The organism is Paenibacillus sp. LjRoot153 (genome assembly GCF_964253085.1).
Lineage (GTDB): Bacteria > Bacillota > Bacilli > Paenibacillales > NBRC-103111 > Paenibacillus_E.
In genome coordinates this window covers 288,358-346,028 of record NZ_CAXUQH020000002.1, presented here as the reverse complement: position 1 = coordinate 346,028, position 57,671 = coordinate 288,358, and the positions used below count along the sequence as shown (strand labels likewise).

Sequence of the window (57,671 nt, the reverse complement as noted above, 5' to 3'; positions counted from 1 at the left end):
TTGGACGAACATTTTGAAACTGGTGGAATACTTGCAATTAACACCGCAATGGGAAAACTCAGAAATGCTGGTGATGCTTTCGGACAATTTGCTATGATGCACTTAATGAGCGCAACATATCGGCGTGGCGGAATTGAAGATACACGGATCCCGCACTATTTGTTTGTTGATGAGGCAAGTCGATATATGAGTGCAGAAATGGAACGCTTTTTATCGATCGCAGCTGAGTATAAGACGGCTGGGATTTTTGCTATTCAATCATTAGCGCAGCTGGAGGTAGAAAGCGGTAAGATATCTGGAAAAGCGATGAAGCAGGCTTTCATGACATCATGCCGGAATAAAATAGCCTTCACAGGATTAGCTGCTTTAGATGCGAAAGAGTTTCAAGAAGAATTTGGGAAACGTCCAGTAATAGTGCGTCAATCAACCTTTTCTCCAAATTTATTTGCACCTTCCATCATGCCAAATAGTTATAGGGATACTGATAATGATGAGTACCGTTATACCTATACGCAGCTGATGGATGGGTTACCTAGATTTCATTATGTAGCTAAGTTATTACAGGATGGGCATCCTCAAAAACCACAAATAGGAAAGGGAATATTTATCCCGAAAAATTGGAAGGAAATCCTTCTTGATGAAAATTCAAGAGCAATAAAAGACATTAAACAAGATAAATTCAATCTAATTCACTGGGCATCTAAAAACTATGGGAAGCTTGTTAAACTCGATCCCACATATGATAAGCCCGAAGATGATGAAGATGAAGAAAACGATGAGTTGCCCTTTCAAAATAAAGTGCGGTTTATTGCTCCAGCTGTTGAACAGAAAGAGTTAGATATGAGCCGAAATTCAAAAGTACCAGATGAGAACGCTCCAGAAACAGAGATCGCTACAACCAGTTTTGAAAAAGAGCACACCGAAGAAGAAACAAACACGCGTTTGAAGACTGAGATCGAAGCAGCATTAAATAATGGCAGAAGTATACGTGAAAGAAGCGATAAATCAAAAAATGATGATTTCTTTAAGGATCTCATTTAGATAGTCTGAATTGTAGCGTGGAGAGGATACAATCCTATTCATGTCTTTTTGCCGTTTTTTTATTTAATCATTTAATCAATTAGTGACTTCATAACCAAAAAATAATGAACCCGCACAAGGGAAGGGAGAAATTAATCATGACAGAATTACTAAACACCTTAGTAGAAGGATTTGATCCAACGAAAGTTCAGCAACCTCAAATTAATGAAGATTGGCAGAAAATTTATGCAGCTGTTCAAAACAGTATGATTTTACAGGCTGAATTATCAGGAATTGATCTGTATTCGGTAGGCAAAGGAAAACAAGAGTTGTGTGGCCATATTCAACTGGGTGAAGTGAGAGGGCTATTACCTCTATCCATGTCTGGTGCAAAGAGCGAACAAGAATTCCGGAAATTAAACGGCCATGTAATTGCTTTTAAAGTCGAAAACTATGATCGCAACAATAATCTATTTACTGCTAACCGAACTGCAGCATTAGAACACATGTCTGGACTTTTATGGAGCCGGGCAGAGCAGGGGGCGAGGCTTACAGCAGTCATCCGAGAAGTGAAACCAATGAGTATTACAGTCGATATCGGTGGACAAACAACGCGCATTGAGCGTCAAGAAATATCCTATGCATGGATAGATAATTTAACTGAGAAATACAATGTCGGTGATCATATTCAAGTTGAAATTATACGACTCGATAAAGAAAAGAGACTTATTCAAGTATCCCATAAGGCAACATTGAAAAATCCTTACCCAGACTGCTTACTTCGATTCAAACAAGCAGGAGAGTACCCAGGGAAGGTAACGGGCGTTGTAGAATATGGTTTCTTCGTTAACGTGGCTCCAGGCGTTGATGTTCTTTGTAAAAATATTCGATCAATTGGTACTTATCAGAAAGGTGACAAAATCATCGTTAAAATCAAGAAAATTGATATGACCAAGAAAGAAATGTTTGGTGAAATTAAACGTCGAGTTTGAAAACTCACACGAATGAATTCGCATGATTCTTGGGTTATCTCTACTACTGTAGGGAAGTTAGCCAAGCGTAATCCGCATTTCCTGCGGGTTAGCGACGATTAACCTGCCGCTAAAATGTTCAATCCTTCATGCTTGATGTGATGTTTTGGCTGGCATTTTCGTCGCGGTCATGAACGGTACAACAATTTGAACACGTCCATTGTCGCAAGCCGAGTTTTTTAACTTCTGGATTATGGGTTCCGCACACATGACAAAGCTGGCTCGATGGATAGTTTTTTGCAACTACCGAGATCGTGCGACCATACCAGTTCGCTATGTAGGTCAGGAACGAGCGAAACATTACCCAAGACACTTCGGCAATCGATTTCGCCAGTTTGTGATTCTTAATCATGTGGCTTACTTAAAGAACGATCAAAGCTATCCGCCACATTGCGAACGGCTGACTGTAAAGCAATACTATCTACTGCTTCAAGCCATGAAAAGTCAGCTTTTAAAAGTAATTGGGTTGCACAGGCATAATAAGATAAGCCTTTTCCCGTTTGGTAGTAGGCATCCTTCCATTTAGAAAGAAAATGGTTAAAGACGAAGCGGCAGCGAAGGACGTTCTCTTGCTCCTTGGTTGGGTAAATACGAAACCGATACGCTTTATGTTGTAGCAAAGTTCAAACCTCCTTTCTTAGATCTTATACGATTATTTTAGCACATATGTTCGTTATTAAAAGAAAAACAGTCGAGAACACTCATCAGTAAAGTAACCAGTATTCTCGGATGTTAATAAAGGCAGGTGTAGTAAAAATGTACGACTTCAGTCCGCTATCTGTGACATATGAGTGGAGGTACGATCCATGCATACTTCGTACCACTGATGAAAGCTCGTTTAAATTTGCTAAAGAGTCCGTATCCCTTCAGCCCTATGATAAGATGGCACTGACAACACTGCGAAATATCGGGATTATGGGAACAACACAATTCGTAAATCTGTTTTATCCTGGCAGGATAGCAAAGGTTAAGAAGCTCGAGAAAAAGGGATTTCTTCAAAAACATAGATTACTTAGAGATGGAGCTGAGATGCACGTTTATACGCTGGGGATCAGCTCCTTTCACTTGTTTGATTTATGGGGAATGTTAAATTATTGGGTAGCTTACCGTACAATAGACGTTCTACGTAAGATGATATTTTTTAAGGTGTGTGAGAAATTCATCGCGGAAGGTAACAAGCCGAATGTCTATACCGGCAAATTACCTTGTACTGGAACCATAGAGATGAAATCACCATTGGATGTACTGATAGTAAAAGAGAATACCGCGGATATTCAAAGTGAATGGCGGTACAGCCCTCCTGATCCTAATAGGCATTTGGTTGTTGTTACAGAGAATTTGAACTTCCTAAAACCCTTACAAGACATTTTAATAAAATGCATAGTAGTCAGGGTAATTTTAGAACAGGAACTATATGATCGTAACTTAACTCTTGCTTCTTTGTTTTATAGATGGACAGGTGAAGGTTGGTCAAAATGAGGAGCGCTGATATTGCAGCGCCATAAAATACTATCAAACTCCATAAGGAGGGGAGATAGAAACACTAATCCCTTGGAGAAATCTTAGAGCTTAATATGAGTAGCGCCTGTTTAAGATATTATTTCAAAGTCCTAGTCCGGCGCTGTTTCCATTTCAATAAGTTTTTTTGTCATTACGCTGCAGCGGCTATCAGGTTACTTTTGATAATACCGCATTCACGCTACGTAGTAATTGTCCAGATGGATCAAGATGTAGTTCACGATGTAAAGTTTTTTATTGGTGATAGTAAATGAAATAGTCGAGGTACCAGATATAACAATCTTGTTTCGTACAGCCAAGAGTGCTGTTCCTCATCGAATATCAAGGTTTAAAATTAGACAAGCAATTAAGCATGTGTTATTTCGTCGAACCGCTGTACGAATCGATCTAGAAAGATATTCGAGCTTCAGCAGCGCTATATTAGGCCTACTGGTGATAATTTTTAAGTATATTACTCGTTTAAATAAAACGGTTGGAGGCTCTCAGAATTAGTCTCAAATCAGTAAGATTTTTTTGTGCTGGTGCGGACAAGGCAGTAAGGGATGTACGCTTGGCTGCAAGCAATGGGCAACGATTCAAAAAAGTACTTCATATATCTATATGTGGTCAGAACATGTATAATAAACTCTATTGCTGTCATTTTATGATAGATTGACAAGGAGAGGAAGACGTGGATCTAATCACTATGCTTGGAACGATTACAAATCTTCATGCCGTAGATCCGGCTGTAATCGCTCAGCTTCAACAGGTATATCGGGACTTAACTAGTGCCAACAGCCAAAACGTTGCGGGTATCCTTCGAGATATGGATGGGTTATTCAAAAAAATTTCAGGGATGTCGGCTGGCGACCGGCAAGAGCTTCTTCGGCGCTTAGAAATTATGGCAGTGGCCCAAAATAATACATTTACGAATGGGAACCGCTTCATGAATTTCGGAACCCCACCACCTGTTGCGGCTCGTGCAGGGAGCATCACCACAACTTGGACTCCTCCACCGCAATTTCTTACTGAAGTGAAACCCTTTGATGTGATTCATTGTCATTTAGCCGGGGTCGGTTTCGAGTATACAGGTGACCATTACGCCGTAGTTTTGAATGCTAATCCTATGTTCGAAGTCATAACCATTATTCCAACCACAAGCAAGACGAAGTACGAGTACCCCAGCGTATTCAATATTGGCTCTATATCAGGACTTCCTCTAAATTTAACTACCCTAAACATAGACAAGTTGCTGCAAATTTCTCGGCTGCGGATTACAAATAAGTACGGCAACTTAAAAGGTGCCACGGATCCGTTAGGCCGAGACGTAGAAGAACGGATTAAACATGGCATCGCGGTATATTACGGTGGGGAGGAATCTCTTGAAAATATTGTGCGGACTCAATGTAGCGTGGCTATGCCTAAGGATCTGGCTGCATTTAATGTCATTCGGCACGTCCCTGCAAAATGGGTTGATTACCGGTATGTGGGACGTGATGCTGTCCTGGACTATCGGTTATGGAACGAGACCGATGTCCGGCAACTAGAGATGATATTACCTAATACCCGCTATCAACTTGCTAAAAAGCGGGACTTAATGAAGAACTTATTCTATAAATCCGGATTTGATCAATCCAATGCCGTAGCGGAGTATACCAGTATTTTTACATAAAGACTACGAAAGCCGCAGACGCCGCTTGCCATTAGACATGCTACATGCTATAATGACCTCATGAAACCCAATGGGACGCTTTACCATCTTTTATGAAAACTAGCGGAAAAGCAATCGGATAAACCCGGTTGCTTTTTTTGCGTCTCGGCTACATTTTAGTTTGGATCTGATTGCAATAAGCGGCTTTACCATTAAAACGAAATGAGAAGGGATGATGAAAATATGCTACTAAAAAAATGTCAAGGTAAGGTATCACAAAGAGGAGTCTATATTCAAGATAGAATTTTCTAATCCAACCAGGCTCTCATATTAATTACGTTATTGATCATCATCGAACAGTTGAGGGTAGCGAATATGCTCAAAAATCATAAGTTGGCTGGACGTACCTTGAAACACGTTGATACGTTCGCTCCAACGAGCCAAACGTGTCATGTCTGCGGTTTCGTCCATAAAGAAGTAAAAACCTATTTGGTGCGGCAGTGATTATGGCCATCCTGCAAAACAATGCATGAACGTGACGAAAATGCAGCACAGAATATAAAACAAATGGCTTTGTAATCATTTGTAGAACTGCGGGAACCGCAGGGATCTCTTGCTAAGAAAGAGACGATTACTTCTCTGTTCGCAAGAATTCCCCACTTCAAGCTGTGCTAAGTGTGGGAATGTTCAATTACGGCTTGTCAACAATCAAATTATTGATTAAAATAAGGTTGTATTATTTGTGTAGGCTGTTTTGCTAATTTGATTTTAAAATCATAGCACAACAGACTGAATCCCACGCAAAGATTTCCCCGTGAAAACGAGCAGGAAAATGGATTGCGTATAAACAGAAACAACACGTTTCTGAATCCTAGTAACCCTCTATGTGAATATGAAGTATATAGATGTAGGGAACGGATTACGAGTTATCTCGTCAAGGTAAGACCAACTTTGGTTCAGCCATTACACTTCGTTTAAGATAAAGCCGTTTTGATATTACCTTCTTTAGGTATATCAAAAACGGCTTTTTTTATTTCCTGGACTTAGTCTAGGATACATTCAAGTTAACCGAACGCGCGTTATACCGTAACCATCCGGGAAACGTGCGTTTTGTTATATAAAAACACACTTGTAAGTCGTGATCCGTGCAGAAATGAGCGGCATGCTTAGTAAGGGAGGATAACAATATGGAGAAATTACTTAAATTCAACCAGGAACAACTGAATATGATTAAACACATCGTAGCGCTAGAAAAAGGGACAGAGATGGAACTCAAGCTGTTTGTTGAATATTGCGAAAACGTTGGATTAAACCCCATAATGAGACAAATTATGTTTCAAAAAAGGGAAGCAAAACTTGGACCTAGATGGACACCTCTTACTACAAGAGATGGTTACCTATGGAAGTCCCGTACTTCACCAGATTATGTTGGTGCTCCTCTTGCAGGCGTTGTCCGTGAAGGAGATGAATTCGCGTTTGATAATGTCACTGGATTAGTAACACATAAATTCGGTGCCAAGCGAGGAAATCTTCTGGGTGCGTGGGCAGTAATGAGGCATAAAAGATACGATACCATCAGTACTTTCGTTGAGTTCAAAGAATACTCTGAAGCTTGTATCAATAATCCAGTATGGCGCTCCAATCCAACTGCAATGATCCAGAAAATTGCGGAAGTCTTTGTAATGAGAAGACAATTCCCTGTTGATGGATTGTATACGATTGAGGAATTTGGAGTGAATGCAGATCTTGATGGATTCGGGGAAGATGCAGATATTACTACAATGCTGAAACCACCAGTTACAGCTGAATCTGTTGAACCTACCGTTCAGCCCATTAAGGAAATAATTGAGGTTAGTACTACTACTTCAGAAAATGAAAATCAAAATCTCACTATGCAAACTGAAGAGAAATCTGAAGAATCAGCAACTACATCCTCCACTGTTCAGAAACCGGAAAATCCAGTCCAAGAGCAGAAAGAGGAGGAAAAGGTCGTGTCAGAACAACCTATTGAATCCTCAGCCATACAAGTGGAACCAGAAGCGCCGGTCGCGTCCCAAAGTGAAGCTGCTGAACATAGTGCAGTAGTTGTTCCTCCAAATGCAGAATTATATACAATCAAATCTCGCAGAGAAGGTAGGACGACAAGTAAAGCAAAATTTTTATATTTTAGTCTTGTACGATCTGATGGTACAAATTACACAGCTCTTGCAAGAGACGAACATGTACTGAATGCCCTGGAATTAATTCCAGATAACTCCTCAGTTATGATCGCAACTAAAAGTGAAAATGGATTTAATTTTATTGAATTTGCATTTAAAGTAACACAAGCTGCATAAAGCACTTGATGTTCGAAAAATGGGAATGGCCAAATATGGCTGCTCCCTTTTTGCGTTTAAAAATAAACTCCTGTGAGGGTATCGTAAAGCCAAGAATGATCAATAACGATAGCTCACGGAGAGGAGGATGAGGGCATGGCACAAAAGGGTACAAGATTTCCGGATATCGTCAGTTACGCAAATGAACGTGGGATTCAATTTAAACCACGTCAGAATGACGGTAAAGACGAGGTTTATGCAATTTGTCCATTTTGTCATCACCATAACTTTAAGCTTTCCCTCAACCCCGTAAAAAACTGTTATCGTTGCTGGCATTGTAGTGAGGTGGGTGGAATAGCAAGTTTCATTTCGAAAATTGAAGGCGTTAGTGAGGTAGAGGTAATTGACCGCTATCGGTCCCAAAAAACTCGGAATGTACATCCTGCACTGAAACTAACTCATGAGCAGCGTCGGCTAATTGGTTGTGCAAAGTTACCCGATTGGGAATTGATGAGGAAGCGAGATCCTAAGTATTTCAAACTTACGTTAGATATGCTCTGGGAAACATGGAAAGCCAAAGAACAGGAATTGCGTGAAGATGCCTACACTCATTTGTATATCAGTATTATTACTGGTGAAATCAAGGATTCTGAAAAAAAGGAACGGATAGTGACCTCGATCACAGAGATTGGTCGCAGAATCAACGTTCCAATTCTAGAAGAGTTAAGAGTAGCCTATCGAGCAAAGCCTGACTGGGTTAAAACCATAGAACGCAACACGGATTCACTTTTCCAATCAATAAAAACAAAAAATACAACGACTGTTGAGAACCAGCATGCTGGATAAAAAGGAGAATACAAAATATGAGTAACCAGAAAAAGAGATATCGGAGTGATAGATGCTTTTTTATCCTTAAATGGTTTTTATTGATCTAACGGAAGACCAGTATGCCGTCGCAAGATCAGATAAATGAAGCAATTTTTGTAAAATATTATATTTTTTCAACCCAGAGTGGGGACAATTGCAATTAAACGACAACCCCCACTCGAAAGGACGATATGTAGATTAAAAGTAATATGGTTGTTTCAATTTGGGCTAGAGTCGGTTGTTCTATTAATTTGAATAGAAAGATCTTAGAAAATAAAAGTCTCGAAGCTGCACTTAATGATGCTTTTGAGAATGGACAAGTCATCATTAGCGGTGAAACGATTCTCCGGAGTGAGACGATAATGAAGAATACCAAGACGACAATAAGGATTTAGGCGACGTAGCCGAACTAGGTAACTTTAAAGTAATTAAAATGAAACCAGTTAAATAATACACCCTTGCTAAAATAATCAAATTCCCCATATACCATAAGGAAAGATAAAAGGTGGTTAAAGGTATGAATTATGGCATCAAGCGACTTCAAACATCAAAATGGTTAATCCAACGTAGTGAGTCACACATGCAGTTTGTTGAGATCGTTTCGATGCCAACTGAAGTGCATACTTTAATTGAAGAATACCAAATAAAGATTACCGAAATGGAATTTGGACCTGAATCATCGGAAATCCTCGAAGAGGTCAAGGCTCTCATTACTGAGGCTTATGCTGCCAGTGAATGGACAGGTTACTTTGAGTCCGCTATGGACAATGACACTCTTGCTTCTTTACTTTGCAAATATGGCATTGCTTATAAGCAAACGAAGTTTGATTTCTCATGATCTTTTCATTCTCTCGCCTGGTTCTATTTGAGTGCTGTATGTATCGGGGTTATAACAAATACATCTTAGGTAAAGAAGAACAGATGACAACTCCTCTTGCTATCGGCAAGGCTGTACATACAGGAGTTGAAGCGAAACTAAATGGTAAGGTAGAAACAAATGAAGAAGCTGCATATTTTGGCGCTGTAGAAGTCGATTTTTTTGATGGAGTAACTTTCGAAGAAATTGTCAAATTAATTAGTAGAGTTCCATCATACTATTTGCAGTTATCAGCACAACGAACGGAAGTTCATTTCCAACTTCCTTTATCCCAAGAAAATAACTCACCCATTGTACAAGGCTACATCGATGTACTACAACCAGGATTAGGTTGTAATGAATTGCAACCAGGGGGGAGTGCGGAAATCGTTGACTGGAAAACAAATTGGAAGATGGATCCCAATCGTCATATGAAGCAGCTTGCGTTATACGCTTGGGCAACTGAGAAGATTACAGGAGTCGAATCTGTGCTAGCTACTGTGTACTACCTTCGATTTAAAAAGCCGATAAGTATTAACATTCCGGCAGAAAAAAGATATGAAGCAGCTCAATGGGCATTAAAACTCGCCGAAGAAATTTTAACACGGGTTGAAATGATTAAGTTGCAACCCGAGAACGTGAAGGCAATATTTCCTGCTAAACCTTCTAAGGATTGCCGTCATTGTCCGTTAGCTGCAGAGTGTGTGGTTAAGTTTGCACTTCACGCTAAGTGATGGACTGGATTATATATAACAAGGAGGATGAGATATGACAAATTCCTTTACATTAGATCCAGCTAGAAAAGAATTAGAGAGAGCGCTAGCAGCTGGAAGGGCCGCGGCGTTAACTAAAGAAATAGAACGATTAAAAACGGCTCTTAAGTTATCTCAAGATGAGCTTAAGAAAATCGTGGAGGAACAGTTCGAAGGTTCCTTAAGACTCGGGGATGAAATCTGGGGTAAATTCCCTAGCGTTTCTTGGAAAGGGTCATCAGAGGTAGTAAGGATGCTTTGTGCAGCCCTAGCTATTGATAACGTAGATCCCTATGAGTACATTTCAATTACTGAGGCGAATCTAAAAAAAATCAGGAAAGAAAAAGGCTTAGATATTAACGAGGAATTTATGGAGAATATTGGCTTTAAAAAGTCAATTATTATGCGCTTTGATAATAAGAAGGCTGATTCTGAAGAATAAAATCGAATAAAAAAGGAGGGAGCCCTCTGTATGATTGTATACAGAGGGGTATCTCCTCCTGTGTATACATAGGGCGAATAATGTGAAATTGCAAATGGAAAATATAGATATCGTAAAAATTAAAATGGTAAAAGAATCTAGCTTTTTGTACAGTCACCCTTCATTATCTAATACGATCAATGCTCCGAAGGCTATCGTTGATATTGTCGAGGATATCTTAGAGATCTCAAGTGAAGCAGTTGAGATCTGTGGAATGCTGCTTTTAGACACGAAAAACAAAATTAATGGGTTACACATAATATCAAGAGGAACTCTTAACTATGGAATTGTTAATCCCAGAGATGTTTTTAAAGCAGCATTATTAGCAAATGCAGCAAGTATTGTGCTATTTCATAATCACCCATCGGGCGATCCAACTCCTTCACCAGAAGATATATCATTAACCAATCGTCTTTGTGAAGTCGGCGAATTATTGAGTATCAATGTATTGGATCATATTATTATAGGTGATAATAAAAAGTTTAGAAGTTTAAGAGAGCAGGGATATATCTAAAACAAAGGAAGTAGCCCTCAGGCGCATTTTAAGGTAGGAGGGCTACCTACAGTCACTCAAGTATAAAAATTAAAATAAAACTCGAATCACTCTAGGCGCATAGTACGGGTGGCACGAATGCAAATAGTGCCATCAGGTACTTTGAGTTCGTGTGGGGAGGAAAATATGGAAAACACAAAGCAAGAAGATGATGAGTGTAGGGATGAAATTAAGATCTACTCTAATAGGCTGAATTATTAGTAATCCCTTCTGTCGAAATGGAGATTCAAATGTTTTGTAGTATTACTAGCTATTCTCAAGTAATAAAAAATGAAGTTCCTGAAACCGCATCTGACTGCACTTGGGAAGGCATGAAGAAGATTAGTTATGAAGAAGCTATGAGGCGATTTAATAAGGGTAGAGAAGTCTACCTTCTTTACCCTTATAACACAGAGGCCCTTGCACACGAGTTGGAAGAGATTATTTTTCCACAACTTGGATGATAATGGCGAATACGGTCACGAATGAGAATATATTCTTCTTATAAAGTTTAACCGATAGTTTCAAAAATTGCCCTTCACTCCGGGAGCAAAAACGAGTGGCACGAACGCAACAATCGTGCCACTCGGCACATTGCGTTTGTGGTGGAGAGGATAAAAATGATAAATCCAATAAATAGTGCTATTGAATCGTACTTAAATGCACATCCAATATTCCGTATAGTCGCAGTTATCATTTGCTTCATTGGGATGCTGGCGACAATTGTATATCAAAAAAAAACCAGTAAACCTACGCATATTAAGAATGCATTGATACGGATAAAACAGGAACGTAAAGCAGTTGGCAAAACTGCTCACTTGGAAGGGGTGTTTATCTATGGCAGCGAGTCATACCATAATCGCTGATGTGGACCATACACCACTTGTCGAATCTCTTGCAGTTAAGTCTGTATGCGACATCATGACCTCCCATTACACTGCCGATGAAACGATCGCAGTAGAGCCAGGAACCACAATTGAACTGCATGGTACACAATGTATCGTTAAAGACTGGACACATCCGAAGCGTTTCCTTGTAGAAAACTGGATGGGATCACAAATCGAAATTAGTAAATCTCTACTGAAGCCAGATGGCAAAGGAATTATTGTCTTCTTATATAACGGAGGACCAGATAGCTTAAGTATGACGGTTCAATGGAATGGTATCTCAGGTGAAGAACTCCTTCTTGAAGAAGAAACAGATCCTATGTTTTATCATGAAAGCACTCTTCCGGATGAATTAGGCTATGAAGATGGGCTGCTGTTTCGAATCCAAGAACTGAGCAAATTTGATAGCGGCAACTATATAAGCAAGGATTATAGGTTCTCTAAAGAAGAGGCCATTGATGCAGCTGAAGTGTTGTTGCAACAAAAATACAGATCACAATAAAAACAAACAAAGAGCAAAATAGCATGTGTTTGTAAAAAAAACGAAAGTGGTGTATACAATGGATAAAAAAGAACCTTCATACCAAAAAACTGCTGTCTCTATAGATGGTGGATATCTAGATAATGTCATGGAACAATCTGGGAATCTACTTGTCGACAAAGGGTTTGATTAGTCACGCAGTAATAGTAACAGGTGACTCTGATTTTTATCCAGTTATCAATGCTGCTATGAATGAGGGTGTTCATATGACCATCGTTCATGAAGCATTTGCTCACGATAAGTTACTAGATGTGGCTGATGTAGGGGTAGTGCTTCCTAGTTATTTTCGTAATTGGACTGAAGAAATGTCGAGTGACAAGAATTTGTTCCGATTGCCAATAGAGGCAAAGAATTTATACTGAATCCCGTGGCGTAATAAGAACCATTTTAATGCCAATAAGGGATACGATTTAAGTGAGATCATAATAATTTAAGAAAGCCATCTTCATGTGGGAGGTTTGTTGGCGTATAATGTGTTTTCTAATAACACGGGGTTCAGTATGTCGATTAATAATTTTAGTGAATTCATAGAATATTATGTCATATATACATACTCCGCCGTTTCCCGCTGGGTTATAAAGTACAAATTATCATGCGATAGTACGTTCTTATATTTTACTCGAGGTTTTGCAAATTTCGGACTCAAACTTCAAGAATGCCAAGGAAAAGTATATAGAAGCTGTTGTCACTTTGAAGTAAATCACTGACATTGTGTCTTGAATTTGATACAATATAAAGGAAGAAGTTTTATAAATGAGGTGGCCTTATTGGAAGTTTTTCTTCCTGATACCGTATACCATGGTACATTGCTTACTTTATTAGACTCGTTTAAAGCTAAACCATTAAATAAAGAAAATTGGGTTGTCAGAGATGCGGTTGATCCCAACATTATTTATCGACGTGATTTCGGTTTTGGATTATATACAACACCTGATTTTGATCGAGCGTCGAAATTTAGTAGAAATAAAATTCAACGTGATTTTGAACTTAAGGGTGAAGTTCCATGTGTGCTCGAATTCGAAGTATTAAAGCATCAACCTTTGTCAATATTAGTTAATCATAGTGATACCTTCCTCTCAATTTGTCATGAATGGTCGAAACGTATTTATCGTGAACGGATAGAAAATAACGGCGATACGAACTTTACAGGAGACCCCATATTAATTTCAGGCCCAATCGCAGATAATTCTTATTCTAATTTGTTGCAAGGACTTCAAAGGTTCCACGATTCGAAAAGAGCCCAAGGCTTATCCGAGGAACAAGTAAAGAATGATTCTATTCAATGGTTTCAAGATCAAATAATTCGTAGCAGCACCGGTCATAAAATAAGCTACAAAGATCTAAACTTTCAAATCGTTTTCCGTTCTGATGAATATCAAATTTTAAGATTAAGAAAATACCACACTTTTTCAAAGGAGAAAGGATGGTCTGAGCATAATGAATACTAAAATTACTTATCACGAACTCAGCGATTTCAACAAAAACATCGTTGATGAGATTGAAAAGATCAAGGGATCTAAGGAAGACGCTATGGATACGTTTAATAAATACTATGAAGTAATTCAGGCTATAGGGGAAGATGACGCGGAAGTTCCAAGATTCTACGCACAAAAATTCTGTAAAGCAGAATCGGAGGGATTCACCGCCAGTGATTGGCTAGATCATATTAAACAATATGATTATGTACCTGACGAAGAAGACGAAACCGTTTCCCTTCATGAATTGTCTAGTCCACTCGTTACATCACCAAAATATTCAATCCCTGGTTTAAAACCTCGTGTATTAACAGGGAAGATAAAAAACCTTCAAAAATACGGAATTTTTGTGCTAGTCGACCCTGAAAAGGGAATTGAAAAGACTAAATCTAAATCTACAATTTTGAGTGGTGAGATTCTTGCTGAATAACTCATTTTAGTTTGAAAAATCATTTAAAAAAGTGTGTTATACCTGCGTTTAACATATTATCCTGTTGCCTTAAAACCTAGTTCGCAAATCGAGACGGGGATAATCCCGTCTTTTTTATTTCCATACATATATTATATAATATAATTTAATTGACCAAAATTATATTAAAATATACACTGAACACTAGGGGTGTAGATCATATTTGGTTATAGAATATGCCAAACTGCAAGGCTTTCCCGATTGGTTCGAGATTACTGTGGGTATTGTTTTAAGCGTTGACTTTGATGGAGAAGATGGTTGTTAAAACGTAACAAGCAATTGTTGGGCACTTTAACGGCCTTAGGTCGTGAGAACTGGATCCCAAAGGTTGCAGCAAGATTATTCCATGGTAAAGAGCGTACTGCAATTTTTATACCAAACGAATGAAATTAAAAAATCTGAAGGCATACAAGCATTTGAAAAGCAATTTAGTGAATTTCTTGGTGAATTCTAATCCATTTTATAAACAAGGAGAGATATCGTGAAGAAATACATTAATAACAAAGAAATTGACCTTCTACTTAAAATCTCTGGTAAAACGGAAGAAAGGAATACCCATATGAAAGATAAAGAAGAGCACAAAAATTCAAATGCGCAAGACGATTTTCGTCATAAGTATGATATTCTGAAATATATTATGGGAACCCATGAGGCAGCTGCAGAGTGGGATTTAACTTACACTCGAGTTGGTGTCCTATGTAACGAAGGAGAAATCAACGCTAAACTATTTGGGAAAGCTTGGATCATTCCTAAATTGCAACCGAAACGTCGCGGCTTTAAAAAAAATGATGAAAATGTAATTAAAGACGTTGAGGACCTTATTGAATTCATGGAGATCATGCAGAAATATCCTAAAGTATCAGGCATGTTTAATCATATACTACAGGATTATAAAGACATAAATGAAGAGAACGCACGTTTAAAATCATTAATCGAAATGAAAGAAGGGCATGTATTTAATGAGACTGTAAGATAGATGTGTACAAGGAAATATCCATGCAAAAGTTGCTTACATCTAGCTTCTCCGGTAATTAAAATTAACCCCAATTTAAGTCAATCGCTTATCGATACTTTTATATGTCATTTGAGGACCTTCCGTTAGAAGATCTTTTTTTATTTAAAGAAGAAGCTTTTTATATTATTTTAGAGGATTTGAACTTATCTAAAAGAATCTATAACGCCTTAGCACGTCTCTGTTGTTCGAAAAATAAGGAAGCTCCAAGATTTATGGATATCGTGGAGCGTAGTTATAATGAGTTGTGTTTAATAAGAAATTTCGGACTGGGTTCTCAAATAGAATTATGGAATAAACTTCTGGAATACATGGTGGAGAGAAATTGGAACTAAACGTGCATAGGTATGAATTAGCAATTGACTGCCTTAAAAAGACCGACCTGCTTGCAGGATTAGCATAGAAATGGAGGGGAAATACGTGCATATAACTGTCGCTGAGCTTATAGAGAGATTAAAAAAATTTAGCCCGGATCAAGAAGTAGTTGTATCTAATACGAAAACTGAATTTGGATTTAAAACAATGAAAATTGAAGATGTGAGTGAAGGTGTGAAAGGTGGTATGTTTGTTTTTATAAATGCTTCACGCGAAGATGAGGACGAGTAAACAAGATTGATATTCAAAAAGACAGAAATCGCTTGCATATCGGGACGGTGCGAAGCACCATTGACTATCAAATATCTTCATGATTAATTAAATATTAGTTGTTGTTCCTGGGCATATGGGGTAAAATAGAACTTGTATTTTACTGTGTAGGCTCTTTTGTTTTTCAACAAAGAAGACCGAAACCAGTGTGAGGACTTCCCCGTATTTTTACGAGCTGGAAGATGGGTCACACATAAACGGGTTTAGCCGCGACTACCCGACTCTAGAAATCTCGTACAACGTTAAATTTCGCGTAGTTGTACTGCTGGATATCTAGAACGCTTTCTTTAGCGTCAAGAGATGATACTTTTTTTAAGTGCATCCAAACATATATTTGTTTAAATTAGCCGTTTATGAATTATTCGTGTATGCGAATGTTCATTGACGGCTTTTTTTATATCAATTTTAAAATACAAACGCGCGTTAATTAATTTAAGATGATAGGTTTATACTATCATTAACTTTAATTAAACGCGCGTTCGTTTTTTATATATACAAAAACCCGATAAGGGCGAGGAGGATAACAAGATGAGTACAATCACTTTGAGTACAATGGCAGCAGTAAACGGTACTGAGAATTCTATGTTGGGATATCTAACGTGGAACAGTGTAGGTGAGCAATTAGTGTCCCATGATAAACTCGTGGATTTATTCACGCAGTATGGACTGGATATCGGAATGCTTCCATCCGGAGTAAGACCTCAAGATGCGTTTCGTAGAGCAACAAGCAAGAAGCGCAGTATTACAACTCAAGAAGGGATACGGATCAACTATTTCGCCAAAGAAGTCATAGCGGATAAAGAAAAGGTGATTCGTCATATTGTGGCCGAAACTGTTGATTCCAAAGGCGTTAAGTTGGAATACGAACCGCAAGCTGCAATTCTCTCCTTCAACAAAGAAACTCATACAATCAATTCATTTTCCTTTGATAAAGTAGCAGAGGAAATGACAGCTGATATGCAAAGAGACTACGAGAAGTTTCGGACACATTACGAAGGAAATGTTCTTAGATCCATCGTACGCAGGGTGTTATATTCATGCAGCCCTACGCCTGTTCGTCCGAGCGGTGGAGTTTATTTCGTTCCAGCATTGCATGAGAACAAGCTGAAAGCACTTAATAAGGTTGTAGGTGAGTTAGAGAATGGTGAGGGCTTTGCTGTCCCCATGATCAATACCAACGAAAACCAAGATATGGTCAGAAGTAAACTATTGGAGAACCTGACAAAAGTTCTAATTGATACTCGTGAAGCTGCTGAGATAGCCGCAACGGGAGCAAAGAAAAAAGGGGAGCTTACGGTATCCCTTGAACAAGCAAAGGATGTCATCAATGCATATCAAGACTATGCGGGCATCCTAAGTGGTGATCTGAACAAAATGGAGGATACGGTAAAAGGCATTAATACTGCTGTATCGGACTTATTTCAGGCTATTGCTGCTATGAGCAAAAAAAATTAAACGTCCAATAGAGGCCAAATAAAGGAGGACATTAACCATGTCTATGTTAAAACTTGCAGAAATCCGTACTTATTTGAACAATAAATATTTTGAGCGTTCCCAGGTAATTGAAGCGCTACTTTGCGCTTTAGTAGCACGACAACATCTTTTGCTGATCTCGCCTCCAGGTGCAGCTAAATCTGCACTTTCAGAGGAAATGGCCTATATCATTCAAGGTGCCAATTACTATGAGCATTTAATGACTAAGTTTTCGACACCTGAAGAAGTGTTTGGACCACTTTCATTAAGCGAATTAGCACAGGATGTCTACAAGCGAAATATTACTGGATCCTTGCCGGAGGCACATATTGCTTTTGAAGATGAAATCTTCAAGGCAAATAGTGCAGTGTTAAACACACTCTTAAAGATCATCAATGAACGCCAGTTTAAAAATGGTACAGAAAAAATAAATTGCCCATTGATGACAATGGTCGCTGCGTCCAATGAATATCCAGGAGATGCGGAAGGGTTGGAAGCGTTATTTGACCGTTTTCTTATCCGCTTTGAAGTCCCGTATCTACAGGACGATATGAACTTTTTGTCCATGCTTCGAGGAGATGGCTTTTATAATCAAACGCCTTCAATGACGCTTGATGAATTAAAGCAACTTCAGGAGATGTCAGATATGGTTCTTATCCCTGATACTGTACTTTATGCATTAGCAGCAATTCGCCGTAAACTACGGGATGAGGGCATTCAACCTTCAGACCGTAGATATAAGCAAGCTTTAACGTTATTACGCGCGAAAGCAATGCTTGAACAACGGATGGAAGTCGTTCTTAGTGATATAATGCTATTGCAAAGTGCTCTCTGGGTTACTCCAGATCAACGGCCAAAGGTTGAATCCATCGTTGAGGAACATGCACTAGACCGCATCGATAAGCTCCTTCGTGAATATGAGGCAGAGCTTGACGAGTTGGTAGGACATTTCACTGTTCAAACATCATCTAACGATGCAATGGAAATTAACGTTAAAATCGCTGATATCGGAAGACGTATTGGTGATTTAACACAAGACCAATCCGCCTCTCAAGATCAAAAGGTAAAAATTAATGAAGTTGCAGATAAAGTGACAGCTGCTGTTGCTAGAATGGGTACTCATTTTCTAGGTTTAGGGGGTAGAGTTTAATGCTACCTGCCTCCCAGGAAGTAAGAACTGTACTTAATACCGATAGATTTGATCGCAGAAGATACGAAGAAATCTTGAACCAATCGCAGCGATTGCAGGAAATATCGGAGCAGGGTGATACTCTTTTGCCAAACTTCACTCCTTTAATGGGAGACTTATGGGCTGGTCTTTTTAAGACTAGCCCTCGTCTTTTAGAAGAGGTAGCACTGGACCTACTTCCTAACCACGCACTCTTGGAGCGTATTATGGCTGAAGAAAACTATCAGAAATTCCGTCAACAAACGGTTTTGAATGATTTTGCTTCAGCACTTGGCACTATAAACTTATCAGAACAGGTTTATAACTGGGTTGAGGAAAAGGCAAACCAAGATGAGGTAATGAAGCAGGCTTTGGAGCAAATGAAGCAAGCGCAGCAAGAGGCCAGTGAGCAACAACAAAATGGTAGTGAGGGTCAATCCGATTCCAATGCACAAAACCTCCAGCAGGCAGCGCAGGATCTTGCTAATGCAATGTCTCAAGCAGCTCAGGATGGATCACTCAACATAATGTTAGCGAAAGCCAAACAGGATATGAATGGTCAACAAGACGCTTTACGAGCGCTTGCAGGTGGTAATATGCCAGGGGATGAAGATCGAGAGCTCAATAAAACACCGCTTAGAGATAAACTCAAATTAGCTGAAAAGCTAAAAAGCAATAAAAAGCTAAAGAAGATCGCTGAATGGGCCGGGAGATTTAGAGAAACATCCCTAAAAAAACAGCGTTCTAAAGCTAAAGAATCAACCGTCAAAGTTGGTGTTGAAGTCGGAAACGACCTCAGCAGGATTCTACCTACAGAGCTACTAAACTTTAAGCAATTAGCAACTCGGCCAGATTTTATGCGAAGATTCGCTGAAGGGCAATTATCTCAGTATGAAGTCAAAGGGAAGCAGGAACTTGGAAAAGGGCCTATTATATGTTGCTTAGATCGAAGTAGCAGTATGGATTCACTCGATGAACAATCTATAGGTTTTATGCTTGCATTAGCAGGCATTGCCAGAAAGCAGACGCGAGATTTCGCTTTAATTCCATTTAATACGCAAGTGAAACAACAGCGTATTTGGAAAAAAGGAAAGATACCCCTGCATGAAATCGCTGAGTTAACCGAGTTGTTCTTAAGTGGAGGAACACGTTTTGATACACCACTAACTGAAGCTCTTAATGTGATGAGTAATGCGCGTTTTAAAAATGCTGATATTATTTTCATTACGGATGGATCTGCTTCAGATGCTCAGTGGTTTGACGTATTCCTGGACGCTAAAAGACGCGATGGCTTCTCTATGCTAGGGATTAAAATCGGTAACGAAGGGGGAATCACACTCCTCCAGAAGTTATGTGACAATGTTGTATGCGCGGAGGATTTTACATCTGAAGCCACAGCAGCTGCGTTTGAAATATAAAAGATGCAAACGAGCATCCATATTAAATGACATAAAGGCAGTGGAGATGCATCCTCTGTCTTTTTCTATGTAAAAAAACAATAACTTTATTGGAGGATAACAAAATGGAAAAAATGAGCTTAGTAAAATGCAAAAATATTGAACACGCTGCTAAAGCAGCTGAAATCGTTGGTGGCTTTGTTGTTATCGGAGTAACAGGATCTGCAAGTTGGCTCGATGCAGATACCGTACCAGTGGAAATTACTCCTGATGATGATGTTGCAGCCGTTTGTACCGCTTCGGAAGCACGGATTGGTTACCAAATGTCTGACAACACAGAGACGGAATCAACGGATCTGGAATTTAAGATCATGATTATGCTTGAGCAACTCGCAAATCGGGCTCATTCGTTACCTGTTAATGTTTCAGGTCGATTTTTAAAGCATGCATATTCAGAATTACTGTTCAAATACAGATGGATAGCAGCAAAAAGTGAAATGTTCCAGGAACTCTACTTAACTGCTATTCAGTGGAGACAGGAAAATGTTAAACAGATCACCGAGAAGAATCAAAAAATTATCCAACGCGCGTTAAGTGAAGTAGAGAATGAAACAGTAACAGCTTTAACCGAAGCTGCTACTATTGCCGGTATCATAAGCGACTTCGCAGGTGATGTGATCTTTGTTATTGATTAGAGGGATCTGATTTGAATGCGACAATTGTATCAAAAGGACATTTCGATCTAGCTAAAACTAAATGTGTATGGCAATTAAATTCTCTGAGTTTAATCAATGTGGCGTAGTAGTCTCTTTAACTCTATGGCATATTTATACTCAGGCGGTGACAAGATGATAGTAACCCCTCAAAATATTGGTTTGACATTAGATAGGGATAAAATTAATTTTGAGGATGGGAACAGCAAGTTTGCTCCTTTCTCAAGGGAGGGAATATATTGAGCACAAGCAATCAACCAAATCCTTCTGCCGTAATTAATGTTTCTGGGCTGCGGAGAATTAAAGAAGACATGGACAAGCCTTTATTCATAATGAGAAAAAATTATGAATTATTGGCAGTCACAAAAAAAGGCTGGTTTTGGCCCCTTGTTGTCGGGACTTTGTTACTTAATTGCTAACACTTTGCCATATCGTAGTTTGCAAATTATGTTTTCGTTGCTGGAGTTTTGTGGTCTAACGAAAAATGGTAACACATAAGTTGAAAATTAATAACACTGTATTGCTCCTCAATTATTACTGACTTTTTTATATTATTTATAACGATATTACAGCCTATAACGACATGGGCGGCATGATGTAATACGTGCCGAAAGCCCTTGATTTATAAGGGGTTTAAGGTGTCGGGGTATCCTGAGGGTAACTAATGGGTAACATCGGCAGAAAACTAGAGGCTTCTCATGAGTTCACCAAACTTATGGGAAGCCTCTTTTTTCTTTGGTTTGGTTACGTGTAGATAAACACTCTTGGTGGTGTCATCATCCTTGTGACCGAGCCTGGCCATAATTGTTTCTAAACTAACGTCACCATGAGCTGCCAACAAAGACGTATGTGTATGACGGAGTGAATGAGGTGTCAGTTTCGGATTCAGCCCAGATATTTTAAGTAATCTTGCCATTCGGTTTTCGATCTGTTTGATGTATTCAGGATAACCAGCATTTTCTTCATCGGTTTTTACAAATACAAAATCATGATCATGATAACTTTTACGGTAACGCATCTTAACCGTTTTTTGCTCTGCTCGGAGTTTTTCTAACTCACTTATGACTATCTCATCAACGTCGATTGTTCTCTTTGATGTCTTCGTTTTTGGCGGGAGCAGTTGGTACTCTTTAATGTTGTTCTTCGGATTATAATAAGTTTTTGTGATGCTTATTGTATGCTTTGTAAAGTCGATATCCCGCCATTTGAGAGCACATAGTTCTCCAGCTCGTAAGCCTGTGTAGGCTAAGGTTAGAAATATGGCATAATCGCCATCCAATCCACTTTCCTCAGCGGTCCGCAGAAAGCGCTTGAGCTCTCCCCCCTCCATATACTTCGGAACTTCTACTTCCTGTTCAAGCTTAACTACAGTCTTCTGAATTTTTGGAACAATGGAGTATTCAGTTGGATCGTTCTTTATTACCTCAAGTTCGACAGCTCGCTTAAAAATCATCCTTCCAGTCCGATGGACACCGTCTATGGTATTATCGGCATAGCCACTTGCCTTCAAATCATGTAGAGCATCTTGGTATCGCTTCTTAGTTATGTCTCGCATTTTTAATTTACTGAAATAGGGCATTAATCTGCTAATCTCATGTTGACGGAGACGGACAGTGCTGATTTTGACTTTTCCCGTTCCTTGATATCCAATAAGCCACTCCACAGCAAACTTTTCAAACGAAATGTTCTTTTCCTCGATATACGTCCCTTGAGAGAGTTCCGCCACCATAATGGAAGCCGCAGTTTCCGCATCTGATTTCGAATTAAAGCCACCTTTCTTCTTTTGTTTACGTCGTCCGGTCTGAGGGTCTATACCGACATTGACCATATACGACCAGGACGCTCCACAAGAACATTTCTTTGTCTGCATTCCAGGGCATTTACAGTGTGGTTTGTAAACGTAAGCCATCAAGATATTCCTCCATTCTCACCATCGTCATCAACACCATCACTGTTGAGACCTGATGCCTCAGTTAAATCAGAATACTCCATTTTTGAATAGTAAAGTGGTGTTCTATCTGGGAACATCAGTGCAAGCATATCTAACACACGCTTACATTCCTCCGGATTGAGTCTCTCTCCTCCATAACTTAAAGCGCCCCCTTTTCTACCCGCATAGTTCAATATTGCTTCTAGTCTGCCACTCTTGAGCACGGCATTACTTTCAATGTAGTTTTCTCTTATGGCGGTCCAATTGTCGCCATTTTGCCTCCAGGCCTAGGGAGGGGTTCATTTTGGCAAACACTGAAAAGAACATCCGCATCCACAAGCCACAGCACGTTAGGCGGTTGCTGAATGAAGTGATTAACGAAATCAGGCATGAGGATTCAATGGACAAGGAGAAGCGGGCACGCGTGCTGGGATACTTGGCGAATATAACACTAACAAGCCTTAAGGATGGCGATCTAGAGGAACGAATAGCGAAATTGTAAGTAGAGAAAACAAAGGAAAGCCGGAGATGACACTACTAAGAAGAATATCTGAACTTGAGAAAACCACCAAGAAGTCAAATTCAGAAGAGATGTTGATGACGGTTCCTATTTCTGCCGACGATCTTAGACTTATTTTTGAGTTGGAACAACAAGGGACGAATGAATCGAAGCTGGAGATTGAAAATATTTTAGTCAAATATGAGGGACTTCCGCTAATCACATTGGATGAGTGGGAGTCTAAATTGATTATTGAAAAAATGTCCAATCAAACGAAAAAATAGTGCAATGGAAACCCTAACACCACTGGTTTAACCTCCTTTGTAGTTTTCTTTTTATTTAAAAAGGTTATAATATACAAATAGGAAAATAGTAGAAAAAGATTGTAATAGGGAGCAGGTAGGTAAAATGAAAACAGTTATTTTCTTTAACAATAAAGGCGGCGTTGGTAAAACCACACTTGCTGTTAATATCGCTTCCTTCTTGCAACTTGTCAAAAATAAAAGGGTATTACTGGTTGATGCTGATCCACAATCTAATTCAACTCAAATGATTCTTTCCGAAGAGCATTGGGAAAGGATTTATAGTCCTGATTCGCGAGAAACAACTCTGTTGAGTTTTATGGAACCAATTTCTTTAGGTGAGCCGACTCTAGATCTTACTCATGTACCCTTTCCCAAAGAAGGGAATCGGTTTGGAATAGACTTAATTCCGGGTCATCCGAGATTATCCTTACTCGAAGATAAGCTAAGTAATAGTTGGAACGATTGTAGTGCTGGTGATCCCGGTGGATTTAGAGTAACAAATTGGATGAATTTACTTAAATCACATTTTGCTAATGACTATGATCTAATAATATTCGATGTAGGACCATCTTTAGGTGCGTTAAACCGGAGTATTTTATTAAACTCTGATGCTTTTATCACTCCAATGGGCTGTGATATTTTCAGTCTAATGGGGGTACAAAATATGTCAGAATGGATAAATTCATGGGAGACGATATATAGAAGTGCTTTGACAGTGTTAGTTGAAAAACACCCCCGACTGGATTACGGAAGATATCAAATTAATACCAATACAAGTAGAAACTATTGCTTTATTGGTTATTCTGTACAGCAGTATATCACCAAAGTTATTGATGGGGAGAGAAGAGGGATCGCTTCTTACGATAGAATCAAATACCTTATTCCTGAAGCAATGGCAACGTATCTTGATGACTTCCTAGATGAAGGTATGACAATGGAAAATTGTGATCTTGGTGATATTCCGCATCTTTTTAGTCTAGTTCCATTAGCTCAGAGCAATAATGCGCCTATACATCAATTAAGAAAATCAGACGGACTTGTAGGGAATCAATATAAAATCATGAGAGATTATACTAAAGTAATGGATTCAGTATGTGACAAAATTCTTAGTAATTTAGGAGAGACTGTTCAATGAATCCTCCATGGCCGCAGCATTTAATTGCAGAGTTAGCTGCAAGAAGATGTGTTATTTTCCTAGGGTCGGGAGTATCTGCTCAAGCAGTAAATGCCGAAGGTAGAAGACCGAGTACTTGGGGACAGTTTTTAACAGGGGCAACTAACCTTGTACAGGATCAAAATGAAAGGCAGTATATTCAACAACTTATTGGACAAGGAAAGTATTTGCTTGCCTTACAGTGCATTTTTGATCATTCAGATCGTGGGGATTATAATCGTTTTCTTAGAGGTGAGTATCTAGAACCACGATATGAACCAACACAAATTCACGAAGATATAGTGATGATTGATCCTAAAATCACCATCACAACTAATTTTGATATAATATATGATAAAGCTTGCCGTGATGAGGGTCATACAGTGATCAAATATTATGATTCCAATATCATTGAGCATTTAAGATCAGATCAAAGATTAATAATCAAGGCTCACGGAACTATCGAAAGTACTCAGGAAATGATTTTTACTAAAAGTAAATATTTTGAGACAAAAAAGAAATACGCTGAATTTTATAATATATTGCAAGCGATTTTTATTACAAATACTATCTTGTTTATTGGGTGCGGCATGGAGGATCCTGATATTAACCTTTTATTAGAAACCGTTTATCTCACTACTGGTGAAAGTTTGGAACACTATGTAGTCACTAGAGAAGGTGTTAATCATAATCAGGTGAAGGATTGGAAAAATAGCTATAATATAAAGACTTTAACATATGGTCCTACGCATGATGATCTAGTTACAGAAATACGAAATTTAAGGACTGCGGTCGAAGCTTACAGAACAAGCAATAATCTATTTTAGTAAAAACAGAAGAAAAAGGAGGCCAAGGGATTATTTTCTCGAGGTCTCTTTATATTGTTTAATTCAGGGACCAATGTCATAAGTAAATTCCATCTCAATTTAGATAATAAGGATGCTCAAAATTCTTAGTTATATATTATCATAATGATCACTCGGGAACCTGTTTCATGAATTATAACTCTTAAGCTTAGCATATATCGTTGAGCGTGGAACCCCAGTCATGCTTGAAATATCATTTACGCTAATGCCGTTGTCATCTCTTGCCGCGAACAATGCCAATGCCTTTTTGACCTGCTTTTCATCCTGTCCCTTACGCCCCATATGTGTTCCCTTCCCTTTTGCCTTAGCACGGCCCTCAGCTGTTCGTTCATTTATTAAGTCCTTCTCGAATTCTGCAATGGCTCCTAACATCGTAAACATCAACAATGACAGCGTGGGTTTGCAGTTTAGCCCGAACAACTTCGGCTTGTATTCTGGCAATTTCCTTACGAATGCAGGGATGCTTTAATATTTGGAGAAAGTGTCTGCGCATGACAAATACAAAAAAAAGCCCGCGATCTACACCGCGGGACTTTTTCTTAGGGTAACGGAATTGTAATCTGTTCCGGTTCATTCGGACATTCTTCTTCTGTTATAAAATCCTCTGCCAACCAAAAGCCATTCTTCCTACGCAGTTCTTTTACTTTGTCGGGGAAAAGCTTGTTCTTTTCTTCGTAAACTTTCTTAAGCAATTCTATGTCCATTGCCTTGTTTTCAAGCCTGTCTTTAATGATCTCGCAGTTACCCATTTCAGTACCAATCCATTTTCGGTTTAACAATTCGCTGACTGCAAATGTAGTTCCGCTTCCCCCGAACGGGTCAAGAACAACGTCATTTTCGTTGGTAGCCATTGAAATAACTCTATCCAATAGTTTAACAGGCAACTGATTAAATTTCCTGTTTTTAGTGCTGCTATGTCTTACTGGATAAATGTCTGTCCAAACATCAGAAACGTTTACACCGAGGGGATTCATCTTATTTTTATACCCACCGTAATCCTTAACTTCTCCACCGCAATGACGACAAGTTTGTAACGGCATACGTTGTGGATTAAACGTCTTCGGTTTATTCCCTTTCACGTAATAAAGAAGGCTGTAATGTGCAGGGTAAAGCCTGTTTTGAATCGGTAGGCTAAACTTCATGTCAACGGCTATCCAATCCCAAAAATTAAGTTTTCCATCCAAATAACTTGAAAGATAAGTGTGCCACTTTGGGATGTTGTAGATGAATAATGAACCATTCGGTTTCAAAACTCTAACGCACTCGTCAAGCCATTCCATACACCAATTTATGTAGGAACTAAAGGATTTGTCGTCGCTTACTCCATCATCATATTCTTTCCCAATGTTGAAAGGAGGGTCTGCAAACACACAATCCACGCTTTCATCCGGAATCAACTTGAGTAGTTGCACACAATCCCCGTTGTATAGTTTCCCGTGATCTGATGAAAAATATGGTTCAGATGGAATTTGAACAGTTTTACGTTCGGATGAATGATTACTTTCCAATAACTTTGCAATTTCCTTTACATTCTTCAAATAAGTCTGTTCATAGCCGGAAGGTATTCTACCCAAAGCTAATTCAAGTTCTAAGGTAGTGGACATTTCAAGATAAGAAAGGATTGTATCCAATAGAAGGCCATTTTGGGGAATCATTCCGCTATCTTTTGTGAAAAGGATATCGGCCTTTTTAACTCCGAATTTTCGGAAATAAGCATACATATCCGTAACAGAATCCCCATTAAGTCTAGCCTTATGCAAAAGCATGTCGAAAATACTAAAAAAACGCATCTCACCACTCCATGTAACTTATAGTCTGTAGACTCATAGGCTACTTAATTCTATCATTCGATTGATGTTTGCGTCAATGGAAAGGCGTTGGTGCGAGTTTTGAATACGACTAATATCAGAATTCTATTTGGAAAAAGGGTACGTGCAATAAGAAGTTCAATGGGGGTTTCACAAGAGGAATTTGCGTTTCTTTGCGGTCTACATAGAACTTACATTTCTGACATTGAACGTGGGACACGGAATGTATCTTTAGAAAATGTTGAACGGATTGCACACGCACTAAAGGTTACCCCAAAGGATTTATTTGATTTTCAATCCCTTGAGCTAGACAGTCATGATAACGATTCCGTATAAAGTGAGGTGTGTTTGTCTGAAGATTGAGAAAGTCTATTTAACAGGAATTACACAACAATTGTTAGACAACGACCAACTATTTAAACAAGCTTTTGATGAAGTGATTTCGTCCATTTGCTCATCCGTTTGGCCAAGAGGTTCAAATAACTTTACCGCCAATAATTCCGAAAAAAATATCAATGGTGTTGTACCATTGAAAGAAAACTGTTACATAATGCTTGAAGAAGTTTACAACTGGTTTAGAGAAAAACCGCTTGATGTTTTGAAGATCGAAAAAGAAAAAGGTGGCCCGATAGACGTATATAAGGAATTTCGTGAAGGTAACGCTTTAAGGCGAGTTGGACTTGAATTTGAAACAGGAAATATTGGATCAGGCCACCGTGCAATGCAAAAGCTGATATTAGGAATAAATCGTCAAGAACTGGATTTGGCTATTATTCTTATGCCCGTAAAAGAATTTGCCTACTACTTGACCGACCGTATTACAAATTATGAGGAATTAGAGCCTTACTTTGAAAATGCAGAAGGTAAACCATTTATTTTCATCGGATTTAACGCAGACGCTTATGATAGTTCAGTTGAAAGCATCCCAAAAGGGAAAGATGGAATGTCAAAGCGTTCAGTTAAAAAATGGGGAAATTAGAAATAAGGGACAAAGCTTTTTAGCTTAGTCCCTTATTTCTAATTATCGACTTTTCCACTATCATTCGATTAAGCTCGATGGAATGGGTGTTCACCTTGAAACAAGGGAGCGAAGTATTGGTAAAATAGATGTGAGAATATAACATGAATCATCATTACAACGTAAAATAACAGGATAAGAATTAAAAATCAATAAATTACCTTAGAGTACTCTTTATTGTTAATTTGACCATCAGCTTAGGGTAACAAAAGGGTAACGCTAGCAAGTGAAAAACGGTTTCCTTTCGTTAAAGATGTTACAACGACAAAACACAAAAACCTTGATTTTACGCGCTCTCGTGAATTGTCGGTGATAATGTTACAGCAGCTAACCCTATGGGCGGCATGATGTAATAATATGTCCCGTAAGGTTATCGACAAACGTATCCTCTAATCTGCTTGGGGACTATTTGGGGACTATCATTACGTAAGGTTACTGGAAATCACGCTATGACAGTATAAGTCCAAACGCAAGAGTGCTGAATTATCAAGAGATACAATACATTGGTAAAAGCGACCAAAAGCCAAGCGGGGATTTCGACTCCCCTCACCTCCATATGCCAAATCCACAAAAACGAAAAGGAGCTTGCCATGAAATACGTGGCAGGCTCTTTTTGTGTTACATAGCATCACTTGCGAGGCGAAATAGTTCCTTTTTGTCCACAGCGGCGGCGAATTGTTCGATATGCGCACCGTCAAAAGCAACGCTTGCGGCATCCAGCTTGAAAAGCACTTCGACGGTTATGGCTCTCAGGAGTGCCTGGTTGAGCGCCGACTCTATCGGACTCTATTCACGGAACGGCGGGTGTATATACCCCACTCGTCTTCATGCGTAAGCTGAACGTCGGTAGGCATCATGCCTATGAAAATGACCGTGCGGTCGTAGTAGGGGTTAACGACGGAATCTTCTTGGAAGGTGAGGGCTAAGAAGTCGATTGAGCCGTCGAGATTATATGCCTATTTGATTAATTCGAATAGTAGCTCTTGTGTGGGATCCATTGTCATGCTCCTGTTCTGTGTAAGATGATAATGCGGCAAAAAGAAAGCAACCTCCATCCCGAAGGGATAGAGGTTACTTGTTTTGAGGTTATGGGATAGAAGTACGAAGCATTATCGTGCTAGAAGTAATAATGTTTTTTGTGGGAAAATGTACCTATTTGTTGTAAAATGAAGCATAAAGAAGGAATTATTCTACAAATATTAAAAGGTGGGGATAGAATGAAAGTTCAAGATAGAATTAGTGAGCATGTCCAAGAAAGGCTTGCTGAACACCTTAAGAAATTTGACTCCTCACCATTTTTATTTATTGGTTCTGGATTTTCAAGAAGATACCTAGGGCTTGAGGATTGGGAAGGATTGTTAAAGAAGTTTGCTGATTTCAGTCCAGCGGGTTATGAATACTATTCCTCTTTTGTTGGAGGAAAACTAGAGAAGATTGCAGGGTTGCTGGCCAATGATTTCCATCAGATTTGGTTTACTGGAGAAGAATATAAAGCTAGCAGAGAAGAATTCAAAGGCAGAATATCAGGAAAAACGACCCCATTAAAGATAGAAATTACAAAGTATTTACGAGATAAGACTTACGAGTATGGTAATTCAGCAGATTTAGATAAGGAAATTGATAGTCTTAAAAAGGTCAATATTGATGGGATAATTACTACAAATTGGGACGGACTGATCGAGCAAATTTTTGAAAAGGAAGAGTTTGTGAAGTACATTGGGCAAAAAGAACTTTTGTTTTCAGACCCGAAAGAGATTAATGAAATATACAAAATACATGGTTGCTGTACGGTCCCAGATTCATTAGTCCTGACGGACGAAGATTATAAAGATTTTAATGATAGGAATCCTTACCTTGCAGCCAAGTTATTAACCATTTTTGTTGAACATCCAGTTGTATTTATTGGCTACTCGTTATCTGATGAAAACATAGGGAGCATTCTTGAATCTATTACGAATTGCTTGAGTCTCGAAAATTTGCATAAACTAAAAGATAGGCTAATATTTGTTCAAAGGACAAAGGGGAATGAGTCGGATTCTTTTGAGGAAGGGACAATACTTATAAATAAAATTCCTTTACCGATTACAATTGTTAAATGTAACGACTATTCCAATGTTTATGAAGCAATGTCAAGAAACAAGAGGAAATTCAGTGCAAAGTTAATGCGAAAGATGAAAACTCAAATTTATGAATTGGTAAAACATAATGATCCCAACAATCAACTTCATGCTGCTCTTGAACTTGAGAAAGAATTTGATACCTCTAAAGTGGAGTTTGTTTTTGGAGTAGGAATATCAAAACATATTTCATTGAAAGGTTACGGTAGCATAACTGATAACGAACTTTTTGAGGGGATTGTAAAGGAGAATGCTTGGGTTCCAGAGCAAATCGTCTTGGAGACGTTACCTTTACTATTAAGGGGAAACACCTACCTTCCAGTATTTAAATATATTTCGGAAAGTGAACTACCGCAGGAAAGCTTAACACCAAATCTTCATAAAAAGCTGAATATGAAGTACGATGACTTTTTGAACAGGTACCAGAAAGCTAATCTCAAAGAACTTAGAAAGGCTTATAATGATTTAGAGGATTTATTGACAAAGGTACCTTTACAAAAAGCCGTCGGATTAATTCCTGTTTTAGGTAAAAATAAGATTGATACAGAGTCGCTTAAGCAGTTCTTAGGTTCGCACTTACATCTTCTTAACGATGAAAATCAAATACTTAAAACCAATTTTAGAAAGTTGATTCGTTACTATGATTGGCTCACATATCGTCCCAAAATAGCTTTCTAGCTACATCACAATATTATACGGGAATTAATGAGTCACAGTTCGTTTGAGCCCATTAAAGTATATGCGTTTATATATAGGGGGAGAGGGCTTTGGAGACAAAATTTTTTGTTGATAAAACAAGAGAATATTCCTTGGCTTCAAGTTTGGCTGAGAAGATACAAAAGTTAGATCCGATTGAATACGCTATTTGTATTCGCAAAGCTGGACTTACACAAGAGATGAGGAGGAGGTGGGAAGTAGGACAAATCTGGTTAGCTGACAGCCCATACCCAGACTATAATCTAAGGGATGAGAGGTTGTTTGTGATAGCAAATGTTCAACTTGCTAATTTAACATGCTTTGAGGTAGTCCGTACGCCGCCTTTTGAAAATGTAAGAACTATTGAAATTAAATCAGGGACTAATCTAAAAAAAGATGGGCCATTTCATATTATTGTAGAACGTGAAGTGATGATTAAAGAAAGTGGGATGCATGTTTATGTAACGTCGTTAAATAATGATGATGCTTCTAATGTCGCTTATTACTTACGAAAGCTTCACGAGGAATACAAGAAGCAGGCGGCAAAATAAGTAGTTCAATCTAAGCCACTTCCTCAAACAACTTTAGCATCACGCGGCGGCGAATTGTGGATTTGGCAAGCCACGATTCGGAAAAACGAACACCTTGTCCATATAAAACCACAATGGTCAATGCTGGACAGGGATTTTAGATGATTACATCCAGAATTAAACGACTCAATACTTATGGTAAGAGGTCTGACTCCAAACATAGCTTTTTTGAACCCCACTTCTATAATAGTAGCAATTTTGAAGCACAGTGGTCTGTCAGTTGCTCTTAGGATCAAATAATTCCAACAGGGGATGATATTTTGAGAACATTTTTAGAATTGAGAGAGTATTCAAAACAAAATTTACAGAAAGGGGATTTATTTTTCAGTCACGGCAACGCAAGATTTCAAGTATATGATAAGAGTGAAATCCAACTAAATATTTCGATTAAAAATAGTCTGCCAGTTATTAAATTTGAAGAACGATGTCGAGACTTTTTTACTGTGGCGGTAGCCACTAATGAGGAAGGTATAATTAATTATGCAAAAATCAAAAAGTTTTCAATGAATGATGACATTGTTGAATTAATCAAAGATTTTCCTGATGGGTTTTTAATTGATGACGTTGTGTCTGCTTTATTAAGTATCAAAATTGAACAAGGTAATATTGCATAGTAAATCATTTGAAGTTTTATTGTGATTAGATATTGTGGTATACCATCGCCATTATCTAATCACAATAAAAATGAGGACAGGCGAAGCTTCACTGGAAGGCTTTAAGTTGAGATTGGGGAAATGAATTACGGCATGGAGATTTACGGTATACTTGGATTTGACTTCATTCATGCTGCTGGTTTGGTGATTGATTCCAAAGAATTGTCTGGAGGGGTACTATCCTAGAGCTAAGCAACCACACCGAATATTCTCAGCATCGCGCGGCAGCGAATTGTGGATTTACCAAGCCACGGCTCACCTCCATACAAGTTTATAAAGATGGAAAGCCTTGGTGTTACTGCATTTGGTGATACTGAGGCTTTTTATTTATGCTTAAATCCATGTCATGGGCCTGGACGCACGAACAACAGACACAAGTAAATTCAAGATTCAATGGCAATGTAAAAAGAATACAAGTTCAGATAAGGAAGTACACTTTCACATGCATATTATTTCTAGTTTCAAAGAGCAGCAGCCGTACATTGATATAGCATACCGAGTTAGAAAGAAAAAGGATTATAGAGAAAGCTTCTTCCCTTCCGAGATATCAGTTTAGTTTAAAGGTTACTAAGAGATTACCAACGTTCCTTCATTAAATAAGATTAATATCTGCGACTCTATTCTAAACTGTCAGGCACTCTCAGGGTAGCGGTTCTTTCTTTAGGGGAAATAATTAAGTAATGATGGAAACGAGGGGTAAGGTGGAACCAAATACTAGCGAGGCATGTCCTTATTGCGAATCTGTTCAAATAAGCAAGTTCGGATTCTTTGATAATAAACAGCGTTACGTATGTGTATTGTGTGGTAAAACTTTCATTTCAGTAACAAATTCGCTGATTTATAGACATAAAAAATTAAATAATGAAATGATAGAAAAGTTTAAACTGTTGCGTAATCAAGGTCTAATTCTCGAAAAAATATCTGAAGAATTAGGCATCACAATAAGAACTGCATCTACATGGAATAAAAAAATATTCCCTTACAAAACTCGTGGAAGTAAGCGTGAACAATAAGTTGGCAATTGGGGTGTTCCTGTCCCGTTCTTAATCTATTAAAGGGTAATATAAGATGGCGCGCCGACATGAGGTTCATAAATCGTACAAGTACATTGGTATTTTTCGAATACGCCAGGTATGCTGTTGTGCCGGTGAAATACTAAAGGGGGTCCAGGTTCAGTGAAAAAGAAATATCAAGTTTTTGTTAGTTCCACATACACCGATTTGGTCATAGCACGAAGTAGTGTGATCGAAACGATATTGAGTTTAAAACACATCCCCATTGGTATGGAGAATTTTACTGCATCAAATAAAACGCAGTGGGAATACATCACTAATATTTTGAGAGAATGTGATTATTACATCCTTATCGTTGGACACCGCTATGGAACGATCAACGAGGAATATGGAATGAGTTATACAGAAATGGAATTTGATTTTGCTTTGTCTTTAAACATTCCAATTCTCGCATTTGTCATAGATAGGGACAAATCTGCTCCTCTTCCCATGGCCGATAGGGAAACAGCCGATCATGAAGGAAAACTACAAAGATTCATAAATGAAAAAGTTCGAGTTGGTCGAATAAACGCAAAGAATTGGACCACTCCGGATCATTTAGCGGCTCTTGTATCTGCTTCATTAAGCAATGAAATTCAAGAGAACCCAAGAGTCGGATGGGTTCGAGCTGATCGTGAGGATATTGAATATTTGAAGAAGGAGATTGCGCGTCTAACAGCAGTTAATAAGGCACTCGCAACACAATCTTCTATATCACTGAGTGAACAAAAGGAGCCGAATTTCACTGTGCTTCTTAATGGAGAAAGCGAACTTCATTTAGAAAGATTTAAAATATCCTTTGAAAAGGAACAATTTGAACATCTGAATTTTGAGGATTTAGATACCTATTTGCGAAAACATATCACAGAGGAAGAAGTCGATAGGTATAATCAAATGATTCCGTCTCATGAAGAAGTTCATGCATATAATCAAGTTCTAGAGACTTACACCCGTATACAGCATACAAGATTTCCTTTAGATATTGTTATCATAAACGATGGGACACTTAAGGCAGATTCTATATATGTGGATTTGGAATTCCCCGAAGAAATTGTTTTACTTGTAAAAGGTACTGCGGAGCAGTTGGACAAACCAATACGCCCAAAACATTTTCCAAAAGATATTGTGAAAGAAGCTAGAAACAAAATGTATGAGAAAATAGATAGTTTGATAGATAGAAGTTTTATTATGGGACAACATTTTAACGTAAATTTTAGACCTCCATTGGGAATCAACATAGGCAGATTAATGAATCAGAACTCTACATATAACCTTTGGGTTGACGATAATAAGGTCACAATGAGATTAGATTCTCTATTACACACAAGACAGAAAAAATTTGATGATGAAGTTGAATTAGTTGCACTAAAGCAAGGTGAATATGAAATAAAAGCAAGTGTCATATGTGAGCAATACCCTGAACCAAAGGAATTCATAATACCAATCACAGTTACTGAATCTGCTAAAGAGCATGTCTATGAGGATGAAAATTAATAACAAGAGAGCATCAAATTATATAAATTTATTTATCGATAATAGTGAAGTGATGATATTGAATTGAACGAACAAGAAGCAAAAGATTATCTAGAAACAAAACTGTTCCAATTAAACATTCCCCGCGGCAGTGTAGTCTATATTGACGAAACTGTATTTGAAGACATTTTAAGGCATAAAAGCCTTATATCGTATCATCTCATTAAAGCTATAGAACTTGGTACACTAAAGGGTATAACATCCACAATAAACGCTAGTTCAATCGATGAAGTGGGTAGAAGAAGAGCGTAAGAGTCTTACTTTGATGTACCTGATTCGTATTGCAAATATGGATTATTTACCTTACGACACTGCACACTTGGAAGAAATACTCTCACCAGGAATTGATCAAATAACGCTTGAAGAAGCAGTTCATGTTAGTGCAGCAGCCCTTTATTCAAAGAAGTCGAATATCAGTAATATCCCAATATTTACGATGAATCCAGCCCGCGCTGAATTAATATTTAGAATTATTAATGAGGATTTGAAGAACAAAGGTAACTTGTCTGCTATCGATCTATCATATGGCAATCGAGGGGAGAAAAGCAAAGAATGATAGGTTTACTTCGAAGGATAGTTTGGAACCCACTGAGTTTTATTGTCATACGTTTGTTCGGAAGATCATTAGATGGTGTAAGTTTGAGTATTGCCATTTGCACTATCTCATACTTTAGCCTGTTCTTCCATTTTCATAGATTAATTCCCAATATTCATTACCCGATAATACTAATATTTTTTATTGATGTACTATATTTGACAAGAGCCGTATGGTGGAATCTTAGAGTAGGAAAAAACCAGGTTCTTGGATATTTAAGATTGGACAATACGATTGAAATTCATATTACTGGAATGGAATCTGCAGTTGTTTTTGAAAAAAGAATCAAAAAGACAATGCGCTATGCTCAAAAACACAATCACTTAATTGAATATACATCTGCATTATACCTTACGGTAAGCTGATCCAGCGTTATGGTGATGCAATTGTAATGATTAAAGCGCCAGGTCTACTTGACCAGATTATTAATGGCATGCAAGCAGCATCCTTCCATAAAGGTAAACCCAAATATAATCTGTCATATCCTCTTAAAGTTGTTCTAGACCCAAATAAGTATGGGCTTAAATATCGTCGTCAATTGTCTCTGAATGCTAAGCCTTAATCCACAACGTCCGTGCATTAGTAGCAGCTCTGCCTATCATCGGTCCCAGGCAGTCATTTTTTTTCATTTGGAGATGAGCAACATTTCTATCATTTTATTAATCATAATTATCATACTTTCCCCTTTCATAGCTAGTATTGTACTATACATACCTGCAACCGTAACATTTAAATTTAAAGGTAATTATCTTAATGATCTATATGTTTTCACATGGACGATTCCCAGTATGGAAGCCGAATTACATAATCACTATGCATATGGACTAACCTGGACCAGTAGTAAAAGACAAAAAATACTGCGAATAGAAGCAATTAAAACATTCAAAATAAAACACCCATCGGTAAAATTGTATGCTACTACTGCTACACTACAAAATTGGTATAAAGAATTAGGCATAATTGGGGAAGAAATAGTACGGACAAAGAATCAGGAGAGAAGTAAACGCATTACTGTCGCTATGATGGTAATTACGAATCTTCGTAATCTATTTATCTTTAAAGGTGGCTGGAAAATATTACGTATAATTAGACGAATTTGGAGTACAACAGCTAAAAGATATCAGATAATATAAATTTTTAAACGTAGTTTGATGAAACTTCACCTTCTTTCTTGTACACTTCTAGGTATTATGGGAAAACGGAAGAGCCGAGTAATCCAGAAACATCAACTACCGTAAGTGTGGAATTGAAGCGTTTGACAGTAGGGAAATCGAATTGGAAACGGTTAGATCGTTCATATAAAGATCGGATAAGGATGTAGTATATCGGCGTGACATCAAGGGCTTCATGTTCTCAGGAATGAAGGGTCATGAAGAGACTATGGAAAATCCATTTTCAAACAACATAAAATATGTGATTGGAAGTAATGAATTACAGATTGAACAATGGATACCTGAATCCTTTACGTAAACAGAACCTGCCTTGACAGGCAGTCACTTTAAAGAAACTAGTGAATCGTTAATAAAATTAAATAGGCACAGTGAGAAAATATATACTGGAAAAATGCGACGGCGCCATGAAAGAACTCAAAAAGTGCAACAAGCAAGAAGGTGGCAGAGTGTTTATATAATTGTAGAAAATGTTTAAATATCCTTGATGATGTTGCTTTAAAACTGATACTATAGGTTCATCCAAAAAGATACTGGGAGTATACCATGACTAAAATTAAGAATTTTTTTTCTAATATATTAAAATGGTTTCATTATAAAGAAAACTGGTGGATTACTGCTGGTTTTATTACAGCTATTAGTGCTATTAGTGTCCCTTTTTTGTTAATGAAATATTTCGAACAAGAATTCCTTTTAAAAAGTTTTGAAGAGTTAGGTGTTGTAGGTGATTTTTTTGGTGGCACGACTGTTGGTTTATTGTCGCTGACAAGTATCATTTTTGTTACTGCTGCAATAATTATGCAAAAGCAAGAGCTTTCGCTGCAACGTGAGGAAGTACAAAAGACCAGACAAGAATATCAGATTACAAATGTCACAATGAAAAAGCAGCAGTTTGAGAGCACGTTCTTTAATATGATTAATCTACATCATAGTATTACTAAAGATATTTCTATTGAAGAAATTAAGGGTAGAGCAGTAATGCAGATAGTTCTTAAAAAATTAAGAGAAGTATATAATGGTGCTACTTACGACCAATATTGCGATGCACTTAAGAGTTATATATTACAAGGAGAAAAAAGACTACTGGATGAACTCATAAAAAACGATTTTTTTCGGTACTATAAAATGCAATATATTATTAATAATGAACCGAAAATTATTTTTAATCATGATTATGATGATGAACCAGATACTACAGATATTGATCATTTTTTTGAAACTCTAAGCAATGGGACAAATAAAGGATGGAATGACCAAAGAGCTGTTCTAACTGAAAAATATAACAATGAAGTTTACATGAAAAATGATAGTTATAAAGAATGGCTAAAAGAACTGAGTTTCAAGCATGCAGATGGAGCTTATTCTTGCACATATATAGAAAAGTTTAAGGACGAATTCTTAAATAATCCGCTAAAAGAATTGAAAGTAGAAACGTTTGAAAAAGTTTATACAAGCTATGAAAGTGAACTGGGACATTATTTTAGAAATTTATATCGAATAGTAAAACTGATTGAAGATCTAACGTTCCATGAAGATGAACTGAAAAACAATAAAGAGAAGCAAAATTATAGAGGGATACTACGTGCACAGCTTTCATCATATGAGCTATTAGTTATCTTTTACAATATCGTCTATTCAAAAAATGGTGAAAAATTCAAAAAAATGTTAAGGAGCACCAAATTTTTTGACGATCATCTCAGTGAAAAAGATTTTATATGGCCTAATGATAAAGATGAGTTAGATCAGATGGAAGTCTCGTGAATAAATGGAATAATGGGGAAGGTTTACAGCTGGATTTTTAATCAAACGAGAAACGAGTTCAATAGATCAGCGGTAGTCGAGGACTTTATTTTCGTGTCCAAGGCTGTCGCTGATTTTTTATTGGTGTTTCAGTCTAATGTTTATTTTATGCAGTATACCAATTTTGTAATTAAAAAACCGCGTAGGATCAGCAATCCAAACTAAGAACGATATCACAATAAAAAATGTTACGTTGTGTAATTTTGTGAAAATTCACACACTTTTTTTAGAAATTTGTAGTAATCCAAAATATTTTAGCGAGAAATAGTTGAATAATAAGTATTTGTGAATTATCATGGGAAGCGTCGGGTCTATATGACTAGTTAAATAAACATAATTACCTACTTACAAGCAATATTGAACAAAGGCAAATCCACCGAAAGGTGGAGACGCAAAGCCACGGGTCTAAGCCATGAGACATAAATCTCCTGAGACGACAGCCGGGTTTCCTTTAGAGGCTTGTTTTTTGTTGTAAAAAATCAATAGAAGAGCAATACAAATTCAATAATTCAAACAATATTTACTTTTAAGAAATTAATTCGCAATAAAAGGAGGCAAATTATTATTATATAAAATGATCGATAGTCATCATAATAATAATTATGTAAACATGGGGGGGCTGCTCTCTATACAACTCTCGTTTCAACTTTTTACGAGTACAATTTGCTGTGTTCTGCTAATAGTAATGCTCGTTATGATATTAAGACTATACCAGCTACGAAGGAAACAAACATATCCATTCCTAGCTTCGGGGCTAACAGCTTCATTATTGTACGAGATATTGTCAATTACCCCATTACTATCCAGGCTTCTGAAGCTATCATGTGATTTTAAATATTGAAATTTACACTTTATACCTTAATAAGATTAAACGTAACATTCATTACTACATGACAGCCGCGGTATTGCTCCCCTTTATTATTTTTGCCATTGGCAACTACACCTCAGATACGTTAGGAAATATATTGCTTTCTATTTTTGAACTAGTAGTTTTGTGTATCTCTTGGCAATTTATCAACCCTAATAAAGGAGAGACTAGTAAACACCAATTATCCTTAATCATCTACTCAATTATTACCCTGGGATACTCTGTTATAGACCTATGGAACACCCCCAAATGGCTTCTTACAACAGTCCAAATCCTTCCTGTCATTTATTTTTTCATACTTCTCTTAGTCCTATTCGAACGTGTCCTAAGCATGTTACAAAGTGTTGTAAGGTCATCCGTATTAGATGGGCTGACAGGTCTTTATAATCGTAAAGTAATTACCTCCAGAATAAAGCAATGTGTGGAGAAAGGCGATTGTATCCTAATGTTCATTGATATCGATAATTTTAAGATGGTTAACGATATGCATGGACACCACGTTGAAGATGTGGCTCTAAAGAAAGTGGCTGAGATTCTGTAAGATGGTTACCCTGGGCGCTATGGAGTCGAGGGAATCATTGCGGTTATCAATGATGAGGATGTAATTTCGTACATTTATGAGTGGGTGGAAAATTTTCGAGCCAGAGTTGAGCGTGAAAGCTTCGTTATTTTGAGTATAGGGTATAGCAGATTTCGCAATGGGATAAGTCCAGATTAGCTGCTAGAACAAGCAGATCAGGCGAATGGAGGAAACAACCTGCAAACAACCTATTGTATTTGTTGTCAAGCTTTAACATCAGATGCTAAATGCATACCAACTCTGATCTTCAGAACAGGATTCAAAAGCATAGGAAATAAGTCGTATGAAGTTTCACTCTGCAAAGTAAATACTAGTCTACTTTATAAAAGTACTGGAGGGAATTTACGTTGAAAAGAATGACAACATTATACATTGCATTTGTAATTTTTATTATTTCTGCCATTAATGTTACTTACTATTACACCACTAAAAAAGCACTGGTCTCGGAACAGGAAGAGAAGATTTCAACCATTGTAAATAGTATGACTACAGCTATACAAAATTCTAGCACAGGTGAGCAACTATTCGAAGATATGATTGGCCTAAACCTGCGGACCGCTTCAGTTGCAACTCAATATGCTCTTCCCGCGGATGTTGAAAAAGTAGAGAATGAAAAACTAACTGAAATAAAAAACAAACTATTGATAGATGGCATTACTCTCTTAAAGAAACAGGGTGACGATATTGTTGGATATCGTTCAACAGATCCCAAAGAGATAGGAATGAGTACAAAAAGTTGGACTCAGGGATGGTTTCCAGCCTTTAATCAACTACTCGATAATCATGATGCGAAGAAAGGAGATTTAATTAAATACGGACAGTTCCTTCCTCATTATTGGAGTGGTCCATTTGATACTTCATCTACAAATACAAAGAACATTGATAAATGGGGTTATTATAATGATGGCGGAACTAACTACCTTATAGATCCTTATGTTCATGACACTCACCTACTTAACTTTAGAAAAGCTACAGGTGTTGATGCAACAATAAGCCAACTAGTTGAGAAAAATAAGTGGCTTATTGAGATCGGCGTAATAAAGCATCAATTAGACGAGCAAAAGCAAGAAGTACCTATGGATCCGAATTGGTATCAACAACGCGAAGTACAATTTGGTAAGTATTCATATCCGGATGTAGTAACAGCTAGTACGAACTTTGACTTCAACGACCTGCAAAGAGGTAAAAAAGTAAATACTTTCATTAAAGTTGAAGGTAAAGATATAATGAGAACATACATATCTTTAAAAAATTTAGTTCAGGGGCCCTACAATGCAGAATTACTGCTCTGTATTGTTACTGATTATCAAACAATAATAGACACTCTGTTTAAACAACAATTGAACTTACTTCTAATCATTTTGTCCGTCACCATTATTAGTTTATTCGTGTTTGTTATTACACTTAGGATGTTAAACAGATCCAAAGAAGAGGCTGTATTAAACGCTCAGGGAATATATACAGGTAACATCGATGCACTTTTCAACTCTATTAAAGAACAAAGGCACGATTTTACAAACCATGTCAATACAATTCACTCTCTAATTGAACTTGGAAAATTGGAAGAGTTGAAGACGTACGCAAAAGAGATCATAGGTGAAACCATTGAAACTAACGATATTATTAAAATCGATAATCCAGCGCTTTGTGCACTAGTCCAAGCAAAGGCTGCACAGGCAGTTAATAGAAAAATAGCCTTTGAACACGAACTTAGTACCATGGAAGAACTTGGTAATAGCGCGATTAAGTCCACTGAAGTTGTGAAAATTATTAGTAATTTACTCGACAATGCATTTGAAGCAACTACTATGGACAATTCTTCTAATGAAAAGAGAGTTAAAATTAAAGGTGCGATACATGATGGTCTGCTTAACATAAACGTAACTAATACAGGTAATCCAATTCCAGATGAAATTGTGGATATAATATTTAAATCTGGGTTTTCCACAAAAGAAGGCGGAAAGAATCGCGGACTTGGGTTGGCTATTGTAACGAAACTAATAAAAAAATACCAAGGCACTATTAGTGTATCGCATGAGAACGGTGAAAACCGGTTTGCTATGCAGCTGGTTCTCTAACAAACTACTAATCATTGAATAATATCTTAATAAGTTTTATTAAACTAGAACAGAACGGTGGTGCTCAAACATGGTTGATCCGAACGTCTTAATCTTTTCAGACTCTGGTGAAGTCAGCTTCGGAATCCCACATGACCGCGAAGTAATCTATATTGGTCGGAACGGAAATCGTGTGGAGCGCATCAAAGTACATTTAAACAACAATATAACAAACAGTTATATCTATAAACCATTAACCAATTTTCCTAGTATGGGTAAAGAAGTATGGGTTCAAGAGAATATTTGCTCTCGGATCCCCGAAGTCCGCATACCAAGGATACACTATTACTCTAAAACCACCGACCCAGAAAATTATTGGATGGTCCTAGAGGATCTAGGAAAGCTGGAGCATAAATTCGATGTGGATACTATGAAAAAGGCAGCTGTTTGCATGCCGTATTGGCATGTTCTACCAATTGATCTAGTACTTGATGAATACGAAGGTCATTCTCCACTAGAACAGGATATACGAAAATTTTTATTATCGAAGGTGGATCAATTAAGGGGAATATTGGTGGGCAACGGTTATTCAAATGAAGACATCGATTACATGTACCGTGAAATTATTCAGCTTCATCTAGAAAGTGAAGTGGTTGTTTCTCATGGCGATTTATATCCACTTAACATAGCTGAGTTGAACAATGAACTCATTATCCTTGATTGGGAGTATATTCATAAGAATAGCGCTTTCTGGGACCTTTATACCCTTATGGATATTACAAGCCCAGAATATAGAAGACCAGCAATCAATCAGATATCACGCATCGACATTCTAACAAAGTATGTCAATGTGCGAAATAACCTTGAATCTCCTACAAAGCACACATTTATTGATGACTATCACCGATTCAGTGCTATGCACGCGTTGTGGCTATTACTATTAATTGATAGTGATCTCACTCAAGAAAAGTATGACAAGGTAGCTCTGTTACTGCAGTATAAAGAAACACTTGCGATTTTGAAAATTGTCTTAGATTATCTGTTAAAACAAGAAAACATAACACAAATATCGTGAATAAGCTCTGAAACAAAAAATGACGAACCAATAAAAAAGGGTTCGTCATTTTTTTTGTGTGTTGTAAGTCAGTTTCTCATTAAAAGCAGCAAACAGAGACTCAAATTCCTTTCGTTTTCTACGAGATAATTTTATCTCAATATTATTATGAGTTAGTTTAATAACATAAGAACCAAAAAAACGATCACTCGCGAAAACTGAATGAATATAATTGAAATTTACTAATTCAGATGGATTCGGTGTAAAAATAAAATCCGAACATTGTTCTTGTATGCTACCAATTGAACCATTAATTTTTATTCCAGTATCTTTCTCTCCTTCGATAAACAGAGTCGTTTTATGCTCATCTTTAACTTTTTTAGCATAGATTAGTTTGTTCTCATTAATAAAAACTGTCTTGTAGTTAGACTTCAATTCGAGTATTTTACCTGGTACCGTATTTGAAAAAACTAGGTCTTTCTCAAGCACATTCTCTGCCTTTCTGACGGCTTCCGATAACCGATCAATGGTAATTGGCTTCATTACAAAGTCAATACAGTTTATAGCAAGACCAGCCAGAACAAGGCTCTGACTATTTGTTCCGGATACAATTATCAAGTAAGGCGAAAGGCCTTTCTCTAATAACTTTTTGTAAGCACTGATCCCATCAGTTCCTTGAAGTCCTATATCTAAAAACACAAGATCAGGTTCATATTTAATACAATCATCAATAAACCAATCCCCAGAACCCGAAGAACCTACGACTTTTAAATCAAGTTGACCGGCAAGGAACTCTAAATGTTCTCTGTCGAAAGCTTGATCTTCTGCGATAACTACTGTCAGTTCTCTTTTCCTCTTCACTATTGCACCTCTTATGGCTAATTTGTCATTTATAAACGTGTGTTTAGTCCCCAATAATTCCAACTAGTGTTGGACAATTTAAATCATATAAACATTATTCGACATTCTCCGCGCCATTTATGAACGAATTTTAGCCAGATATGACATTTTGTGCCTAATTTCCTATATCTTCAATATAATTGTACTAGTTCACAGGTCGTATTGTCCATTACGGGATACTATTGTTCTAAGAAAATGCAGTAAGATTTACCCCTTTCTTCTACACGTAATTGTTTAGTAACTTCTAATAATTGGTAAACATCTTGAGGAATATGCTGCTCATCTGATAACAAAGACCTAACACTAACGCCTAGCATCAGAAATATTGATCAGTACTTCAATGGTATCGTTCGCCACGCTCAATCTCCGAAATCGTAGTCTGACTAGTTTGGGATATCTAAGCATGTGCTTCACCCAAAAGCTTTGCAGCCAATTGATATTGCTTAATATTATTGCCAATTATTTTCCTCATGTTTTAACCACGGTTAATTAGAAATTGAGAATCTTTATATTTTGACTTTACTTTATCGTCTTTTGTCGAATACTACGACTTCAAGATCGATAATGACGAACGAAAACCAATAACGTTAAGGCCACAGGGGAGGAAAATCTATGTCGGCTATTTTTGCTATTCAAGTAGAAGTAGGTAAAGAAATAACCGTCAAGCAGCTGCTTATGGGCGTTCTACAACGCAATCATTGCAATGAGGTCCAATCTGTTTATGCATGCGAACAAGTCGTAAGTAGAAGAGGTAAGTCACACCTTGTGGGTGAAGTCTCAGGCTATATTTTTGTTCAATTAGTTAATGGACTATCTGAACTCTCCGCAAACCTATGGCATTTAATAAAAGGAATGCCGAAAGTGTATCAGATCTTAAAGCATGCAATACCCGAAACCGAATTTTTTACATTCTATGAAGGTCTAACAGCAACTCAAGTTGTGCAAATTTCAGAGCAAACGACGGAAGAACTCGCTGCTGGTACCTGCGTTTCACATGAAGAACTCGTAGCAGCTATCAACAAAATTAATACTAAGGCAAGAAAAAGCGGTAAGAGATTATGGGATGCGATTGGTGCTTACACCAAAAAGACGGCGCTCTATTTGCGCTTGCCTACAAATATGCTTGAGTACTATAAGGACAAAAGAGAACCTCTCGAACAGGTGCTATTCGTCCTTCATGAGATGGAATGGGGCTTGTTAGATAAGGGCAGTGGTGCGCTGCAATGATATTTATCCCTACCGCCAGTTCCTATCAACACAGATGGGGAGGCGGAACTACAGTGAATGAGCTGGTAAAGCGGATGTGTAATTTTGATCGATATGGTCTTAGCACACATAAGAGGATTTCTAAGCATTCACAACGACTTGAGAATAATAACAGTAAAACAGAAGATGTTCGTGCATGTAGAGAATCCATGCTTGATCTGGAAAAAGTTATGCCAGTAACGCCAGTTGAAAGTGACTTCTTTCGTGAAGCCCGAAAGAGTTACTCGCGTTTTCTTAAAAGAACATTACTTTGAGGAGGAAGTGTAAGTTGGCAAATGATCGTCATACATATATTCAATTGATGAAACAGCTTCCTCCTGTTGAATGTTCCCACATGGAACGTGTTGCAGATTACGCTTGGCTAACTGCATTAGATATGAAGTTTAACGACAAGATAGGCTATTTTATACGCATGTCGAGTACATAATATCGGAACAAAAAGCAAGGTATTTTCTCATTAGTGAAGGTAAATTATCGTCAAAAGTATTCGACATTCTTAAAAAAAATCCGTTAATCGGTGCTTTTTATCTTCCAGAACATGTAGGTTGAATACGAATGGGGTCCGATGGCATATAAATTCGCTTTAACACATCATGAAAAATTTGATGGAACGGAATACCCTTTTGGTCTAAGCGGAAACCAAATCCCACTAGAAGGTCAAATTTGTGCGGTTGCAGATGTATACGATGCTCTTTGTAGTAAACGTCCATATAAAGAACCATGGACCCATGAACATGCTATTACCTATATCGTTGACCAAAAGAGTCGTCATTTCTCGCCAATAGTAGTCGAACACTTCCTATATGCGATTGAGAAGAGACTGAGCAAAAGGGAGGTTACCCATGGTACTGGCTAAACTGTTGCTGGCTGAATCTCTAAACGAACGTTTAGAAGAATTGCCATCCGTCGTTGTGCACGAATTCATACATCAAAAACCATTTTTAGAAAACATAGAATCGTTGCCATTCATCAACGAACGTTCAACCACATTTATATTAGAATTAAACATCCTCTTTTCAGAAGATTCCGGAGAAAAAACCTCTTATCGAATCCGTTTGCTTCACTCAATAGAGGGCAAAATTTATATTCTGTTATATTGTGGTACACGCGAAAAGAAATCAACTTTTTATTACTCTGAAGTAAAATATCTTCAAGATGCATGGAACCTCGTAGAAAAACACCTCTTTAGTTCAGAACGAACGGCGAGGGATGGTGGTAATCAATGACTGGTGCCACACATGTAATTACTAGCGTGTCACTAGCGGCAGCTCTTGGGTTTCATCGTCCTAGTAAACTTATTGTCGCAGCAATTTCATCAGTAATTTGCGATATTGACAGAAATAACTCTTTAGTCGGACGCTTTATTCCAATATTACCAAAGCTGATTGAGGGGACCGTAGGGAAAAGAACGATTACTCATTGTTTGCCAATAATGGCAGCCCTGGGTTTACTGATATGGACAAGCTATCCATCTTTGCTAATACCTTTTATTCTCGGTTTTGGTAGCCATTTAGTCCTTGATTTACCTACGGGGAATGTTGCCTTACTATATCCTTTTCCCAAAAGGTTTTCATTGAACTTCGGGATCCCGCCTGTCTTTATTGAATCTTTTTACTTAATGGGTTTAGGGGTTTTCTTTACTCTTAACTGGACTAACGTACAAACTCATCTAAAAATAATATTTAACTTTTAACTGGAGGAATTCATATGAAAATATACTTAATCACTTTTATCCTTGCACTTTTCTTTATTTTAACTACAGCACAAGTTGTATTTGCTGAAAGTCCATCTCCGGCACCTTCTTCAGCTGCTACCAGTGGCGGAATACTGCAAGATATTAAAAATGCTAAGCAAGATGATGCACTTAAAAAAGCTGACAATTCAACAAAAAAAGTTGTGCAAGCAGCTCAAGGCTTTGGAATCTTAGGTGCTATCGTAATGATTTGTTGGATTGGGTATACGCTAGGTTTACAAGGCGGAAATGCTAACGCTTTAGCACAAATGAAAACAAAAATTGTTTTCTTTTTACTTGGATTATATGTTGCCTTTTTCCCAGTTGAGGTCCTGGGCATGATATTCGGTGTATTCGGCTATTCGTTTAACGCTCCAGTATAAAGTGAAAGGAGAGTGAACGCCCATGTGGGGAGATAACCACCCTTTACCATACAATTCACAAATTAAAGAGCGCCTCATTGGGCGCTTTTCGTTTGGTCAAAGTATTTGGATTGCGACGGGTATATATATGGCCGTGAAAATGAGCAAGAACGTGCCTACTATCCCGTTTATCGATAATTTCATCGTTTGTAGGATCCACTACCTCTTACCTATAGCAGTAGCAATATTTTTCGGTTTCGCAAAACATAATAAAACTGGGCTGATGTTTGGTAACTATCTGGGTTTAATTTTACGGTTACGCTTTAAGCGAAGGAAGTTTTTATATCGTAAAAAGAACATCAGGGAAGGTGGAGATTACTAAATGAATCAGGTCATATTTTTAGTCATTGCAGGTAGTATCGTGTTCTATTTATATATAATTCCTCTACTCAAAAAAGGGAATTCTGTTAAAACAGTTCAGGATCTACTTGAAAAGGATGTTGAAGTTACACCAGAAGGTAGAATTCGGCAAAAGAACACATTTCGGTATGTTATCGAAGTCTGGCCCGTGAATAACGACACCAACAGTAATCAAGAAAAAGCAATGGTATGGGTGAATTTTAGAAATATGATGAATACCTTAGGATTCCCCTACACGATGCTTATTCAATCTCAATACCTAGATCTAAAAGATTATGCTGCCTATTACCGGGACCAGGCTCAGAGCAATCCATATCTAACTCCTCGAATGGTTGAATGTGCTGAAGGTGTAGCAGACCAATGTATGAGTATTGAAGAAGAAAAGAAGACGAGGGATTATAGTTGTTACATCATGCTTCATATAGATCCACTTGCAGAAAGCATTGATGCTGGGGTGCAGACGGGCAATGCGGTTTTTGACGATTTACTTTCTAAATTCAATAAAGACAAAAAGGTAAATGATGAGGAATTAATCGACCTTGCAGCTCAAATGTTAGATGAGGCCAGAAATGAAATTTTTGGTCATTGCGAACAGATAGGAATGATGTACCGACAACTCGATAAGGCCGGTGTGTATTCTATGAATTTCAAGACACTTCAAAAAGAAATGACGCTTTGGTCAAAACTAGATGATGCTGTATCTAATCAAAGTTTCACATCTGATTTAGATAGTATTACTAAACGTGCGTTAGAAATGGAATTTGGCCAGGAGGGGAAACTTAATGGCTAACATATTACAGATATTAAACCGATGCAAAAACAAAAAGCAGGCTACCAAATCTAATCAACGCCCTTTTAAGAAACAAAGTGAATTTTATGATGCAAAACCGGAAGCTATCGATTTTATTAGCCCGTCAATGATAAAAGAAACCATACCAAATGAAATTAATCATGAAGGTGTAAAGTTAAATGATTATGCTGTAGAAATTGGCGGAACGATAGTTCCAACCAGATATTTCCGAAGCTTTTTCGCTGAGATAACAGCTGGCAACACTTGGGCTGGTATGCTGGATACCCTAATTAAAGGAGATTTTGGCGATGGCGATCTTGACGTTGCTATTCATGTCAGACCCGCAGATAACAACCGGGAGTTAGACTCTATTGGGCGCAGAATAGCCGGTTTGCAATCCGACAAGGAAACAGAAAAAAATCAAACTAAGAGAGATTCAATGCAAGAAGAAATAAACGATTTAAAGGCTCGCCAACGAAGAATTAGAAGAAATATGGAACGGAGCTATCGTGTATCAATTCAAGCTGTCGCTTCATCGCAAGATTGGAAGAGCTTGAAAATGTATTGCAATGCTTTAGTAAAAAGATTTTCTGGTAAATCGATTATTATGAAAGCTGCTGATGGCAGGCAACTAAATGCACTAAAAGCCATTTTGCCGCTCTCCCATAGTGATGCCCCTAAAGAGCATTTCATTTCAATGGAAACATCAAACCTAGCAGACCTGTTTCCATTTGGAAGAGGCGGGCTGACCCATCGGACAGGAATATTACTTGGACTGGATTTAATGGGAAGACCTGTTTTCCTTGAAAACTGGCACCCCTCTTTTCCTAATCAACATGGGGCAGTGATTGGTAGATCCGGCGCTGGAAAAACGCATGCGGTCATGATGGTTGTAAATAGAAACTTACATATTAAAAGAAGAGCTGCGATCCTGGATTGGAAAGGCGAGTATAAAGATTACATGATGATTATGGGACTGCCTTTTATTGAGCTCTCACAATACTCTCCAGATCGAATCAACATTTATGATGTTGATATAACAGAAATCCCGAACGGTACTCGTTATGTTGACATTGAAGAAGCGGCAAATGCTGTACAAGCAATGGCATTCAAAATGATCTCTGTCTATGATCGTAATGCTCTTACAGGAGAAGTCAAAGTATTCATTCAAACCGCAATCCGCCAGCAATACGTAGATGCTAAAATCACTGAAAGTGTCGAAAGTCTTTACCAAAATAGTGGCTCAACATCTACCGATGGACGTTTTCGCATAGGAAAAAAATTAAAAGATATGCCAGTACTAAGCGGCTTATACATGCGAATGATGGACAGTAACGTTGAATCAATAGTAAAAGCAGCAGAGTTATTAAAGCCTTTCACTAAACTAGGAAACGTTCCATCCTATGCAATATTCGATGGCCAATCCACAGTTCAAATACAGGATGCACCTGCCTTTGCAATAGCGCTAAATCGATTGGATAAGGATATTATGCGTCCAATTGGTTTAATTGCTTCAGAACGTTGGATTACAGAAAAGTGGGCCAAGAAAAACCCTCATATTAAAAAAATTCAAGTTATTGAAGAAGCCCAAAATATCTTTAATGATTTAGATTATGGAGCCATCTGGTCTGAAAACACATACCGCGAAGGACGATCTACGACGACTGCTGTCTATTCAGTTACACAAGGATTAGAAGTTTATTCGCAAAGCAAAGCCGGTATCGCAGCAATTAAGAACTCCACTGTTAAAATTATTGGTCTTCAGGAGAAATACGACATTGAAAGCGTACATGACAAGTTACATCTCTCCGAAGGGGAAGCAAATTTCCTAATTAATCACGCCCGTCGAGGTTTAATGGTCATTAAAGCAGGCAATGAAAGTGCAATTGTACAGTTTAAAGCAACGGATTACGAAAACATGCTTTTTTGTAACGAATCTACAGACCCCTTATTCGCACAAAGAAAAGAGTACATGAAAACAATCTTTGTCGAACAGGTAATCCAAGCAAGCATGGAAGAAGCAGCTGCATCCTCCTAATAAGCAGAATGGCGGTGATCCATTGGCAACCCTTAAGTACATCCCAAAAAAATTATTCTTACTAATATGTTCCTTTATCATATTTCTATCTGTGTTATCTGGAGCAGTGTTTGCAGATATAGATAAATCTCTATATGGGATGTACTCCTGGTCACGTGTTGATCAGTTATGGAACCCTAACGATAATTCAAAAAAAAATAATGTCTCACAAATCGCAAACGAGCTCGTTCCACTTTTAAAAGAAACAGATAAAGAGTGTACGAGCTTTCTTGCCGGAATAGGTTTAGGGAAAATTAATGTTGAGGCTTGTACCTCAAAAATTCTCGCGGTGGATACTCTTCAGCGTAAGCTACTGTTGTATGGCGTTATCTTTGCTTACGATGTAAAGATAAACAATCTAGGGTTTATGTATCTACCTAAGAAAATTGGAGATACGGTAGTTGCTTACAAATTGTATTTTGATCCAAGCAAGGCTGCAAGGGCTGCACAAAAGGTAGCCAATGGTTCTTTTGAAGAGAGTGATTTTTTTCATTTTGCTATGGATGAGAAAGAAGTAGCAAGTGATTATGATAAGGCAGTAAACCATCAAGCTCCACAAGATCCCACAAGAGCAGATATTGTATATCGTTTATGGGACGAAAATGATGTTGAAAATGTTAGAAAAGCTCAGCAGGGTTTTAATACCATACAATCATTGTTAATGAAATACTATGGCCCATATGCTTGCGACGGGTCAATGGCCAGTGGGAAATGTAGTGAATTTGAACATAGGTATTCTAGTATTCGTGATTACATGAAATTCCGTGGAGTTTTCGTCAACAAACCCTCTCTATCTGAATTTGATTCAAATAATTTAAAACATAATCTTATGGATTCATTTATTTATGTAACTGATCCGACAAAGGTCATACATAGTGAGTTAAGTGATAGTGATCTAAGCAAATTATTAGATGATGCCATGCAAGAAGACAATAAACCTCCCTCAAAAGATATTGCTGACTTTGGTTTTTTGGGATCAAAAGTTGTCGAAAAGAATAAGGATGACAAATACAAAGCTGGTGTTGGCGAACAATGGATTGCCAATACAATTAACGGATTTACAAACTGGATTTTTGGAATATTTGACATGCAGGATGTTGTTTCTCTCGTTTACAGTAAAAATCCAAATGATATTGAAGATATTGAGAAACTAACAAAGGGCTGTGATAACGGTGATTGCCGTGAAGGAAAGGAATATGGCATTTTTGACTCTGGTATGTTTCAAACAATTGATATATTCTACACGGCAACTTCAAATTATGCACCTCTAATATTTGTTATGGGTGTTGTGCTTATCGGTTTCTATATTGCTTACTACGGTGGTGAGACTAGAGCTAGGATCGGTGCAAAAGATTATATCATGGCACTTATGATAGGTATCGTAGCGCTTATCTATGGCCCTTACCTATGGGATTTTATCTTTGCAATTAACTATACGATAACTGACGGCATATGGGCGCTCATGCTAGACCATAACATCTATATGGATAAATTTCTAAATATGGTCTGGGGGAATATGGGTTTCGCAGATTTCACTTCTAATCGAGCCCTTGCCACAGCAGGTATTGGATTGAGTTCAGCAATGATGACAGCGACACTTAACTATCAATATGCTATGCGATTAATATTCCTAGCTATATTATTCTCATCTTTCCCTTTAGTGTGCGGTGCATCAATATTCCCTAAATATCGAGATTCATTAAATACTTGGTGGACCGAAGTTATTTCAAATGTATTTATGGATGCCATTCACGCCGTTGCGCTTGGTATTTTCTTTGTATCAATTCACTATCGATCTGATTTATCAATTTGGATTTTCCTAGCTTACTTTCTCGGTATGGGCTCAATTGTAATGATGATACGAAAAATATTAAAACTTGACAGCGATCATAACCACATGGGAGGAGCTCTAGGCGGATTAGGTTCTTTAATGGGACTTGGAACACTTATGTCGCTAGCAAACATGGCAAATGGAAGTAAGTCAAGTGGACGGGCGTTGTATGATAACGCTTTAGGTTCAGCCATGGACGGAGGACTAATCCCGGATAGTAATAATGGAGTTTTATCTAAAATAGGCGGCAACGGTATAGTACGTGGTGCTTTATCGACCGCCGCAGGACTAGGTGGAGCCATCGCTAGTACTGCACTAACAGGGAATCCTTTGATGGGAGCTAGATTAGGTCAAGGTATCGGACAATCCGCTTCAAATTTATTAGGATCGGCCGGAAAAGGTATGGATAACGTCTTTGGAGCTATGAATCACCAAGAAGGCTTCTTTGCAGGACTAGAACAAAACTATATGAGTGGAAGAGGCGGATTGTTAAATAACGCTGCCGTGCAATTAGGATGGGGGGCTCAGAGTGCCATGGAGTCGCTTTCTGGAGGGCAAGTTGGCTCATCGGCAACAGCTCGCGGAGGTACAATTCAAACCTTCTCTGACCAAATGAGGGATGCTTCAGAGGCTATGAGATCTTTACATCCGCAACAGGAAGCAGCGAAAGCGGAATTTAACGCTCAGAGAAGTATGTTTGGCCAAGGCTCCGCTTGGTATGAACAAAACAAGACTTTCGAACCTAGAGCCCTATCATCGATGGCACATCCAGATTTGGTTAACTCAACTGAACATCTTAAGGCAGCTCAAGCTGAATATGCTGTAGCCAAACGTTCCGGGGACGAAGAGAGGATAGCTGAAGCAGAAGTAAACTTTACCAATGCCAAGAACGGATTTCAGGAAATGGATGGGCTTTACGGAAAGGGATCTCAGTGGTTTAACGATAATACAACATGGAAGATGGCTGAAGTTGCCCCTACAATGCCTGATTCATATGTGCAGGCCGAACGACATTACAACGATGTAAATGCGCGTTATGAAAACGAAAAAGGTAGAGTACAAGAAGCAAGAAGCGTTTTAAATAATCGAACTCAATTATATGAACAAGTAAATCGTTTCGCCGGAGGCGAAAGCACCAATCCTAATCGCGGAACATGGCTTTAACGGAAAGGAGGGGCTGCATTGCCAGAAACTGAAAACAACCTACAACGTGGACTTGAAGGAGCTCTGCACAGTGCAGTTCGACTTGGTAAAAGAGTAGGAAAACGAATAGTTAGGCAAATAATACGAAATATGGCGCGTACTCTCGGATTGATAGCTATTAGCACTACTTACATCTGGGTCCCCATGGTAGCGTTATTTATTGTGGGGTATCTAGGTCTTTCATATTTTTATATAATGCCAGCTGACATCATCGCCAGCCAACAATCCTCCATGGAAGATAAAGTTTCAGCCTTTTTTATGACAGAAGATAAAGAAGAAGTAAAGAAAAGAATGGGATTCTTAAAGGAATATGAGCAAACTGCAAATGGGTGGAAAGATGATTTAGCTGAAGATGAAGCTGTACAGGTGGAAATGCATGCGTTGTCATGGGGGGTATTAGCTGCAGTAGACCGAATCACTCATGACCCAATCTTTACGCAAGGGAAACAAATCGCTATTAAATCACAAGAAGTTTTCCGTGATTTACGTCCACAATTTGTATTAAAGGAAAGCCCAATTTCCGTACAATCTCAATCCTGTGTAGAAAGAACCCAGCAACCGCTGAAAAACGATCCGATTACTGGTGAAGAAGTTGAGGATACAGAAGCTACACCAATAATCAGTTATGAAATTGTTGACAATCTAATTCAAATTACGGTGAAACGATTAATTCAAACTGCTGATACCATTGAAGGCCACTTTGATTACCAGTATCGAACGGACGTTAGTAGCACTCAGACAGATCCATCTCCTGGTACTTGTTCGGGACAATTAACAACTATCACAACAAAGGAAGTTCTATCTCAGATAGTGCAGCCAGAAGATAAGTATCGACCACTATTTGCATACTTAAAGGGGAAAGGGATATCTAATGAGACGGAAATACACGTTGTAATTGAGTTGGCTAAATCACTTGACCCTAAAATGGCAGGCGGCATTATTGTAAAACCTATTGGTAAATGGATAAATCATCCGTTACCTCCGGAAGATATCTTAGAAGCATTAGATCAGGCCATTAACATCGCGAATCGAGTTAATCCAGATATCAACCAGTCATGGAGAGAAGGAATGCTAATACTGATTATGAAGGAAAGTAGCGGTAACCCAAGAGCAGTTGGTCCCTACCCCGTTTTTTACTCCAACAAAGATGGCTACCAAACAGCAGCTGGTCTATGCCAACTTATGCCTCCTACGTTTAGAGGGTATAAATTACCTGGATTCGACGATATCTGGAATCCCGTAGATAACATCATTGCATCAATGAGATACATATACGCAACATCAAGATATCAGAAACACGTTAATAATATCCCGAACCTTTTCTGGGGGCATTATCCAGGCTATTAAATATACTACTTGGAGGAACTTATTCATGAAAAAAATCATAAGCTACATTTTTGTATTTACATTTTTTTTTAACCTGACGACCTTCACCGTATCTGCAGAAGATAGTAGCACCACCACCAAAGAACAGATTCAAAAAAGCAATGCTGACGATAAAAAAATTGGTGTAATTACGGAAAGAGTAAAAGAAAGCACGAAAAATGCAACGCCTGAACAAATTCAAGAAAAATTGGAACGTAAAGGTAATGATTTATGGAAAACAGCGCGATCAGGCAGCGTTCTAGCAATAGGAATTTATGCGATTGTATTCTTAGCACTGCTTGTTTTAGGGATATTTTGGAAGAAATCTCGTGGGTTGGCATTTGGTATTCTTGCACTTGGCATATTAGGATACTTAACTATCAATTACTTACCAGATATTTTAGACATTTTACATATAAAAATTTCAGGCTAAAACATTGGTAATATAACTAAAAGGGGTGGTGTATTAATGGCATCAACATCAACGACGGATATTCTCCGTTCTTTTGAAAAGACCTACCGTCAGAAGAAAGATATTACTTTGAAGTACGCCAATTACCGGAAAATAGCCATGATCGAGCTTAAATTAGTTTATTACGGAGTGCCAGATCAGCTAATTACTTTCTTTTCAGAGATTGAACAAGAATGGGACTTCATCCATGCACACTTCCAACTATCTGCGGAAACAAAAGCATTAGAAGTAAATTATCAAATTAAGCCAGCTGAAATGGATTCCTTTTTAAGAAGAGTTCCTCCTAGACATGAAGATATTCTTATAAAAAAATTAGGATAAAAATATGAATAGGAGATTTCTATGAAGAACCTACACCTTGTATATCCTTCTGACGTAATCCTTTCATTGAAGAAGGCCCTCGAAAATGAGGGCTTCTTTGTCAGTGGAATGGATTATACATTAGAACAATTCAAAGAGGCTGCTGCCGCAGAAAAAGTAGAACCTAATTCAATAATCATTATTGAGGGTACAGCAGGAATTGCAAGAAAGTCTGATATTTACACAAATCTACGGGAAATTCGAGGTTTTTTACCTACAACGCGTTTAATTGTACAACTCTCATTAGACATGAAAAAAGACATAAAGCTCATTACCCCAATTGTTCAATTAGGCATATATGATATCCATTTTACAACTGAATTTGGGATCGAAGAACTTAAAGAGTGGATCCATTATGAAAAAACAATAGCGGAATATTCACAATTTATAGGCTCTGCAATTTCGAATGATACTACCCAGATTCAACAGGGGAGTTCTTCATATGTTGATAATAAAACTACACTAGCTAAACCCGGAATGTTCGCTAAACTTCTTTCAAGAGGTAAACGAGGCCTGGATAGTAAACTGGCAAGTGACCAGGAGAAGCAAGCCAAGAATCATGGCAAAAATAAAGAATCAGGAACGAATGAGCCCTTTGAAAGGGTTTCTGAAATAACGACTGTTGATCAAGAACTAGAAATACAACCTAGTCAACAAACTAATCCATATGGAACTGCTTATAATCATATGGATGAATCAGAATTGCACCTTACATTACCAATTAAAAGAACTGAACCAAACGCAGCTATTAATGCCTATCAACAAACTTTGGAACAAGTTAATGATGATTTTAATGATGCTTTCACTCTTAAGACAGCTGTTGAAACGAATACAGTTTCTACAACTGTTCCGCCTAGTTCATCAACGCACGTCGAAAAAACAGAAGCGCCTGCTTCACAAGAACTAATAAGCTCCGAAATTAATCACAAAGCTAAGCTAGCTGAGCAGGCAAAGCTGGATGAACAAGCTAAGCTAGCTGAGCAGGCAAGGCTGGATGAACAATCTAAGCTAGCTGAGCAAGCAAAGCTGGATGAACAAGCTAAGCTAGTTGAGCAGGCAAGACTGGATGAACAAGCTAAGCTAGTTGAGCAGGCAAGACTGGATGAACAATCTAAGCTAGTTGAGCAAGCAAGGCTGGATGAACAAGCTAAGCTAGCTGAGCAGGCAAAGTTGGACGAACAAGTAAAGCAAACTATACCTGAGACTGCTTCTAAATCCGACGGAACTAAAAAACGCCAGGATAAAAATTTATTAGATCTATTAGATGAGGATGTAAAATTACCTAAGCAAACTATCGTTTTTAAAGAACGCATAGTAGGTACAGTGAAGTTAGGTATAGCTGGTGCTGAACGTCGCACAGGAACTACTTATCAAGCATTGCAAACATCCTATTATTTGTCTTCACTAGGCTTTAAAGTTGCATGCGTAGAGAAGCTGGATGATAATAAAAATTCTACCTTTGCCACATTCAGAACAAATGTGCCATCTCAAATAAGAAATGGATTTAGGTATGAGAAAGTGGATTTCTATCCCAAATCATCGTTAGAAGATTACATTAGAATTGTTGGATCACAGTATGATTATGTGATTGCAGATTTTGGAGATATCAAAGATGACAGCACGCAATTAGAATTCATGCGCTGTGATGTACAGATCATGACCATAGGAGCAGCCGTATGGGACTTCAAAGATTTCTACATGGTTTGGAACAAGTTTGCGAATTGGGATTTTAGAAAAAGCTGGTATGTCCTAGTTAACTTTGCAGATG

63 protein-coding genes, 1 pseudogene and 1 riboswitch (2 of these 65 only partly in view) are annotated in these 57,671 nt (G+C 37.9%); of the genes and pseudogenes, 56 read left to right on the top strand and 8 right to left on the bottom strand.

Features of this window, described 5'->3' with window-relative positions:
- A protein-coding gene (locus ACSQ8P_RS36980; RefSeq protein WP_436239963.1) for a type IV secretory system conjugative DNA transfer family protein crosses the window boundary here: on the top strand, positions 1-1,041 show its 3' portion. It extends 666 nt beyond the left edge of the window; 1,041 of the gene's 1,707 nt are visible here — the last part of the coding sequence; its start codon lies off the left edge, out of view; its stop codon occupies positions 1,039-1,041.
- A 137-nt stretch (positions 1,042-1,178) separates the two neighbouring features.
- Positions 1,179-2,012: a S1 RNA-binding domain-containing protein gene (locus ACSQ8P_RS36975; RefSeq protein WP_436239962.1), complete on the top strand. Its 834-nt coding sequence runs from the start codon at positions 1,179-1,181 to the stop codon at positions 2,010-2,012.
- A 118-nt stretch (positions 2,013-2,130) separates the two neighbouring features.
- Here the strand turns inward: ACSQ8P_RS36975 and ACSQ8P_RS36970 are convergent, their stop codons facing one another.
- Positions 2,131-2,352 carry a zinc ribbon domain-containing protein gene (locus ACSQ8P_RS36970; RefSeq protein ID WP_436240006.1) on the bottom strand — a complete coding sequence of 74 codons (222 nt, stop codon included), beginning with the start codon at positions 2,350-2,352 and terminating at the stop codon, positions 2,131-2,133.
- Positions 2,353-2,395: 43 nt separating this feature from the next.
- On the bottom strand, positions 2,396-2,671 hold the full coding sequence (locus ACSQ8P_RS36965) for a helix-turn-helix domain-containing protein (RefSeq protein WP_436239961.1): 276 nt from the start codon (positions 2,669-2,671) through the stop codon (positions 2,396-2,398).
- A 136-nt stretch (positions 2,672-2,807) separates the two neighbouring features.
- Between ACSQ8P_RS36965 and ACSQ8P_RS36960 the strand changes: the two genes are divergently transcribed.
- Positions 2,808-3,530 (top strand): hypothetical protein, encoded by a 723-nt coding sequence (locus ACSQ8P_RS36960; protein ID WP_436239960.1) that lies wholly within the window; start codon positions 2,808-2,810, stop codon positions 3,528-3,530.
- Between the two features lie 709 nt (positions 3,531-4,239).
- Positions 4,240-5,220 (top strand): type II toxin-antitoxin system PemK/MazF family toxin, encoded by a 981-nt coding sequence (locus ACSQ8P_RS36955; protein ID WP_436239959.1) that lies wholly within the window; start codon positions 4,240-4,242, stop codon positions 5,218-5,220.
- A gap of 318 nt (positions 5,221-5,538) precedes the next feature.
- On the opposite strand, the gene ACSQ8P_RS36950 is transcribed toward ACSQ8P_RS36955, so the two are convergent.
- Positions 5,539-5,670 carry a hypothetical protein gene (locus ACSQ8P_RS36950; protein WP_436239958.1) on the bottom strand — a complete coding sequence of 44 codons (132 nt, stop codon included), beginning with the start codon at positions 5,668-5,670 and terminating at the stop codon, positions 5,539-5,541.
- A 716-nt stretch (positions 5,671-6,386) separates the two neighbouring features.
- Here ACSQ8P_RS36950 and ACSQ8P_RS36945 point away from each other — a divergent pair.
- From ACSQ8P_RS36945 to ACSQ8P_RS36855, 19 genes are all read left to right on the top strand, one after another.
- Entirely contained in the window at positions 6,387-7,535 is a 1,149-nt protein-coding gene (locus ACSQ8P_RS36945) for a recombinase RecT (RefSeq protein ID WP_436239957.1), read from the top strand.
- A gap of 135 nt (positions 7,536-7,670) precedes the next feature.
- Positions 7,671-8,360, top strand: coding sequence for a CHC2 zinc finger domain-containing protein (locus ACSQ8P_RS36940; protein ID WP_436239956.1), 690 nt, complete (start codon positions 7,671-7,673; stop codon positions 8,358-8,360).
- 538 nt (positions 8,361-8,898) lie between these two features.
- A complete protein-coding gene (locus ACSQ8P_RS36935; RefSeq protein ID WP_436239955.1) occupies positions 8,899-9,219 on the top strand; it encodes a hypothetical protein in 321 nt (106 codons plus the stop codon).
- A complete protein-coding gene (locus ACSQ8P_RS36930; protein ID WP_436239954.1) occupies positions 9,216-9,971 on the top strand; it encodes a PD-(D/E)XK nuclease family protein in 756 nt (251 codons plus the stop codon). Before ACSQ8P_RS36935 ends, ACSQ8P_RS36930 begins: the two co-directional genes overlap by 4 nt.
- A gap of 34 nt (positions 9,972-10,005) precedes the next feature.
- A complete protein-coding gene (locus tag ACSQ8P_RS36925) occupies positions 10,006-10,431 on the top strand; it encodes a hypothetical protein (protein ID WP_436239953.1) in 426 nt (141 codons plus the stop codon).
- 94 nt (positions 10,432-10,525) lie between these two features.
- On the top strand, positions 10,526-10,984 hold the full coding sequence (locus ACSQ8P_RS36920) for a JAB domain-containing protein (RefSeq protein ID WP_436239952.1): 459 nt from the start codon (positions 10,526-10,528) through the stop codon (positions 10,982-10,984).
- A 257-nt stretch (positions 10,985-11,241) separates the two neighbouring features.
- Positions 11,242-11,466: a hypothetical protein gene (locus ACSQ8P_RS36915; RefSeq protein ID WP_436239951.1), complete on the top strand. Its 225-nt coding sequence runs from the start codon at positions 11,242-11,244 to the stop codon at positions 11,464-11,466.
- 373 nt (positions 11,467-11,839) lie between these two features.
- Positions 11,840-12,391, top strand: coding sequence for a hypothetical protein (locus ACSQ8P_RS36910; RefSeq protein WP_436239950.1), 552 nt, complete (start codon positions 11,840-11,842; stop codon positions 12,389-12,391).
- Between the two features lie 122 nt (positions 12,392-12,513).
- Positions 12,514-12,792 carry an NYN domain-containing protein gene (locus ACSQ8P_RS36905; RefSeq protein ID WP_436239949.1) on the top strand — a complete coding sequence of 93 codons (279 nt, stop codon included), beginning with the start codon at positions 12,514-12,516 and terminating at the stop codon, positions 12,790-12,792.
- Positions 12,793-13,188: 396 nt separating this feature from the next.
- On the top strand, positions 13,189-13,878 hold the full coding sequence (locus ACSQ8P_RS36900; RefSeq protein WP_436239948.1) for a hypothetical protein: 690 nt from the start codon (positions 13,189-13,191) through the stop codon (positions 13,876-13,878).
- Positions 13,868-14,335 carry a hypothetical protein gene (locus ACSQ8P_RS36895; protein WP_436239947.1) on the top strand — a complete coding sequence of 156 codons (468 nt, stop codon included), beginning with the start codon at positions 13,868-13,870 and terminating at the stop codon, positions 14,333-14,335. Before ACSQ8P_RS36900 ends, ACSQ8P_RS36895 begins: the two co-directional genes overlap by 11 nt.
- Before the next feature lie 520 nt (positions 14,336-14,855).
- Entirely contained in the window at positions 14,856-15,350 is a 495-nt protein-coding gene (locus tag ACSQ8P_RS36890) for a hypothetical protein (RefSeq protein WP_436239946.1), read from the top strand.
- A 101-nt stretch (positions 15,351-15,451) separates the two neighbouring features.
- Positions 15,452-15,721, top strand: a complete 270-nt coding sequence (locus ACSQ8P_RS36885) for a DNA-directed RNA polymerase subunit alpha C-terminal domain-containing protein (RefSeq protein ID WP_436239945.1) — start codon at positions 15,452-15,454, stop codon at positions 15,719-15,721.
- 85 nt (positions 15,722-15,806) lie between these two features.
- A complete protein-coding gene (locus tag ACSQ8P_RS36880) occupies positions 15,807-15,992 on the top strand; it encodes a hypothetical protein (protein ID WP_436239944.1) in 186 nt (61 codons plus the stop codon).
- Between the two features lie 567 nt (positions 15,993-16,559).
- Positions 16,560-17,486, top strand: a complete 927-nt coding sequence (locus ACSQ8P_RS36875) for a DUF6744 family protein (RefSeq protein ID WP_436239943.1) — start codon at positions 16,560-16,562, stop codon at positions 17,484-17,486.
- Between the two features lie 37 nt (positions 17,487-17,523).
- Positions 17,524-18,654, top strand: a complete 1,131-nt coding sequence (locus ACSQ8P_RS36870) for an AAA family ATPase (protein WP_436239942.1) — start codon at positions 17,524-17,526, stop codon at positions 18,652-18,654.
- Positions 18,654-20,090 (top strand): vWA domain-containing protein, encoded by a 1,437-nt coding sequence (locus ACSQ8P_RS36865; protein ID WP_436239941.1) that lies wholly within the window; start codon positions 18,654-18,656, stop codon positions 20,088-20,090. The genes ACSQ8P_RS36870 and ACSQ8P_RS36865 overlap by 1 nt, the downstream gene beginning before the upstream one ends.
- A gap of 104 nt (positions 20,091-20,194) precedes the next feature.
- Positions 20,195-20,764, top strand: a complete 570-nt coding sequence (locus ACSQ8P_RS36860) for a hypothetical protein (RefSeq protein ID WP_436239940.1) — start codon at positions 20,195-20,197, stop codon at positions 20,762-20,764.
- Between the two features lie 257 nt (positions 20,765-21,021).
- On the top strand, positions 21,022-21,201 hold the full coding sequence (locus ACSQ8P_RS36855) for a hypothetical protein (RefSeq protein ID WP_436239939.1): 180 nt from the start codon (positions 21,022-21,024) through the stop codon (positions 21,199-21,201).
- A gap of 266 nt (positions 21,202-21,467) precedes the next feature.
- Here the strand turns inward: ACSQ8P_RS36855 and ACSQ8P_RS36850 are convergent, their stop codons facing one another.
- Both ACSQ8P_RS36850 and ACSQ8P_RS36845 read right to left on the bottom strand, forming a co-directional pair.
- On the bottom strand, positions 21,468-22,691 hold the full coding sequence (locus ACSQ8P_RS36850) for a tyrosine-type recombinase/integrase (protein WP_436239938.1): 1,224 nt from the start codon (positions 22,689-22,691) through the stop codon (positions 21,468-21,470).
- A complete protein-coding gene (locus ACSQ8P_RS36845) occupies positions 22,691-22,831 on the bottom strand; it encodes a hypothetical protein (protein ID WP_436239937.1) in 141 nt (46 codons plus the stop codon). The genes ACSQ8P_RS36850 and ACSQ8P_RS36845 overlap by 1 nt, the downstream gene beginning before the upstream one ends.
- 185 nt (positions 22,832-23,016) lie before the next feature.
- On the opposite strand from ACSQ8P_RS36845, the gene ACSQ8P_RS36840 reads away from it, so the two are divergent.
- The 4 genes from ACSQ8P_RS36840 to ACSQ8P_RS36825 all read left to right on the top strand — a co-directional run bounded on the left by ACSQ8P_RS36840 (position 23,017) and on the right by ACSQ8P_RS36825 (position 25,496).
- Positions 23,017-23,214 (top strand): hypothetical protein, encoded by a 198-nt coding sequence (locus ACSQ8P_RS36840; protein ID WP_436239936.1) that lies wholly within the window; start codon positions 23,017-23,019, stop codon positions 23,212-23,214.
- Positions 23,215-23,240: 26 nt separating this feature from the next.
- Positions 23,241-23,495, top strand: coding sequence for a hypothetical protein (locus ACSQ8P_RS36835; protein WP_436239935.1), 255 nt, complete (start codon positions 23,241-23,243; stop codon positions 23,493-23,495).
- Positions 23,496-23,619: 124 nt separating this feature from the next.
- Positions 23,620-24,651 carry a ParA family protein gene (locus tag ACSQ8P_RS36830; protein WP_436239934.1) on the top strand — a complete coding sequence of 344 codons (1,032 nt, stop codon included), beginning with the start codon at positions 23,620-23,622 and terminating at the stop codon, positions 24,649-24,651.
- Positions 24,648-25,496 (top strand): SIR2 family protein, encoded by an 849-nt coding sequence (locus tag ACSQ8P_RS36825; protein ID WP_436239933.1) that lies wholly within the window; start codon positions 24,648-24,650, stop codon positions 25,494-25,496. Before ACSQ8P_RS36830 ends, ACSQ8P_RS36825 begins: the two co-directional genes overlap by 4 nt.
- 165 nt (positions 25,497-25,661) lie before the next feature.
- Here ACSQ8P_RS36825 and ACSQ8P_RS36820 read toward each other — a convergent pair.
- Positions 25,662-25,919, bottom strand: a pseudogene (locus tag ACSQ8P_RS36820) (recombinase family protein); the annotation flags it as partial.
- Positions 25,920-26,074: 155 nt separating this feature from the next.
- Positions 26,075-27,301 carry a DNA-methyltransferase gene (locus ACSQ8P_RS36815; protein WP_436239932.1) on the bottom strand — a complete coding sequence of 409 codons (1,227 nt, stop codon included), beginning with the start codon at positions 27,299-27,301 and terminating at the stop codon, positions 26,075-26,077.
- Between the two features lie 114 nt (positions 27,302-27,415).
- On the opposite strand from ACSQ8P_RS36815, the gene ACSQ8P_RS36810 reads away from it, so the two are divergent.
- The 14 genes from ACSQ8P_RS36810 (at position 27,416) to ACSQ8P_RS36745 (ending at position 43,146) form a co-directional block, all read left to right on the top strand.
- Positions 27,416-27,679: a helix-turn-helix domain-containing protein gene (locus ACSQ8P_RS36810; protein WP_436239931.1), complete on the top strand. Its 264-nt coding sequence runs from the start codon at positions 27,416-27,418 to the stop codon at positions 27,677-27,679.
- A complete protein-coding gene (locus ACSQ8P_RS36805) occupies positions 27,660-28,322 on the top strand; it encodes a restriction endonuclease (RefSeq protein ID WP_436239930.1) in 663 nt (220 codons plus the stop codon). Before ACSQ8P_RS36810 ends, ACSQ8P_RS36805 begins: the two co-directional genes overlap by 20 nt.
- A 1,205-nt stretch (positions 28,323-29,527) precedes the next feature.
- A complete protein-coding gene (locus ACSQ8P_RS36800) occupies positions 29,528-31,156 on the top strand; it encodes an SIR2 family protein (protein WP_436239929.1) in 1,629 nt (542 codons plus the stop codon).
- Positions 31,157-31,245: 89 nt separating this feature from the next.
- Positions 31,246-31,725 (top strand): hypothetical protein, encoded by a 480-nt coding sequence (locus ACSQ8P_RS36795; protein ID WP_436239928.1) that lies wholly within the window; start codon positions 31,246-31,248, stop codon positions 31,723-31,725.
- Positions 31,726-32,024: 299 nt separating this feature from the next.
- On the top strand, positions 32,025-32,378 hold the full coding sequence (locus tag ACSQ8P_RS36790) for a hypothetical protein (protein WP_436239927.1): 354 nt from the start codon (positions 32,025-32,027) through the stop codon (positions 32,376-32,378).
- Between the two features lie 719 nt (positions 32,379-33,097).
- Entirely contained in the window at positions 33,098-33,430 is a 333-nt protein-coding gene (locus ACSQ8P_RS36785; protein ID WP_436239926.1) for a transposase, read from the top strand.
- Between the two features lie 162 nt (positions 33,431-33,592).
- The gene (locus tag ACSQ8P_RS36780; protein WP_436239925.1) at positions 33,593-34,963 is read left to right on the top strand and encodes a DUF4062 domain-containing protein; all 1,371 of its coding nucleotides are present in this window, start codon (positions 33,593-33,595) and stop codon (positions 34,961-34,963) included.
- Between the two features lie 63 nt (positions 34,964-35,026).
- On the top strand, positions 35,027-35,254 hold the full coding sequence (locus tag ACSQ8P_RS36775) for a hypothetical protein (RefSeq protein ID WP_436239924.1): 228 nt from the start codon (positions 35,027-35,029) through the stop codon (positions 35,252-35,254).
- Complete coding sequence (locus tag ACSQ8P_RS36770) at positions 35,229-35,558, top strand: hypothetical protein (protein ID WP_436239923.1); 330 nt, start codon at positions 35,229-35,231, stop codon at positions 35,556-35,558. Before ACSQ8P_RS36775 ends, ACSQ8P_RS36770 begins: the two co-directional genes overlap by 26 nt.
- A gap of 827 nt (positions 35,559-36,385) precedes the next feature.
- Positions 36,386-36,730 (top strand): hypothetical protein, encoded by a 345-nt coding sequence (locus ACSQ8P_RS36765; protein WP_436239922.1) that lies wholly within the window; start codon positions 36,386-36,388, stop codon positions 36,728-36,730.
- Between the two features lie 582 nt (positions 36,731-37,312).
- Positions 37,313-38,527, top strand: coding sequence for a putative phage abortive infection protein (locus tag ACSQ8P_RS36760; protein ID WP_436239921.1), 1,215 nt, complete (start codon positions 37,313-37,315; stop codon positions 38,525-38,527).
- A 395-nt stretch (positions 38,528-38,922) separates the two neighbouring features.
- Positions 38,923-39,019, top strand: a riboswitch (cyclic di-GMP riboswitch).
- A gap of 437 nt (positions 39,020-39,456) precedes the next feature.
- The gene (locus tag ACSQ8P_RS36755) at positions 39,457-39,975 is read left to right on the top strand and encodes a diguanylate cyclase (protein WP_436239920.1); all 519 of its coding nucleotides are present in this window, start codon (positions 39,457-39,459) and stop codon (positions 39,973-39,975) included.
- A 395-nt stretch (positions 39,976-40,370) separates the two neighbouring features.
- Positions 40,371-42,092, top strand: coding sequence for a sensor histidine kinase (locus ACSQ8P_RS36750; RefSeq protein WP_436240005.1), 1,722 nt, complete (start codon positions 40,371-40,373; stop codon positions 42,090-42,092).
- A 70-nt stretch (positions 42,093-42,162) separates the two neighbouring features.
- Complete coding sequence (locus ACSQ8P_RS36745; protein WP_436239919.1) at positions 42,163-43,146, top strand: hypothetical protein; 984 nt, start codon at positions 42,163-42,165, stop codon at positions 43,144-43,146.
- Between the two features lie 45 nt (positions 43,147-43,191).
- On the opposite strand, the gene ACSQ8P_RS36740 is transcribed toward ACSQ8P_RS36745, so the two are convergent.
- Positions 43,192-43,986 (bottom strand): LytR/AlgR family response regulator transcription factor, encoded by a 795-nt coding sequence (locus tag ACSQ8P_RS36740; protein ID WP_436239918.1) that lies wholly within the window; start codon positions 43,984-43,986, stop codon positions 43,192-43,194.
- 651 nt (positions 43,987-44,637) lie between these two features.
- Here ACSQ8P_RS36740 and ACSQ8P_RS36735 point away from each other — a divergent pair.
- The 15 genes from ACSQ8P_RS36735 to ACSQ8P_RS36665 form a co-directional block, all read left to right on the top strand.
- Positions 44,638-45,252 (top strand): transcription termination/antitermination NusG family protein, encoded by a 615-nt coding sequence (locus tag ACSQ8P_RS36735; RefSeq protein ID WP_436239917.1) that lies wholly within the window; start codon positions 44,638-44,640, stop codon positions 45,250-45,252.
- A gap of 53 nt (positions 45,253-45,305) precedes the next feature.
- Positions 45,306-45,545 (top strand): hypothetical protein, encoded by a 240-nt coding sequence (locus tag ACSQ8P_RS36730; protein ID WP_436239916.1) that lies wholly within the window; start codon positions 45,306-45,308, stop codon positions 45,543-45,545.
- Between the two features lie 14 nt (positions 45,546-45,559).
- Positions 45,560-45,718 carry a hypothetical protein gene (locus ACSQ8P_RS36725; RefSeq protein WP_436239915.1) on the top strand — a complete coding sequence of 53 codons (159 nt, stop codon included), beginning with the start codon at positions 45,560-45,562 and terminating at the stop codon, positions 45,716-45,718.
- A gap of 138 nt (positions 45,719-45,856) precedes the next feature.
- The gene (locus tag ACSQ8P_RS36720) at positions 45,857-46,147 is read left to right on the top strand and encodes an HD-GYP domain-containing protein (protein WP_436239914.1); all 291 of its coding nucleotides are present in this window, start codon (positions 45,857-45,859) and stop codon (positions 46,145-46,147) included.
- Positions 46,134-46,517, top strand: a complete 384-nt coding sequence (locus ACSQ8P_RS36715; RefSeq protein ID WP_436239913.1) for a hypothetical protein — start codon at positions 46,134-46,136, stop codon at positions 46,515-46,517. The genes ACSQ8P_RS36720 and ACSQ8P_RS36715 overlap by 14 nt, the downstream gene beginning before the upstream one ends.
- Complete coding sequence (locus tag ACSQ8P_RS36710) at positions 46,514-46,984, top strand: metal-dependent hydrolase (RefSeq protein WP_436239912.1); 471 nt, start codon at positions 46,514-46,516, stop codon at positions 46,982-46,984. The genes ACSQ8P_RS36715 and ACSQ8P_RS36710 overlap by 4 nt, the downstream gene beginning before the upstream one ends.
- A 14-nt stretch (positions 46,985-46,998) precedes the next feature.
- On the top strand, positions 46,999-47,406 hold the full coding sequence (locus ACSQ8P_RS36705) for a hypothetical protein (RefSeq protein WP_436239911.1): 408 nt from the start codon (positions 46,999-47,001) through the stop codon (positions 47,404-47,406).
- Between the two features lie 22 nt (positions 47,407-47,428).
- Complete coding sequence (locus tag ACSQ8P_RS36700) at positions 47,429-47,767, top strand: hypothetical protein (protein WP_436239910.1); 339 nt, start codon at positions 47,429-47,431, stop codon at positions 47,765-47,767.
- Positions 47,768-48,595: a hypothetical protein gene (locus ACSQ8P_RS36695; RefSeq protein WP_436239909.1), complete on the top strand. Its 828-nt coding sequence runs from the start codon at positions 47,768-47,770 to the stop codon at positions 48,593-48,595. It abuts the gene before it with no gap.
- Positions 48,588-50,633, top strand: coding sequence for a VirB4 family type IV secretion system protein (locus ACSQ8P_RS36690; RefSeq protein WP_436239908.1), 2,046 nt, complete (start codon positions 48,588-48,590; stop codon positions 50,631-50,633). The genes ACSQ8P_RS36695 and ACSQ8P_RS36690 overlap by 8 nt, the downstream gene beginning before the upstream one ends.
- A gap of 22 nt (positions 50,634-50,655) precedes the next feature.
- Positions 50,656-53,667, top strand: a complete 3,012-nt coding sequence (locus ACSQ8P_RS36685) for a hypothetical protein (RefSeq protein WP_436239907.1) — start codon at positions 50,656-50,658, stop codon at positions 53,665-53,667.
- Between the two features lie 18 nt (positions 53,668-53,685).
- A complete protein-coding gene (locus ACSQ8P_RS36680; protein ID WP_436239906.1) occupies positions 53,686-55,053 on the top strand; it encodes a transglycosylase SLT domain-containing protein in 1,368 nt (455 codons plus the stop codon).
- Positions 55,054-55,078: 25 nt separating this feature from the next.
- On the top strand, positions 55,079-55,504 hold the full coding sequence (locus tag ACSQ8P_RS36675; RefSeq protein WP_436239905.1) for a hypothetical protein: 426 nt from the start codon (positions 55,079-55,081) through the stop codon (positions 55,502-55,504).
- A 36-nt stretch (positions 55,505-55,540) separates the two neighbouring features.
- Positions 55,541-55,864: a hypothetical protein gene (locus tag ACSQ8P_RS36670; protein WP_436239904.1), complete on the top strand. Its 324-nt coding sequence runs from the start codon at positions 55,541-55,543 to the stop codon at positions 55,862-55,864.
- A 21-nt stretch (positions 55,865-55,885) separates the two neighbouring features.
- Positions 55,886-57,671: the 5' portion of a hypothetical protein gene (locus tag ACSQ8P_RS36665; RefSeq protein WP_436239903.1), read on the top strand. Its footprint extends 185 nt past the window's final position; only the first 1,786 of its 1,971 coding nucleotides appear in the window; the start codon lies at positions 55,886-55,888; its stop codon lies off the right edge, out of view.

Bases quoted from the DNA above. Each gene is read 5' to 3' on its own strand.
- ACSQ8P_RS36975 (WP_436239962.1), top strand. From the start codon at position 1,179: ATGACAGAATTACTAAACACCTTAGTAGAAGGATTTGATCCAACGAAA.
- ACSQ8P_RS36970 (WP_436240006.1), bottom strand. From the start codon at position 2,352: ATGTTTCGCTCGTTCCTGACCTACATAGCGAACTGGTATGGTCGCACG.
- ACSQ8P_RS36960 (WP_436239960.1), top strand. From the start codon at position 2,808: ATGTACGACTTCAGTCCGCTATCTGTGACATATGAGTGGAGGTACGAT.
- ACSQ8P_RS36950 (WP_436239958.1), bottom strand. From the start codon at position 5,670: ATGGACGAAACCGCAGACATGACACGTTTGGCTCGTTGGAGCGAACGT.
- ACSQ8P_RS36945 (WP_436239957.1), top strand. From the start codon at position 6,387: ATGGAGAAATTACTTAAATTCAACCAGGAACAACTGAATATGATTAAA.
- ACSQ8P_RS36940 (WP_436239956.1), top strand. From the start codon at position 7,671: ATGGCACAAAAGGGTACAAGATTTCCGGATATCGTCAGTTACGCAAAT.
- ACSQ8P_RS36935 (WP_436239955.1), top strand. From the start codon at position 8,899: ATGAATTATGGCATCAAGCGACTTCAAACATCAAAATGGTTAATCCAA.
- ACSQ8P_RS36930 (WP_436239954.1), top strand. From the start codon at position 9,216: ATGATCTTTTCATTCTCTCGCCTGGTTCTATTTGAGTGCTGTATGTAT.
- ACSQ8P_RS36925 (WP_436239953.1), top strand. From the start codon at position 10,006: ATGACAAATTCCTTTACATTAGATCCAGCTAGAAAAGAATTAGAGAGA.
- ACSQ8P_RS36920 (WP_436239952.1), top strand. From the start codon at position 10,526: ATGGAAAATATAGATATCGTAAAAATTAAAATGGTAAAAGAATCTAGC.
- ACSQ8P_RS36915 (WP_436239951.1), top strand. From the start codon at position 11,242: ATGGAGATTCAAATGTTTTGTAGTATTACTAGCTATTCTCAAGTAATA.
- ACSQ8P_RS36910 (WP_436239950.1), top strand. From the start codon at position 11,840: ATGGCAGCGAGTCATACCATAATCGCTGATGTGGACCATACACCACTT.
- ACSQ8P_RS36905 (WP_436239949.1), top strand. From the start codon at position 12,514: ATGTCATGGAACAATCTGGGAATCTACTTGTCGACAAAGGGTTTGATT.
- ACSQ8P_RS36895 (WP_436239947.1), top strand. From the start codon at position 13,868: ATGAATACTAAAATTACTTATCACGAACTCAGCGATTTCAACAAAAAC.
- ACSQ8P_RS36885 (WP_436239945.1), top strand. From the start codon at position 15,452: ATGTCATTTGAGGACCTTCCGTTAGAAGATCTTTTTTTATTTAAAGAA.
- ACSQ8P_RS36875 (WP_436239943.1), top strand. From the start codon at position 16,560: ATGAGTACAATCACTTTGAGTACAATGGCAGCAGTAAACGGTACTGAG.
- ACSQ8P_RS36870 (WP_436239942.1), top strand. From the start codon at position 17,524: ATGTCTATGTTAAAACTTGCAGAAATCCGTACTTATTTGAACAATAAA.
- ACSQ8P_RS36865 (WP_436239941.1), top strand. From the start codon at position 18,654: ATGCTACCTGCCTCCCAGGAAGTAAGAACTGTACTTAATACCGATAGA.
- ACSQ8P_RS36860 (WP_436239940.1), top strand. From the start codon at position 20,195: ATGGAAAAAATGAGCTTAGTAAAATGCAAAAATATTGAACACGCTGCT.
- ACSQ8P_RS36850 (WP_436239938.1), bottom strand. From the start codon at position 22,691: ATGGCTTACGTTTACAAACCACACTGTAAATGCCCTGGAATGCAGACA.
- ACSQ8P_RS36835 (WP_436239935.1), top strand. From the start codon at position 23,241: ATGACACTACTAAGAAGAATATCTGAACTTGAGAAAACCACCAAGAAG.
- ACSQ8P_RS36830 (WP_436239934.1), top strand. From the start codon at position 23,620: ATGAAAACAGTTATTTTCTTTAACAATAAAGGCGGCGTTGGTAAAACC.
- ACSQ8P_RS36825 (WP_436239933.1), top strand. From the start codon at position 24,648: ATGAATCCTCCATGGCCGCAGCATTTAATTGCAGAGTTAGCTGCAAGA.
- ACSQ8P_RS36815 (WP_436239932.1), bottom strand. From the start codon at position 27,301: ATGCTTTTGCATAAGGCTAGACTTAATGGGGATTCTGTTACGGATATG.
- ACSQ8P_RS36805 (WP_436239930.1), top strand. From the start codon at position 27,660: ATGATAACGATTCCGTATAAAGTGAGGTGTGTTTGTCTGAAGATTGAG.
- ACSQ8P_RS36800 (WP_436239929.1), top strand. From the start codon at position 29,528: ATGAAGCATAAAGAAGGAATTATTCTACAAATATTAAAAGGTGGGGAT.
- ACSQ8P_RS36785 (WP_436239926.1), top strand. From the start codon at position 33,098: ATGATGGAAACGAGGGGTAAGGTGGAACCAAATACTAGCGAGGCATGT.
- ACSQ8P_RS36770 (WP_436239923.1), top strand. From the start codon at position 35,229: ATGAAGTGGGTAGAAGAAGAGCGTAAGAGTCTTACTTTGATGTACCTG.
- ACSQ8P_RS36765 (WP_436239922.1), top strand. From the start codon at position 36,386: ATGGAAGCCGAATTACATAATCACTATGCATATGGACTAACCTGGACC.
- ACSQ8P_RS36760 (WP_436239921.1), top strand. From the start codon at position 37,313: ATGACTAAAATTAAGAATTTTTTTTCTAATATATTAAAATGGTTTCAT.
- ACSQ8P_RS36755 (WP_436239920.1), top strand. From the start codon at position 39,457: ATGACAGCCGCGGTATTGCTCCCCTTTATTATTTTTGCCATTGGCAAC.
- ACSQ8P_RS36750 (WP_436240005.1), top strand. From the start codon at position 40,371: ATGACAACATTATACATTGCATTTGTAATTTTTATTATTTCTGCCATT.
- ACSQ8P_RS36745 (WP_436239919.1), top strand. From the start codon at position 42,163: ATGGTTGATCCGAACGTCTTAATCTTTTCAGACTCTGGTGAAGTCAGC.
- ACSQ8P_RS36735 (WP_436239917.1), top strand. From the start codon at position 44,638: ATGTCGGCTATTTTTGCTATTCAAGTAGAAGTAGGTAAAGAAATAACC.
- ACSQ8P_RS36720 (WP_436239914.1), top strand. From the start codon at position 45,857: ATGGCATATAAATTCGCTTTAACACATCATGAAAAATTTGATGGAACG.
- ACSQ8P_RS36715 (WP_436239913.1), top strand. From the start codon at position 46,134: ATGGTACTGGCTAAACTGTTGCTGGCTGAATCTCTAAACGAACGTTTA.
- ACSQ8P_RS36710 (WP_436239912.1), top strand. From the start codon at position 46,514: ATGACTGGTGCCACACATGTAATTACTAGCGTGTCACTAGCGGCAGCT.
- ACSQ8P_RS36705 (WP_436239911.1), top strand. From the start codon at position 46,999: ATGAAAATATACTTAATCACTTTTATCCTTGCACTTTTCTTTATTTTA.
- ACSQ8P_RS36700 (WP_436239910.1), top strand. From the start codon at position 47,429: ATGTGGGGAGATAACCACCCTTTACCATACAATTCACAAATTAAAGAG.
- ACSQ8P_RS36695 (WP_436239909.1), top strand. From the start codon at position 47,768: ATGAATCAGGTCATATTTTTAGTCATTGCAGGTAGTATCGTGTTCTAT.
- ACSQ8P_RS36690 (WP_436239908.1), top strand. From the start codon at position 48,588: ATGGCTAACATATTACAGATATTAAACCGATGCAAAAACAAAAAGCAG.
- ACSQ8P_RS36675 (WP_436239905.1), top strand. From the start codon at position 55,079: ATGAAAAAAATCATAAGCTACATTTTTGTATTTACATTTTTTTTTAAC.
- ACSQ8P_RS36670 (WP_436239904.1), top strand. From the start codon at position 55,541: ATGGCATCAACATCAACGACGGATATTCTCCGTTCTTTTGAAAAGACC.